Origin of the sequence: Pseudomonas sp. MIL19, assembly GCF_028680365.1 — a bacterium.
In the GTDB taxonomy this organism is placed as follows: Bacteria; Pseudomonadota; Gammaproteobacteria; order Pseudomonadales; family Pseudomonadaceae; genus Aquipseudomonas; species Aquipseudomonas spirodelae.
Genome location: NZ_JAPPVG010000012.1, coordinates 57,046 through 103,757, shown reverse-complemented (window position 1 = coordinate 103,757; position 46,712 = coordinate 57,046). Strand labels below are relative to the sequence as shown.

The 46,712-nt window shown below is 60.5% G+C and carries 41 protein-coding genes and 2 pseudogenes (1 of these 43 running past the window's edge); 21 read left to right on the top strand and 22 right to left on the bottom strand.

Going from position 1 to position 46,712, the window contains the following annotated elements; genetic code table 11:
• Positions 1 to 229: 229 nt before the first annotated feature.
• Genes purU through N1078_RS10850 form a run of 3 tightly spaced genes read left to right on the top strand, consistent with a single transcriptional unit; the run spans position 230 to position 1,765 of the window.
• A complete protein-coding gene (gene purU, locus N1078_RS10860; protein WP_274088187.1) occupies positions 230 to 1,081 on the top strand; it encodes a formyltetrahydrofolate deformylase in 852 nt (283 codons plus the stop codon).
• 45 nt (positions 1,082 to 1,126) lie between these two features.
• A complete protein-coding gene (locus tag N1078_RS10855; protein ID WP_160013327.1) occupies positions 1,127 to 1,552 on the top strand; it encodes a CBS domain-containing protein in 426 nt (141 codons plus the stop codon).
• A gap of 27 nt (positions 1,553 to 1,579) precedes the next feature.
• The gene (locus N1078_RS10850) at positions 1,580 to 1,765 is read left to right on the top strand and encodes a hypothetical protein (protein ID WP_274088186.1); all 186 of its coding nucleotides are present in this window, start codon (positions 1,580 to 1,582) and stop codon (positions 1,763 to 1,765) included.
• Between the two features lie 183 nt (positions 1,766 to 1,948).
• Here the strand turns inward: N1078_RS10850 and N1078_RS10845 are convergent, their stop codons facing one another.
• A complete protein-coding gene (locus N1078_RS10845) occupies positions 1,949 to 3,826 on the bottom strand; it encodes a methyl-accepting chemotaxis protein (RefSeq protein WP_274088185.1) in 1,878 nt (625 codons plus the stop codon).
• Between the two features lie 129 nt (positions 3,827 to 3,955).
• Between N1078_RS10845 and N1078_RS10840 the strand changes: the two genes are divergently transcribed.
• Positions 3,956 to 5,455, top strand: coding sequence for a helicase HerA-like domain-containing protein (locus N1078_RS10840; RefSeq protein WP_274088184.1), 1,500 nt, complete (start codon positions 3,956 to 3,958; stop codon positions 5,453 to 5,455).
• A gap of 47 nt (positions 5,456 to 5,502) precedes the next feature.
• Here the strand turns inward: N1078_RS10840 and N1078_RS10835 are convergent, their stop codons facing one another.
• Both N1078_RS10835 and N1078_RS10830 read right to left on the bottom strand, forming a co-directional pair.
• Positions 5,503 to 5,715 (bottom strand): hypothetical protein, encoded by a 213-nt coding sequence (locus N1078_RS10835; RefSeq protein ID WP_274088193.1) that lies wholly within the window; start codon positions 5,713 to 5,715, stop codon positions 5,503 to 5,505.
• Positions 5,716 to 5,957: 242 nt separating this feature from the next.
• The gene (locus N1078_RS10830) at positions 5,958 to 6,713 is read right to left on the bottom strand and encodes a substrate-binding periplasmic protein (RefSeq protein WP_274088183.1); all 756 of its coding nucleotides are present in this window, start codon (positions 6,711 to 6,713) and stop codon (positions 5,958 to 5,960) included.
• 348 nt (positions 6,714 to 7,061) lie between these two features.
• Between N1078_RS10830 and N1078_RS10825 the strand changes: the two genes are divergently transcribed.
• Complete coding sequence (locus N1078_RS10825) at positions 7,062 to 7,361, top strand: hypothetical protein (RefSeq protein ID WP_274088182.1); 300 nt, start codon at positions 7,062 to 7,064, stop codon at positions 7,359 to 7,361.
• Between the two features lie 15 nt (positions 7,362 to 7,376).
• Here the strand turns inward: N1078_RS10825 and N1078_RS10820 are convergent, their stop codons facing one another.
• Positions 7,377 to 7,922 carry a tetratricopeptide repeat protein gene (locus N1078_RS10820; RefSeq protein WP_274088181.1) on the bottom strand — a complete coding sequence of 182 codons (546 nt, stop codon included), beginning with the start codon at positions 7,920 to 7,922 and terminating at the stop codon, positions 7,377 to 7,379.
• 240 nt (positions 7,923 to 8,162) lie between these two features.
• Between N1078_RS10820 and N1078_RS10815 the strand changes: the two genes are divergently transcribed.
• A complete protein-coding gene (locus tag N1078_RS10815) occupies positions 8,163 to 9,296 on the top strand; it encodes a M14 family metallopeptidase (RefSeq protein WP_274088180.1) in 1,134 nt (377 codons plus the stop codon).
• Positions 9,297 to 9,388: 92 nt separating this feature from the next.
• On the opposite strand, the gene gcvT is transcribed toward N1078_RS10815, so the two are convergent.
• The 5 genes from gcvT to gcvH form a co-directional block, all read right to left on the bottom strand.
• The gene (gcvT, locus tag N1078_RS10810) at positions 9,389 to 10,513 is read right to left on the bottom strand and encodes a glycine cleavage system aminomethyltransferase GcvT (RefSeq protein WP_274088179.1); all 1,125 of its coding nucleotides are present in this window, start codon (positions 10,511 to 10,513) and stop codon (positions 9,389 to 9,391) included.
• 72 nt (positions 10,514 to 10,585) lie between these two features.
• Positions 10,586 to 11,962 (bottom strand): L-serine ammonia-lyase, encoded by a 1,377-nt coding sequence (locus tag N1078_RS10805; RefSeq protein ID WP_274088178.1) that lies wholly within the window; start codon positions 11,960 to 11,962, stop codon positions 10,586 to 10,588.
• 83 nt (positions 11,963 to 12,045) lie between these two features.
• Complete coding sequence (gene glyA / locus N1078_RS10800; RefSeq protein ID WP_274088177.1) at positions 12,046 to 13,299, bottom strand: serine hydroxymethyltransferase; 1,254 nt, start codon at positions 13,297 to 13,299, stop codon at positions 12,046 to 12,048.
• A 231-nt stretch (positions 13,300 to 13,530) separates the two neighbouring features.
• Positions 13,531 to 16,383: an aminomethyl-transferring glycine dehydrogenase gene (gene gcvP / locus N1078_RS10795; protein WP_274088176.1), complete on the bottom strand. Its 2,853-nt coding sequence runs from the start codon at positions 16,381 to 16,383 to the stop codon at positions 13,531 to 13,533.
• A gap of 9 nt (positions 16,384 to 16,392) precedes the next feature.
• Positions 16,393 to 16,776, bottom strand: coding sequence for a glycine cleavage system protein GcvH (gene gcvH / locus N1078_RS10790; protein WP_274088175.1), 384 nt, complete (start codon positions 16,774 to 16,776; stop codon positions 16,393 to 16,395).
• Between the two features lie 488 nt (positions 16,777 to 17,264).
• On the opposite strand from gcvH, the gene N1078_RS10785 reads away from it, so the two are divergent.
• From N1078_RS10785 to N1078_RS19670, 4 genes and pseudogenes are all read left to right on the top strand, one after another.
• Entirely contained in the window at positions 17,265 to 19,037 is a 1,773-nt protein-coding gene (locus N1078_RS10785) for a DUF1302 domain-containing protein (protein WP_274088174.1), read from the top strand.
• 29 nt (positions 19,038 to 19,066) lie between these two features.
• The gene (locus N1078_RS10780; protein WP_274088173.1) at positions 19,067 to 20,437 is read left to right on the top strand and encodes a DUF1329 domain-containing protein; all 1,371 of its coding nucleotides are present in this window, start codon (positions 19,067 to 19,069) and stop codon (positions 20,435 to 20,437) included.
• A 156-nt stretch (positions 20,438 to 20,593) separates the two neighbouring features.
• A pseudogene (locus tag N1078_RS10775) lies at positions 20,594 to 22,822 on the top strand (hypothetical protein); the annotation flags it as partial.
• Positions 22,823 to 22,939: 117 nt separating this feature from the next.
• A pseudogene (locus N1078_RS19670) lies at positions 22,940 to 23,131 on the top strand (response regulator transcription factor); the annotation flags it as partial.
• Position 23,132: 1 nt separating this feature from the next.
• Here N1078_RS19670 and N1078_RS10770 read toward each other — a convergent pair.
• A complete protein-coding gene (locus tag N1078_RS10770) occupies positions 23,133 to 23,936 on the bottom strand; it encodes a SirB1 family protein (protein WP_274088171.1) in 804 nt (267 codons plus the stop codon).
• Between the two features lie 165 nt (positions 23,937 to 24,101).
• Between N1078_RS10770 and N1078_RS10765 the strand changes: the two genes are divergently transcribed.
• A complete protein-coding gene (locus N1078_RS10765) occupies positions 24,102 to 25,121 on the top strand; it encodes a Leu/Phe/Val dehydrogenase (RefSeq protein ID WP_274088170.1) in 1,020 nt (339 codons plus the stop codon).
• 98 nt (positions 25,122 to 25,219) lie between these two features.
• Here N1078_RS10765 and N1078_RS10760 read toward each other — a convergent pair whose 3' ends face one another.
• Positions 25,220 to 25,480, bottom strand: a complete 261-nt coding sequence (locus N1078_RS10760; protein WP_274088169.1) for a YebG family protein — start codon at positions 25,478 to 25,480, stop codon at positions 25,220 to 25,222.
• On the opposite strand from N1078_RS10760, the gene N1078_RS10755 reads away from it, so the two are divergent.
• Positions 25,428 to 25,676, top strand: a complete 249-nt coding sequence (locus N1078_RS10755) for a hypothetical protein (protein ID WP_274088194.1) — start codon at positions 25,428 to 25,430, stop codon at positions 25,674 to 25,676. The two genes, N1078_RS10760 and N1078_RS10755, sit on opposite strands and share 53 nt — an antisense overlap.
• On the opposite strand, the gene N1078_RS10750 is transcribed toward N1078_RS10755, so the two are convergent.
• Positions 25,673 to 26,671 carry an MBL fold metallo-hydrolase gene (locus N1078_RS10750; protein ID WP_274088168.1) on the bottom strand — a complete coding sequence of 333 codons (999 nt, stop codon included), beginning with the start codon at positions 26,669 to 26,671 and terminating at the stop codon, positions 25,673 to 25,675. The two genes, N1078_RS10755 and N1078_RS10750, sit on opposite strands and share 4 nt — an antisense overlap.
• Positions 26,672 to 26,961: 290 nt before the next feature.
• Between N1078_RS10750 and N1078_RS10745 the strand changes: the two genes are divergently transcribed.
• Positions 26,962 to 27,468 carry a phosphate-starvation-inducible protein PsiE gene (locus N1078_RS10745; protein WP_274088167.1) on the top strand — a complete coding sequence of 169 codons (507 nt, stop codon included), beginning with the start codon at positions 26,962 to 26,964 and terminating at the stop codon, positions 27,466 to 27,468.
• Positions 27,469 to 27,478: 10 nt separating this feature from the next.
• Here N1078_RS10745 and N1078_RS10740 read toward each other — a convergent pair whose 3' ends face one another.
• The 4 genes from N1078_RS10740 to N1078_RS10725 all read right to left on the bottom strand — a co-directional run bounded on the left by N1078_RS10740 (position 27,479) and on the right by N1078_RS10725 (position 32,507).
• On the bottom strand, positions 27,479 to 30,115 hold the full coding sequence (locus N1078_RS10740) for a DEAD/DEAH box helicase (RefSeq protein ID WP_274088166.1): 2,637 nt from the start codon (positions 30,113 to 30,115) through the stop codon (positions 27,479 to 27,481).
• A gap of 152 nt (positions 30,116 to 30,267) precedes the next feature.
• On the bottom strand, positions 30,268 to 31,161 hold the full coding sequence (locus tag N1078_RS10735; protein WP_274088165.1) for an AraC family transcriptional regulator: 894 nt from the start codon (positions 31,159 to 31,161) through the stop codon (positions 30,268 to 30,270).
• A gap of 92 nt (positions 31,162 to 31,253) precedes the next feature.
• Positions 31,254 to 31,487, bottom strand: coding sequence for a thioredoxin family protein (locus N1078_RS10730; protein ID WP_274088164.1), 234 nt, complete (start codon positions 31,485 to 31,487; stop codon positions 31,254 to 31,256).
• Positions 31,488 to 31,502: 15 nt separating this feature from the next.
• Positions 31,503 to 32,507, bottom strand: a complete 1,005-nt coding sequence (locus N1078_RS10725; RefSeq protein WP_274088163.1) for a permease — start codon at positions 32,505 to 32,507, stop codon at positions 31,503 to 31,505.
• Positions 32,508 to 32,656: 149 nt separating this feature from the next.
• Between N1078_RS10725 and N1078_RS10720 the strand changes: the two genes are divergently transcribed.
• The 6 genes from N1078_RS10720 to N1078_RS10695 all read left to right on the top strand — a co-directional run bounded on the left by N1078_RS10720 (position 32,657) and on the right by N1078_RS10695 (position 38,100).
• Positions 32,657 to 33,430 (top strand): metalloregulator ArsR/SmtB family transcription factor, encoded by a 774-nt coding sequence (locus tag N1078_RS10720; protein ID WP_274088162.1) that lies wholly within the window; start codon positions 32,657 to 32,659, stop codon positions 33,428 to 33,430.
• Between the two features lie 23 nt (positions 33,431 to 33,453).
• Positions 33,454 to 34,164, top strand: a complete 711-nt coding sequence (gene arsH, locus N1078_RS10715) for an arsenical resistance protein ArsH (RefSeq protein WP_274088161.1) — start codon at positions 33,454 to 33,456, stop codon at positions 34,162 to 34,164.
• Positions 34,165 to 34,227: 63 nt separating this feature from the next.
• Entirely contained in the window at positions 34,228 to 34,554 is a 327-nt protein-coding gene (locus tag N1078_RS10710; protein WP_274088160.1) for a YnfA family protein, read from the top strand.
• Positions 34,555 to 34,579: 25 nt separating this feature from the next.
• Positions 34,580 to 35,575, top strand: a complete 996-nt coding sequence (locus N1078_RS10705; RefSeq protein ID WP_274088159.1) for an ArsJ-associated glyceraldehyde-3-phosphate dehydrogenase — start codon at positions 34,580 to 34,582, stop codon at positions 35,573 to 35,575.
• 129 nt (positions 35,576 to 35,704) lie between these two features.
• Positions 35,705 to 36,937 carry an organoarsenical effux MFS transporter ArsJ gene (gene arsJ, locus N1078_RS10700; RefSeq protein WP_274088158.1) on the top strand — a complete coding sequence of 411 codons (1,233 nt, stop codon included), beginning with the start codon at positions 35,705 to 35,707 and terminating at the stop codon, positions 36,935 to 36,937.
• 263 nt (positions 36,938 to 37,200) lie between these two features.
• On the top strand, positions 37,201 to 38,100 hold the full coding sequence (locus N1078_RS10695) for a DMT family transporter (protein ID WP_274088157.1): 900 nt from the start codon (positions 37,201 to 37,203) through the stop codon (positions 38,098 to 38,100).
• 39 nt (positions 38,101 to 38,139) lie between these two features.
• On the opposite strand, the gene N1078_RS10690 is transcribed toward N1078_RS10695, so the two are convergent.
• Together N1078_RS10690 and N1078_RS10685 are read right to left on the bottom strand one after the other, a co-directional pair.
• Positions 38,140 to 40,509, bottom strand: coding sequence for a DNA polymerase II (locus N1078_RS10690; RefSeq protein WP_274088156.1), 2,370 nt, complete (start codon positions 40,507 to 40,509; stop codon positions 38,140 to 38,142).
• Positions 40,510 to 40,613: 104 nt separating this feature from the next.
• The gene (locus N1078_RS10685) at positions 40,614 to 40,964 is read right to left on the bottom strand and encodes a hypothetical protein (RefSeq protein WP_274088155.1); all 351 of its coding nucleotides are present in this window, start codon (positions 40,962 to 40,964) and stop codon (positions 40,614 to 40,616) included.
• A gap of 217 nt (positions 40,965 to 41,181) precedes the next feature.
• Here N1078_RS10685 and N1078_RS10680 point away from each other — a divergent pair, with 217 nt between their 5' ends.
• The gene (locus N1078_RS10680; RefSeq protein ID WP_274088192.1) at positions 41,182 to 43,179 is read left to right on the top strand and encodes a peptidase U32 family protein; all 1,998 of its coding nucleotides are present in this window, start codon (positions 41,182 to 41,184) and stop codon (positions 43,177 to 43,179) included.
• A 152-nt stretch (positions 43,180 to 43,331) separates the two neighbouring features.
• On the opposite strand, the gene N1078_RS10675 is transcribed toward N1078_RS10680, so the two are convergent.
• The 4 genes from N1078_RS10675 to yaaA are packed head-to-tail and all read right to left on the bottom strand — an operon-like array spanning position 43,332 to position 45,840.
• The gene (locus N1078_RS10675) at positions 43,332 to 43,712 is read right to left on the bottom strand and encodes a hypothetical protein (RefSeq protein ID WP_274088154.1); all 381 of its coding nucleotides are present in this window, start codon (positions 43,710 to 43,712) and stop codon (positions 43,332 to 43,334) included.
• Between the two features lie 8 nt (positions 43,713 to 43,720).
• Positions 43,721 to 44,551: an SDR family oxidoreductase gene (locus tag N1078_RS10670; protein WP_274088153.1), complete on the bottom strand. Its 831-nt coding sequence runs from the start codon at positions 44,549 to 44,551 to the stop codon at positions 43,721 to 43,723.
• Positions 44,552 to 44,592: 41 nt separating this feature from the next.
• Positions 44,593 to 45,057 (bottom strand): multidrug transporter, encoded by a 465-nt coding sequence (locus tag N1078_RS10665; protein ID WP_274088152.1) that lies wholly within the window; start codon positions 45,055 to 45,057, stop codon positions 44,593 to 44,595.
• Positions 45,058 to 45,060: 3 nt separating this feature from the next.
• Positions 45,061 to 45,840, bottom strand: a complete 780-nt coding sequence (gene yaaA / locus N1078_RS10660) for a peroxide stress protein YaaA (protein ID WP_274088151.1) — start codon at positions 45,838 to 45,840, stop codon at positions 45,061 to 45,063.
• 153 nt (positions 45,841 to 45,993) lie between these two features.
• Here yaaA and dmeF point away from each other — a divergent pair, with 153 nt between their 5' ends.
• Positions 45,994 to 46,712: the 5' portion of a CDF family Co(II)/Ni(II) efflux transporter DmeF gene (gene dmeF, locus N1078_RS10655; RefSeq protein ID WP_274088150.1), read on the top strand. It continues 295 nt past the right edge of the window; only the first 719 of its 1,014 coding nucleotides appear in the window; its start codon is at positions 45,994 to 45,996; its stop codon lies off the right edge, out of view.

The window sequence follows — 46,712 nt, the reverse complement described above, 5'->3', positions numbered from 1 at the left end:
AAGAGTCCGTTCTTATTTCCGGCATCCACGTATCGCCTACGCAGCATGATTTGATGTATTTGATTGCCGGGTTAATATTCAGCAGGTGGTTCTTGGCGTTTTTGCGCTACTTGAGTTGCAGAGGCCGCCGGCGTTGCTCTGATGGCGGCTCGCCAAGGCTGTTTGAGTACTGCAGTTTTCTCTTGCTGTGACTAGAATGGCCGACTTTATTTGCGTGCTGGAGCCGTTGATGCGTACTTTTCGATTGGTTATTGCCTGCCCAGACCGGGTTGGAATCGTGGCCAAGGTCAGTAACTTTTTGGCCACCTACAACGGTTGGATTACCGAAGCGAGTCATCACTCGGATAACCAGAGCGGTTGGTTCTTTATGCGCCATGAGATCCGTGCCGACTCACTGCCGTTTGACCTGGACGGTTTCCGCCAGGCATTTGCGCCGATCGGCCGCGAGTTTTCTATGGAGTGGCGGGTTACCGATTCGGCGCAGAAGAAACGTGTGGTGTTGATGGCCAGCCGTGAATCCCATTGCCTGGCTGATTTGTTGCACCGCTGGCACAGTAACGAACTGGATTGCGACATTCCGTGTGTGATTTCCAACCACAATGACTTACGCAGCATGGTCGAGTGGCATGGCATTCCGTTCTTCCACGTACCGGTTAACCCTGAAGATAAACAACCCGCCTTTGATGAAGTCGAGCGCTTGGTAAAAGCCCATGACGCTGACGTGATTGTGCTGGCCCGCTATATGCAAATTCTCCCAGCAAACCTCTGTGCGGAGTTCTCGCAGCGGGTCATCAATATCCATCACAGCTTCCTGCCGTCGTTTGTCGGGGCCAAGCCCTATCATCAGGCGTCGTTGCGTGGGGTTAAGTTGATTGGTGCGACCTCGCACTATGTCACCGAAGAGTTGGACGCCGGCCCGATCATCGAGCAGGACGTGGTGCGCGTCAGTCACCGTGACAGCATCGAAGAGATGGTGCGCCTGGGTAAAGATGTCGAGAAGATGGTGCTGTCGCGTGGTCTACGCTATCACTTAGAAGACCGAGTGCTGGTGCATGACAATAAGACGGTGGTATTCGACTGACGTGTAAGCAGCCCTTCGGTTCAGCGCAGGCAGAGGAGATTACTGATGCTCAAGTCAATCAAAGTACGTGACTACATGACCCGCAATTTGGTGACTTTTCGTCCTGAAATGAATCTGTTCACCGCCATCAATCGTTTGCTTGAACACCGTATTTCCGGCGCGCCGGTGGTCGATGGGCAAGGGCATCTGGTGGGCTTGTTATCGGAAGGCGATTGTTTGCGCGGCATCCTCTCTGGCGCTTATTACGAGTCGGCGGGCGGTGATGTCAGTGCCTACATGACCACCGAGGTGGAAGTGATTTCGCCAGAGGCGGATATCATCGAAATCTCCGAGCGCTTTCTGCGCGGCCGGCGCCGGCGTTTGCCAGTGGTCGAAGAGGGCCGCTTGATCGGGCAGGTCAGCCGCAGCGATGTGCTGCGTGCGGTCAAAGAGTTCGCCCAGCATGACGAAGGTCACCTGGCACTTAACTGAAGCCCAACGAAGCATATTGGAGGTGCTATGACTGATCCGCTTGCGCGTGGAACATCCAGCGCGCCACCGGTGCTCGGGGAGGGCTGTACGCAGCGCTATGATCCGCAGGAGCTGACTCCTGAAGACGGTACCGAGTTTGCTGATGCTGCCGAGTTGTGGCGGCAATTGCAGCAGGACGAACAACTGCCAGCGAATAGCGAAAAGCAGAAATAAAAACGGGGCGCTCAGTGAGCGCCCCATTTGTTTTATTGCCGCTACAGTCAGCTTCCGATCTTGCGAGCTAGAGCCCTGCAAGGCAAAAACAGGCGAGGAAGCGGAGTGTACTGTTGTACATGAGCATTCCGAGTCTGTTTTTAACGCGGCAGGGCCGACGCGCAGCTGATCGCGGTAAACATCTTAAATGCGGAAGCTGTCGACCAGTTGCTTGAGTCGACTGGCCTGCTGCTCCAGATCACCGCAAGCGCGCAGGGTCGCGTTGAGGTTTTCCACGCCTTCCTGGTTGAGGGTGTTGATTTCGGTGATGTCGACGTTGAGCGACTCGATCACCGAGGTTTGCTCTTCGGTGGCGGTGGCCACTGACTGGTTCATGCCATCGATCTCGCCGATGCGTTCAGTCACGCTGCTCAGGCGCGCGCCAGCCTGGTTGGCAATCTCCACGCTTTCTTCGCTGTAACGCTGGCTTTCGGTCATGGTGGTGACCGATTCACGGGAGCCGACTTGCAGCTCCTCGATCATCTTCTCGATTTCCTGTGCCGATTCCTGGGTGCGATGGGCCAGGTTGCGTACCTCATCGGCGACCACGGCGAAGCCCCGGCCGGCTTCACCGGCGCGCGCTGCTTCGATAGCTGCGTTGAGCGCGAGCAGGTTGGTTTGCTGGGAGATACTTTTGATCACCTCAAGAATCTGCCCGATGTTCACCGTCTTGCTGTTGAGGGTTTCGATATTGCTGCAGGAAGCGCTGATCTTGCCGGACAGCTCATTCATCGCCTGGATGGTTTTCTCCACGACCTGGCGGCCGTCTTCAGCCAGGTGACGGGCATCTGAAGCCTGATTCGACGCGTCGGCGGCGTTACGGGCGATCTCCTGAGCGGCGGCGCCCAGCTCATTGATTGCCGCGGCGACGCTGTTGGTGCGGCTGGCCTGTTCATCCGAGTTGATCATCGACGAGTTGGAGGCTCCGACCACCAGTTTGGCCACTTCATTGACCTGGCTGGTGGCGGATGACACTTCGCGGATCGAGCTGTGGATACGTTCGACGAAGCGGTTGAAGGCTGTGGCTAGGCGGCCGAACTCATCGTTGGACTGAATGCTCAGGCGCTTGGTCAGGTCGCCCTCGCCTTGGGCGATGTCCTCCATGGCTTTGCCCATGACATTCAGCGGTTGCATCAGCACGCTGATCAGCATGCTCAGCAGTAGCATGATCAGCACCACGGCGATGATGGTGGCGATGATCGCCGAGGCGCGGAACTCGCTGAGCATCGAATAGGCTGCATCCTTGTCGATGGACAGGCCGACATGCCAGTTCACCGAGGGCAGCCCCTTGACCGGGGCAAAGGTGAGGATGCGTTCTTCGCCATTGAGCTCTGTCTCGCTGAAATCACTACTGATCCGTGGCGTGTTCTGCGGGTAGACCTCGCTGAGGTTCTTCATCACCAAGGACTTGTCCGGGTGCACCAGGATCTTGCCGTCAGCGCTGATCAGAAATGCATAGCCGATGCCATCGAGATCCAGCAAGTTGATGATCTCTACCAGAGTATTGAGGCTCAGATCGCCGGCGGCGACGCCTGCTGCTTTGGCGGGTGAGGCGATGGTGATAATCAACTCGCCGCTGGCAGCGTCAATATAGGGTTCGGTCAGGGTGCTACCGCCGGCGGCCATGGCATCCTTATACCAGGGACGCGTGCGCGGGTCGAAATCGGCTGGCATTTCGTCGTCCGGGCGCATGGTGAATTCGCCGTCGGCACTGCCGAGGTAGGTAAAGTCGAAGGTCGACGTCAGTACTTTCTGCTCCAGCAAGCCGGTCAGCACCTCACTGGAGGCGTCACGGGCAACCGACTGCGCGACGTTTTCCACCAGCAAGATACGTCCGGACAACCAGTTTGAGATGTTACTGGCGGTCACCTCACCCATTTCATGCAGATAACTTTCCAGATCCGCGCGAATGGCATTGCGTTGCAGATAATCGTTGTACAGGGTGAACAGCGAGAATGCAGCGATCACCACCAGTGAGGCGGCGAGCAGAATCTTGTGGCTGAACTTCAGGTTGTTGGTCATGGCTTCTTGCGTCCGTTAAGTTCTGGCATCAGTCTTGAGCTGATGTAAGGCAGTGGCTGTCGCAGGGTATGCGGCATGCTGACTATGTCGGCTTAGTTGCAGTAAAGCTTTAACCATGGAGATAACAAGATGGCGCAAACCGAGCAGTTTGTTGTAGGGGCCGATCTTCAAGGGATGCCGGTGGGGCAGGCGTTGCGTTTGGCCAATCGACACGGGCTGATTGCCGGCGCGACGGGCACTGGCAAAACGGTGACCCTGCAGCGCTTGATTGAAACCTTCAGCGATGCTGGCGTGGCGGTGTTTGCCGCTGATGTTAAAGGCGACCTCTGCGGTCTGGGCGCTGCCGGCACGCCGCAAGGCAAGGTGGCTGAGCGCATCGCCAGCATGCCCTGGCTCAATCACCAGCCGATGGCCTACCCGGTAACGCTATGGGATGTGCAGGGCAAGAGCGGCCATCCACTGCGCACCACATTGAGTGAGATGGGGCCTTTGCTGCTCGGTGCGTTGTTGGAGCTGACAGACAGCCAGCAAGCCGCACTCTATGCCGCATTCAAGGTGGCGGACCGCGAAGGTTTGCTGCTGCTCGATCTGAAAGACCTCAAGGCGCTGTTGGCGCATCTGAAGAACCACCCCGAGGTGCTGGGCGAAGACAGCGCGTTGTTTACCAACACGTCATCGCAAGCCCTGCTGCGCAAATTGGCGGGCCTGGAACAGCAAGGCGCCGATGCGCTGTTTGGCGAGCCGGCGCTGCAACTGGAAGACATCCTGCATCCGGACCGCGATGGTCGCGGGCGCATTCATCTGCTCGACGCCAGCCGTCTGGTGCATGAGGCACCGAAGGTCTACGCGACCTTCCTGCTCTGGCTGTTGGCCGAATTGTTCGAGCAGCTGCCGGAGCGCGGAGATGCCGACAAGCCGCTGCTGGCGCTGTTCTTTGATGAGGCGCACCTGTTGTTTGCCGATACTCCCAAGGCCTTGCAGGAGCGTCTTGAGCAGGTGGTGCGACTGATCCGTTCGAAAGGCGTGGGGGTGTATTTCGTTACCCAGTCGCCGGGCGACTTGCCGGACGATGTGTTGGCGCAGCTGGGCCTGCGTATTCAACACGGCCTGCGCGCCTTTACCGCCAAAGAGCAGAAATCGCTGCGCGCGGTGGCCGATGGCTTCCGGCCGAATCCGGCTATCGACACGTTGACGGTACTCACCGAGCTGGGGATCGGTGAAGCCTTGGTTGGCACGCTGGAGGCCAAAGGCACGCCGGCCATGGTCCAGCGTGTAGCCGTTGCGCCGCCGCAGTCGCGTATCGGGCCGCTGAGTGAGTCTGAACGCACGGCGTTGATTCAGCAGTCGCCGTTGCGTGGCCGCTACGACAAGCCAATCGATCGTGAGTCAGCGTACGAGTTGTTGACCGCCCGCGCTGAGCAGGCTGCGCAACAGACAGAGCCAAGCAAACCGAGCGCTGCCAGCAAGAAGGCAGAGGCCAGTGGTGGGATTGCTGGTGCTGCTGGCGAGCTGCTCGGTGGCCTGGCCAGTCAGGTGATGAAAACAGCCATGCGCCAGGCGGCCAATCAGATCGGCCGGCAACTGGTGCGCGGTCTATTGGGTTCGCTAATGGGCGGTAAAGGGCGTTGAGCCTATGGCCATCTCTGCAGGGGATGGCCTGTCAAGGCGACGGGGCGTCAGCCAGAGGCCTCGTCGGTTTTGCTTTGCAGCTCTTTTTCGATTTTTTCCAATTCTTTTTCAAACGCTTGGTCGAGAAGGTTAGCCTTCTTGCGCCACGGCTTGCGCTCGGGGTCCGGTTGAGCGGCGTAGGTAATCACTTCCCCGCCGTATACATCCTTGTAACGCTGCGCCTGGCGCTCGAGTTCGGCGCGCAGTTCGTCTTTCGTCACGTAGTTACCCATGGTCTTGAACAGAATATTGGCTGGATGCCAGGCATATGGCTTGGGCACCTGAGACGGCCAAACAGTTTTGGCCTGCGCATTTATAAACGCTGCGAATAGTTTCAAGGACTATCAGCGCGCGAGTGTGCCCTTTAATTGAGCTTTACCTGAACGAGTTGTCAGGTTTGTTAAGGGACTGATTTGGCTGCGCGGGGCAATTATGGCGAAGCCAAGTTAAATGTCCAGCCTGCTTAATTGGCAGGGTGTAGACCATAGCGCTGCAGGATGGTTGCAAGCTGGCCGTTATTACGCAGTGTGTTCAGCCCGCGATTGAATGCCTGAAACTGCGCTGGGGTGACTTTTTTGCGAGAAAAACCAATGCCATATGAAATTGACGCCAAATGGCCGGCGTGACGCAATGCATATAGATATTCATGTTCGATCAGGTGGCGAGCAACATCACGATTAAGCACCACTATGCCTTGCTCGCCAAAACGTCCGGCATTGAGCATTAATAACAGGCGATGGTTGTTGGTCACCAGTTTAACCTCGACATCTGGCGTGTTATTCAGGCTTTCCTGCAGCACAAACGAGGTGCCCGATGGGCCATACACGCCGACCTGGCGGCCATGCAAATCGTCTGGCTGGCTGTAGTGGAAGTTGCTGTTGCGCAAGGTGTAGAAGTCGTAGCTGGAGGTCACCAGCATGGGGGTGATAAAAAATGCCTGTTGCCGTGCGGGTGATTGAATCACGGTAAAAATGCCATCCACCTCACCATCCTCGGCCTTTTGCAGCGCGCGCCGCCAGGGCAGAACTTCAATGTGGCAGCGCCACTGCAAGATCAGGCAGGTGGCGTCGACTATTTCGGGCAGGGCACCGCTGGCAATTGCTCCGCGTGAATAACTGAAGGGTGGAAATTCTTCAGTCACAAAGTGCAGCTCTTCAGCCACCGAAGTGCTTACCCAGAGCAAGCTCGCCAATGCGCACAGTGCATTGCGTGTCAGCACGACATAATCCTTTTAGTTGCGATGAACGCTCGCAGGCGCTGCATTAATTGGGATGCACATAGTGGTTGGTATTATTAGCCTTGTGTAAGCGTATTTGCCTAGTGCCTGTTTGTGCCTACCGCAATGCGCTGGGTTTTGTTGGAGACCCTTGCTATTTCAGCGTCGCAGGTGGACTGCTCGGTAACACCTTGCAAACTCTATGCAATTGAGGAAACACCCGCGCCTCCCTACATTTGCGCACGCACTGCTGAGCCTCGCCTTGCGGTTAATCAGCCGGGTGATCAATCAACGCGGCGGCCACTGGGTCGCGGCACAACAGGCCGGTAGCGGCTGTGTATGGAGAACGTGATGCGTAAGTCGATGCAAATGGGTGTGTTGGGTCTGGTACTGATCGGCTTGGTCGGTTGCGAGGCGGCTGAACAGTCGGCGCAGAAACTTGCCGAGAAAGCCGAGCAGGCAGTTGTGGACGTCGCCCGCGAAGCGGTTGATGAGACAGTGAAAGAGCTCAACAAACAGGTGGATGACGTGCAACAGTCGACCAATGAGTGGCTGGGCAAACCTGCTGAAGATTCTGAGCAGGCTGAGCCGCAACAACCCGAGCAGCCACAGGCGGAGCCTGATGACCAGGCTGCGACCAAATCCATCTAGGCCTGAGTCGAGGTTTCAGGGCATCTCCTGTAGTGCTGTGCAACTGGAGCTGTAGTTCTGTTGGCAGGCGCTGTTAAACAGGCGCCGGGCCTGGTTGGCGTCCAGCGGCACGCCTTGTTCGCCGCGCAGGTAGAGGTTGCCGAGAATGTGCTGGGCCATCGGGTTGCCGCCGGCCGCGGACTGGTTGAGGTACTTGAGCATCTGTTGCGGGTTGTTGAAATCCGGGTTGTCGCGGCCGGTATACAGGTAGGCCAGGCTGACGGCGGCCATGGCGTGGCCTTTGTCGGCGGCGAGCTTCCACCAGTATTCGGCCTGCTTGAGGTCCTTGTTCGGCTTGCCGACGAAGTACAGGCTGCCGAGCTGGAACTGGCTGTCGAGGTCGCCGCGGTTGGCCTGGCTGAGCAGGTTGGCCTCGGCGGCGCTGTTCTCGCGGGGTGCATCGGCTTGCTGGGCGGGCTGTTCGCTCTGGCTTTGTTCCGGTTGGCTGGCGCAGCCGCCCAGCAGCAGGCCTGCGCAGAGCAGTAACAACAGTGGGCGGTGGCGTAGTGGCGCAATATTCATGCGGATTGCTGCTCCCTTGAGTTGGCGTTGAGCGTTCAGTCGAACCTGTGGCGGGTACACACAAGACTACAGGCATGCTGGCAAGTTGCGCGGCGGTCGAGCTGTTGGCTGCGTTGATCGTCCCAGGCAGGTTGCAGAATCCATATCAGTTTGTCGCCTGCAGCGTTTCGCCCGCGCGCCAGAGCTGCGATTCTTGCTCATCTTCGCGTCTCTCCATGCATCCAGGCCTTCGAGGTATCCATGCAGATCAGCTCCAACTTCGACAGCGGCAATATCGAGGTCATCGACGCCAGCAACCCGCAGCAGGTGCAACTGGCGATCCGTCCGGATCTCAACAGTGGGCATTTTCAGTGGTTTCATTTCAAGGTCGAGGGTTTGCAGCCTGGGCAGCGTTACGGCTTCAGCCTGGGCAATGCCGGGCAGTCGTCTTACAAGAATGCCTGGAGCGGTTACCACGCAGTAGCTTCTTACGATCAGCGCGACTGGTTTCGGGTGCCCAGCCGCTTTGAAGAGGGCGCGCTGAAGTTCGACATCGAGCCGCAGCATGGGCAGATCTGGTTCGCCTATTTCGAGCCCTACAGCCGCGAGCGCCATAGCCAGTTGATTGAGGATGCGCAGCGCTTGGCGGGCGCCGAGCTGTTTGCCACGGGTAAGAGTATTGAGGGCAGGCCGATCGAGCTGCTGCGCATCAGCCGCAACCCGCAGGCGCAGCGCAAGATCTGGTTGATCGCCCAGCAGCATCCCGGCGAGCATATGGCCGAGTGGTTTATGCAGGGGCTGCTGGAGCGTCTGCAGCGGCGCGATGATGACGAGCTGAATGCCCTGCTGGAGCAGGCCGATCTGTACCTGGTGCCGAACATGAACCCGGACGGCGCCTTCCGGGGTCATCTGCGCACCAACGTCGCTGGGCGCGATCTTAACCGCGCCTGGCAGTCGGCCAGCGAAGCGGATAGCCCCGAGGTGTATTTCGTCCAGCAGCAGATGCGCGCGGTGGGCGTCGATCTGTTTCTGGATATCCATGGCGACGAGGAAATCCCTCATGTGTTCACCGCCGGCTGCGAAGGTAATCCGGGTTACAGCCCGCGCCTGGAACGTCTGGAAAACCAGTTCCGCCAATTGCTGGTCGATAACGGTGCCGAGTTTCAGACCACTTTCGGTTATACCCCTGACCAGTTCGGTCAGGCCAATACCACCCTGGCCTGCAATGCGGTGGGGCTGGAGTTTGATTGCCTGGCGTTCACCATCGAAATGCCGTTCAAGGATCACGATGACCGGCCTAACCCGCAAACAGGCTGGAACGGCGAACGCTCCAAACAGTTGGGGAAGGATGTGTTGAGCGTTGCCGCGGCGATGGTCGGGCAGTTGCGCGAGTAGCGCTGCGGTTGATGGGCAGGGCTGCTGGCCCTGTCCGCCAGCGGCGGGTAGCGAGTAGCCCGGATGCAATCCGGGCTACGTTGGGGCAGGGGTTAGCCGCGGTAGTAGCGTTGTGGCACGAACGGCGTTTTGGCGACTTTCATGGCGACGCGCTTGCCACGCACGATGGCCCACAGCTCAGTGTCCAGGGCGATATGGCTGCTCTGCACATAACCCATGGCCACTGGCGCGCCCAGCGTCGGTCCGAAACCACCGCTGGTCACGGTACCAATCACATTACCGTCGGCATCGACGATTTCCGCGCCTTCACGCACCGGCACGCGCTCCTGCGGCAGCAGGCCAACACGCTTGCTGGCAACGCCAGCTTGTTGCTGGGCGAAGATGCGCTCGGCACCTGGGAAGCCGCCCGCGCGGGCACCGTCGGCGCGGCGCGGTTTGGAGATTGCCCACAGCAGGCTGGCTTCGGTTGGCGTGACGCTAGTGCTCATGTCATGGCCATACAGGCACAGGCCGGCTTCCAGGCGCAACGAGTCGCGCGCGCCGAGACCGATGGCCTCGACTTCTGTCTCGGCCAGCAGGCTGCGCGCCAGGGTTTCGGCGTGTTCGGCCGGCACTGAGATCTCGTAGCCGTCTTCACCGGTGTAGCCGGAGCGGCTGACGTAGCAGTCCACACCGAGTAAACGCACGGGGGCGAATTGCATAAAGGTCATCTGCGCCACTTCTGGGGCCAGGCGCGCCAGGACGTCGACAGCTTTCGGACCTTGCAACGCCAATAGTGCACGCGCTTCGAACAGGCTTTCGATCTCACACTGGCTGCCAATATGCTTCTGCAGGTGGGCCAGGTCTTGGTCTTTGCAACCCGCGTTGACCACCAGAAACAGGGTGTCATCGCCTAGGTTGGCAACCATCAGGTCATCGAGGATGCCGCCGTTGTCATCGGTGAACATGGCGTAGCGCTGCATGCCGACTGGCAGGTCGATGATGTCCACCGGCACCAGCGTTTCCAGGGCCTTGGTAGCATTCGCACCGCGCAGGACGATCTGACCCATGTGCGATACGTCGAACAGGCCGGCCTGATCGCGAGTATGTAGATGCTCTTTCATCACGCCGAGCGGGTATTGCACCGGCATGTCATAACCGGCGAACGGTACCATGCGTGCGCCCAGTTCGAGATGCAGGGCGTGTAGTGGGGTTTTCGCCAGAGTTTCAGTGGTCATGCGCTTCTCCAGTTCTGTAAGCGTTACGTGTGTAGGCGCGTGGCGCCTACAGGGTTGTATGGGTTGCCGTAATCAGCACTCGACGATGTTCACGGCCAAGCCGCCACGGGCGGTTTCCTTGTACTTATTGTTCATGTCAGCGCCGGTCTGGCGCATGGTGCGGATCACTTTATCCAGCGAGACGAAGTGCTGGCCGTCGCCGCGCAAGGCCATGCGCGCCGCATTAATGGCTTTCACCGAGCCCATGGCGTTGCGTTCGATACAGGGTACCTGCACCAAGCCGCCAATGGGGTCACAGGTCAGGCCGAGGTTGTGTTCCATGCCGATTTCGGCGGCGTTTTCCACCTGATTGACGTTGCCGCCGAGCACTTCGCAGAGCGCTCCGGCGGCCATCGAGCAGGCCACGCCGACCTCGCCCTGGCAGCCGACTTCAGCACCGGAGATCGAGGCGTTTTCTTTGTACAGAATGCCGATAGCGGCGGCGGTCAGCAGAAAACGCACAATGCCGTCATCGTTGGAACCGGGAATAAAGCGGCTGTAGTAATGCAGCACCGCCGGCACGATACCAGCCGCGCCATTGGTCGGCGCGGTGACCACGCGGCCGCCACTGGCATTTTCCTCGTTCACCGCCAGGGCGTAGAGGTTGACCCAGTCGAGCACGCTGAGGGCATCGCGCAGCGCGGCTTCGGGGTTCTTGCACAGCTGGCGGTGCAGGGCGGCGGCGCGGCGTTTGACCTTGAGTCCGCCGGGCATGATGCCTTCGTTGCGGCAACCGGCTTCGACGCAATCCTGCATCACCTGCCAGATATGCAGCAGGCGCGCGCGGGTCTCGGCTTCCGGGCGCCAGGCGGCTTCGTTGGCCAGCATCACCTGGCTGATCGACAGGTTGTGTTCGGCGCAGTGCGCCAGCAGCTGCTTGCCGGTGGTAAAGGGATACTGCAGCGGCGTGGTGTCTTCGACGATGCGGTCGGCGCCGGCCGCTTGTTCATCGACCACGAAACCGCCGCCAACCGAGTAGTACTCGCGTGAACGGATCTGTAAACCGGCGGCATCGAAGGCGCGAAAGATCATGCCGTTGGGGTGGAAGGGCAGCGGCTTGCGGATCATTGCCAGGTGTTGCTTCTCGACAAAATGGATGGTTTTTTCGCCGAGCAGCTGGAGTTCGCCACTGGCGCGGATCGCGGCCAGTCGAGCGTCGACGCTGTTGGTATCGACGGTGTCTGGTTGTTCGCCGGCTAGGCCGAGCAGCACCGCTTTGTCGCTGCCGTGGCCTTTGCCGGTCGCGCCGAGGGAGCCGTACAGCTCGACCTTGAGGCTCTCGGTGCTGCTCAGTAAATCATCGCGGCGCAAGCCTTCGGCAAAGCGCAGGGCGGCGCGCATCGGGCCCACGGTGTGCGAGCTGGATGGGCCGATGCCGATCTTGAATAGGTCAAAAACGCTGAGTGACATGTTTTCTCCGGCGTTGCGCCGACCTCGTGGGTGGCGTGGATGCAGCGCGGCGGGTAACCGCGGCTGCATTATTCAACGGCTTGTTAGTCAGCGTAGACCGGGAAGCTGGCGCATAGGTTCGCCACCTGATCACGGACGCGTTCGATCAGCGCCGGGTTTTCCAGGTCATCAAGAATGTCGCAGATCCAGCCGGCCAGTTCGCGGCATTCGGTTTGTTTGAAACCGCGCGTGGTCACGGCCGGGGTGCCGATGCGGATGCCGGAGGTGACAAACGGCGACTGCGGGTCATTCGGCACGGCGTTCTTGTTCACCGTGATATGCGCCGCACCGAGGGCCGCGTCTGCCGCCTTGCCGGTGAGGCCTTGCTTGATCAGGCTGACCAGCATCAGGTGGTTGTCGGTGCCGCCGGAGACCACGTCGTAGCCACGGGCAACGAACACTTCGGCCATGGCCTGGGCGTTGTTGATCACCTGCTGCTGGTAGGTCTTGAAGCCTGGCTCCAGCGCCTCCTTGAAGCACACGGCCTTGGCTGCGATCACATGCATCAGCGGGCCGCCCTGGCTACCGGGGAATACGGCGGAGTTGAGCTTCTTCTCGATCTCTTCATTGGCCTTGGCCAGGATCAAGCCGCCACGTGGGCCGCGCAGGGTCTTGTGCGTTGTGGTGGTGACCACATCGGCAAACGGCAGCGGATTGGGATACAGACCAGCGGCGACCAGGCCAGCGACGTGAGCCATATCGACAAACAGCAGCGCGCCGACTTGGTCGGCGATGGCGCGGAAACGGGCGAAATCCAGGGTGCGCGAATAGGCGGAGAAACCGGCAACGATCATCTTCGGCTTGTGTTCGACGGCCAGGCGCTCGACCTCGGCGTAATCGATCAGACCTTGCTCGTCGATGCCGTACTGCACGGCGTTGTACAGCTTGCCGGAGGACGACACCTTGGCGCCGTGGGTCAGGTGGCCGCCGTGGGCCAGGCTCATGCCGAGGATGGTGTCACCAGCATTGAGCAAGGCCAGGTATACCGCGCTGTTGGCGGACGAGCCGGAGTGCGGCTGCACGTTGGCATAGTCCGCGCCGAACAGCTGCTTGGCACGCTCGATAGCGAGGGCTTCGACCTTGTCGACATGTTCGCAACCACCGTAGTAACGCTTGCCCGGATAGCCTTCGGCGTACTTGTTGGTCAGGCCGCTGCCTTGCGCCTGCATCACGCGCTGGCTGCAGTAGTTTTCCGAGGCGATCAGTTCAATGTGATCTTCCTGGCGCTGTTCTTCGGCGTTGATCGCGGCGAGCAGGGCGTCGTCATAACCTTGCAGTTGGTCGTGCTTGCTGAACATGGTGAGATCCCTCGCTTGTTGTTGTTTTGGGTGCAACTGACCCGCCCCGGGTAGGGGTGAGTCGAAATTCTTGGATAAACAAAACCGTAGGATGGGTTAGCGGCGCATTGCCCTGAACAGGCTGGCAACGCCGCTATTGAACGCCGCGTAACCCATCGTTGATGGGTGTGGCGTGATGGGTATCGCTGCGCTCAACCTGCGCGGCCCGCCCCATCCTACGTTTACATCGTCTTAAGCGTCCTGGTAGGCCTCGATGGACGGGCAGGCGCAGATCAGGTTGCGGTCGCCAAACACGTTGTCCACGCGGCCGACCGGCGGCCAGTATTTGCCGTCAATCAGCGAAGCAACCGGGTACACCGCCTGCTCGCGGCTGTAGGCGTGCGTCCATGCGCCGACCAGTTCCAGGGCGGTGTGCGGGGCGTTTTTCAGCGGGTTGTCGTTGGCATCCAACTGGCCAGCTTCTACCGCACGAATCTCGTTGCGGATGGCGATCATGGCATCGCAGAAACGGTCCAGTTCTTCCTTGGATTCGCTTTCGGTCGGCTCGATCATCAGCGTGCCGGCCACCGGGAAGGACATGGTCGGGGCGTGGAAGCCGAAGTCGATCAGGCGCTTGGCCACATCGTCAACGCTGATGCCGCTGCTGTCCTTGATCGGACGGATGTCCAGGATGCACTCATGCGCCACCAGGCCGTTGCTGCCCGAATACAGCACGGGATAGTGCTCTTCCAGGCGGCGGGCGATGTAGTTGGCGTTGAGAATGGCCATCTGCGAGGCGCGCTTGAGGCCTTCGCCGCCCATCATGCTGATGTACATCCAGGTGATCGGCAGGATGCTGGCGCTGCCGAACGGCGCGGCGCTGACTGCACCTTCTTTACGGGCCATATGGCCGTGGCCAGGCAGGAACGGAATCAGGTGCGCTTTGACGCCAATCGGGCCAACACCTGGGCCGCCACCGCCGTGCGGGATGCAGAAGGTTTTGTGCAGGTTCAGGTGCGAGACGTCGCCGCCGAACTTGCCCGGGGCGCAGAGGCCGACCATGGCATTCATGTTGGCGCCGTCGATGTACACTTGGCCGCCGTTGTCATGAATGATCGCGCAGATTTCGCGGATGCCTTCCTCGAACACACCGTGGGTCGACGGGTAGGTGATCATCAGCGCGGCGAGACGGTCCTTGTGCTCTTCGGCCTTGGCCTTGAGGTCGGCGATGTCGACGTTGCCGCTGCTGTCGCACGCGGTCACCACTACGCGCATACCGGCCATGCTCGCGGTTGCAGGGTTGGTGCCGTGGGCCGATTGCGGGATCAGGCAGATGTCGCGCTGATCATCGCCGCGGCTCAGATGGTAAGCACGAATCGCCAACAGACCGGCGTACTCACCCTGGGAACCGGCGTTCGGCTGCAGGGAGATGCCGTCGTAGCCAGTGGCCGCACATAGCATGGCTTCCAGTTCGGTGGTCAGCTGGGTGTAACCCTGGCTCTGCTCGGTTGGCGCGAAAGGGTGCAGGTTGCCGAACTCGGCCCAGGTGATTGGGATCATCTCGCTGGCGGCGTTGAGTTTCATGGTGCAGGAACCTAGCGGAATCATGCTGCGGTCCAGCGCCAGGTCCTTGTCGGCCAGCTTGCGCAGGTAGCGCATCAGCTCGGTTTCGCTGTGGTAGCGATTGAATACCGGGTGAGTGAGGATTTCGCTCTCGCGCAGCAGGCCTTTTGGCAGCTGGGCGGTCACGCCTGCCGCCAGTTCAGCGAAGGCTGGAACGGTTTTGCCGTCGGCGAATACTGCGAGCAGTGCTTCAACGGCGGCTTGATCGCTGGTTTCATCCAGGGACAGGCCCAAGCGCTCGCCATCGATTTCACGCAGGTTGATGCTGGCAGAGCGAGCAGCCGCGTGCAGCGCTGCGGTTTTGCCGCCGGTGGCCAGAGTCAGGGTGTCGAAGAAGAATTCCTGCTCAACGCTGTAGCCCAGTGCGCGCAGGCCCTTGGCCAGGATCGCAGTGAACTGGTGAGTGCGCTGGGCAATCTGGGTCAGGCCTTTCGGGCCGTGGTAGACGGCGTACATGCTGGCGATGTTGGCCAGCAGCACCTGAGCGGTACAAATGTTACTGGTGGCTTTCTCGCGGCGAATATGTTGCTCGCGCGTCTGCATGGCCAGGCGCAGGGCCGGCTTGCCGAAACGGTCGATCGACATGCCGACCAGGCGGCCTGGCATGTCGCGCTTGAATGCATCGCGGGTGGCGAAGTAGGCGGCGTGTGGGCCACCGAAGCCCAATGGCACACCGAAGCGCTGGGCGCTGCCCAAGGCTACGTCGGCACCGAACTCGCCCGGCGGGGTGAGCAGGGTCAAGGCCAGCAGGTCAGCGGCGACGGCAACCAGCGCGTTAGCCGCGTGGAAGCGCTCGACTAGTTCGCGGTAATCGAAGATATCGCCATTGCTCGCCGGGTACTGCAGCAGCGCGCCGAAGTAGGCGCTGGCATCATTAATCGCGGCTTCGTCACCGATCACCACTTCGATACCCAGCGGCTCGGCACGGGTGCGCAGCACATCGAGGGTTTGCGGGTGGCAATGCTGGGAGGCGAAGAAGGCGTTGCTGGCCTTGTTCTTCGACAGGCGCTTGCAGAAGGTCATGGCTTCGGCAGCGGCGGTGGCTTCATCTAACAGCGAGGCGTTGGCGATCTGCATACCGGTGAGGTCGCTGATCAGGGTCTGGAAGTTCAGCAAGGATTCCAGACGGCCTTGGGAAATTTCCGGCTGATACGGGGTGTAGGCGGTGTACCAGGCCGGGTTTTCCAGCAGGTTGCGCAGGATTGGGCTCGGCGTGTGGGTGCCGTGATAACCCTGACCGATATAGGTCTTGAACTGCTGGTTCTTGCCGGCAATGGTTTTGATCTTGGCCAGGGCGTCGGCTTCCGACAGGCCTGGCAGAGCGCCCAGCACGCTGGTGCCCTTGATGCTCTCGGGGATGACGTTATCGGTCAGTGCGTCGATGCTGGCGTAGCCGAGCAGTTCGAGCATGGCCGCGGTATCGGTGTCACGTGGGCCGATATGGCGGGCGACAAATTCGTTCTGGGTGGTCAGCTTGGTCATCACAATCTCTCAGGCGTCAGCATTGGCGTTGAGCAGGCGCTCGTAAGCGGCCTGGTCGAGCAGGTCGGCTACCGCGCTGGCATTGGCCGGACGGAAACGGAAGAACCAACCCTTGCCTAGGGGATCTTCGTTGACCAGCTCAGGGCTGGATTCTAGCTCGCCATTAACCTCAACCACCTCACCGTCCAGCGGCATGGCGATATTGCTCGCCGCTTTTACCGATTCCAGCACGGCCACTTCGTCACCCTCGGCGTAGCGCTGGGCTTCCGGCAGCTGAACGAATACCACGTCACCCAAGGCTTCCTGGGCATAGGCGGTGATGCCCACGGTAACCAGACCATCGGCATCCTGACGCAGCCATTCGTGCTCAACGGTAAAACGCAATTCGCTCATGTGAACTCCTCAAGGGGTGACTCGCCCTTTCTACTGGGGGCGATGTGCTGGACGCGCGTGCTTGGCAACGGGCGTAAGGTGTAAAGACCCTAGCAAGGTAGGTGCCATTCTATTTTTTATCAATAAAAACAACGACTTATATTGTTTATCAGGGGCCGCTTTTATGGCGTGTGTAGTGATTTCAATACGTCTGGCTTGGGCGTGTCGGCAAAGTGCTCTGCAAAGGCCCTAACGCTGTGAGGTGAGCGGTTTGTTTTGATTTCGTTACGATGTACTTGTTTCGATACGGGTGCTGGGGCGGCGGGGTATTCATCCAGGCTATGCAGCCCCATCGAAATGGTTCATGGCGGCCCCGTAAGTCGGCTTGTTAGAGCGTCATTCACTCTTTTGGCTGACAGGGCAAATACCTCTTTCGGGCGCTTATCCGGCTTCGGGCGGCTGGGTAGCGTGGGGCCTCAACACGAAACCCTGCTTTCCAGGAGAGCCGCATGAGAACAACAACAAGACATGCCTTCTTCCAGCCCAGCATTTTGGCGGTTGCCATTGCTGTCGGCTGTGTCGCGCCTGTCCAGGCTATTACATTTAATATCGGAGAGATTGAAGGGCAGTTCGACTCATCCCTTTCTGTGGGGGCCAGTTGGAGTGTGCGCGGTGCCGATCCGGACTTTATCGGTCTGCGTAATGGCGGCAAGGCATCCTCGCAGACGAACGATGATGGGCGTCTGAACTTCAAGAAGGGCGAAACCTTCTCGAAGATTTTCAAGGGTATTCACGACCTTGAACTCAAGTACGGCGATACCGGCGTGTTTATCCGTGGCAAGTATTGGTACGACTTCGAAACCAAGGACGAGCATCGCCTGCTTTACGACATTGATGACCACAACCGTAAAACTGCGGCGCAGGCTGCAGGTGCGGAAATCCTCGACGCGTTTATCTACCACAACTACAGCCTGGGCAGCCTGCCAGGCAGTGTGCGGGCTGGTAAGCAAGTGGTCAGCTGGGGCGAGAGCACGTTTATCGGTAACTCGATTAACTCGATCAACCCGGTGGATGCCGCGGCGTTCCGCCGGCCTGGCGCGGAAATCAAAGAGGGCCTGATCCCGGTCAACATGCTCTATGTCTCGCAGAGCCTGACAGACAGCCTGAGCATGGAGGCGTTCTATCAGCTGGAGTGGGACCAGACGGTGGTCGATAACTGCGGCACCTTCTTCTCCACTGGCGACACAGCTGCTGATGGCTGCAATGATCGTCTTGCGGTCTTTGGTGCTGATGTGGCGCCTGATAAGTCGAACAATACCGGCGCTCCCGGTAACCCTATTTTCATTCCACGTGCTGGTGATAGGGATGCCCGTGACAGCGGCCAGTTCGGCGTTGCCCTGCGCTGGTTCGCCGAATCGCTGAACGACACCGAGTTCGGCCTGTATGCCATGAACTACCACAGCCGTACCCCCAGCGGCAGTTTTCTACGCACCACCACGCCGTCTGCAGCCCTCATCCCCGGCGCGCCGAATGCCCGTTACTTTCTTGAGTATCCCGAAGATATCCGCCTCTACGGGGTGAGCTTCCAGACCAACGTCAACGGCACGGCGCTGGCCGGTGAACTGAGCTATCGGCCCAATATGCCGATCTCGATCAACTCAACGGATCTGACGTTTGGCTCGCTCGGGTTGCCCAATTCGCCGGTATTTACCAGCGGCCATGCGCGTAATGTCGACGGCGAAGAAATTGCCGGTTATGTGCGCAAGCCGGTGACCCAGGCACAGATCAGTGCCGTGCAGTTCTTTGATCGAGTGCTCGGCGCCAGTCGCCTGACCTTGGTGGGTGAGGTGGGCTACAACCATGTCAGCGGTATCAGTGATGATGTGGGTGAGCTGCGTTTTGGTCGTGATCCGGTCTATGGCCTCGGTGAGCTAGCCGTGAATGCGACCTGTACTGCGGGGCTCAATACCGCGAAACCGGGTGAGTGCAACGATGACGGCTTCTTCACTAGCAGCTCTTGGGGCTACCGCCTGCGCGCCAGCGCTGATTACAGCAACGTTTTCGCCGGGATCAACCTGACGCCGAGTATCGCCTGGTCGCATGACGTCGATGGTTATGGGCCGAACTTCAGTGAGGGTAGCAAGGCGGTGAGCCTTGGCCTGAACGCTGATTACCAGAACACCTACACCGCTAGCCTCAGCTACACCGACTTCTTTGGTGGTGAGTACAACACCAACGTCGACCGTGACTTTGTCGCCCTGAGTTTTGGTGTGAATTTCTGATCAACGCAGTGCAAAAGGATCCGTACACAATGAAAAATACAAGAATCCTGCAAGCTGGAGCGCTGGCGCTGACTTTGTTAGCCAGCAGCGTAATGGCCGCAGTCTCCGAACAAGAAGCCGCCCAACTAGGCGCCAGCCTAACGCCACTGGGTGGAGAAATGGCCGGCAATGCCGATGGCAGTATCCCAGCCTGGGATGGCGGCCTCTCGACCACCGCTGCCGCAGTCGATGGCAAGGGTTTTCTCGCTGACCCGTTTGCCAGCGAGCAACCGCTGTTCACCATCACCGCTGCCAATGCCGAACAGTACAAAGACAAGCTGTCAGCCGGTCAGATGGCCATGCTCAAACGTTATGCAAACAGCTATAAAATTCCGGTTTATCGCTCGCACCGCACCACGGCGGTACCGGCTGCTGTAGAGGCCGCAGCCAAAGTCAGTGCGCTGAACACCATCCCGGTAGACGGTGGTAACGGCCTGCAAAATTTCACGGCCAGTCGCTACTACGCCTTCCCTGTTCCAAAGACGGGGGTTGAGGTGATTTGGAACCACATCACCCGCTACCGTGGGGGTAATACCCGTCGTGTTATCACCCAGGCCACACCGCAGACTAATGGGTCCTACAGTCTGGTGAAGTTCGAAGAGGAGGCGGCGTTTCCAGCTGATATCGCTGACCTTGATCCGGCTAAAGGCAGCAACGTGCTGCTCTACTTCAAACAACGCGTGACTGCACCGGCACGTTTGGCCGGCAACGTGTTGCTGGTTCACGAGACGCTTGATCAGGTCAAGGAACCGCGCCTGGCATGGATCTACAACTCCGGTCAGCGTCGGGTACGCCGCGCACCGCAGGTAGCCTACGACGGTCCTGGTACCGCAGCGGATGGTCTGCGCACCTCAGACAACTTCGACCTGTTTTCCGGCGCGCCGGATCGCTATGACTGGAAACTGGTCGGCAAAAAGGAAATGTACATTCCCTATAACAGCTACAAGCTCGACTCACCGGCGCTGAAATATGACGACGTGATCAAGGCGGGGCACATCAATCAGGACCTGACCCGTTATGAGCTGCACCGGGTTTGGGAAGTAGAGGCGACGCTGAAGAGCGGTGAGCGGCACATCTATGCCAAGCGCCATATGTATGTCGACGAAGACAGCTGGCAGATCGCCCTGGTCGATCATTACGACGGTCGCGGCCAACTGTGGCGTGTTGCCGAAGGTCATGCCCAGCAGTACTACCACCAGCAAGTGCCGGGCTACACCCTTGAAGCACTGTATGACCTGGTGGCCGGCCGTTACTTGGCCTTGGGCATGAAAAACGAAGAAAAATCAGCTTACACCTTTGGCTTCAAAGCCTCGGCGGCGGATTACACGCCGGCTGCACTGCGCAGTTCCGGCGTGCGCTAAAGCGTCAGGCAGTAATAGCTACTCCGTGATTGAGCGGCCTGCGGGCCGCTTTTTTTATCGTCCGTCATCACTGACAGTGATAGAGGGCTAAGCACCGGGTCTTGAGGTCTAGTCATGCGATGATCCGGTTCCAGTACAACAATAAAACGAGTCGCCATGAACGCATTAGCGCCTTTTTCGGGGAGCGTTGCAGCGCTTTCTTGCGGCAGCGTTAAGCGCCCACCCCCTGGCCATATTCGCCGATTCGCCCTGCAGCAACGCTTGTGCGCGCAAGACTGCCGGTTGCGACTGCTGATCGCCCCAGCAGGCTTTGGCAAGACGGTATTGCTTGCCGATTGCGCCCGTGAATGCCCACAGGGCTACCAGCTGCTTTGGCTCAACTGTGGCGCTGATGGCATGTCGGTCGATCAGCTCGCCCAGCAACTGGGCCAACAGCTTGATTACCCCGCACAGCTGAAAGCGGACGACGTACTTGCGGCGTTTGCACAGGAGTCGCGGCGGCTGTGGATCATGCTCAATGATTATCCGGCTCGGCCGGATAGCGCCCTGGATGACTTTCTCAATCAATTGCTCACAGTGACGCCCGCTGGCATCTGCTGGTGGCTGGGCAGTCGTCGTCGTCCGGCCTGCAACCTCTCGCGCTTGTTGTTGGAGGGCGAGTTGCTTGAGTTGGGCGCGACGGATCTGTCGTTTACCGAGGCCGAGGTTGCAGGTTGGCTGCAGCAATTGGACCCGAGCCGCAGCGCCTGGGCGCCTGAACTGCACGGGCTGACCCAGGGCTGGCCGGCGGCGTTGCGCCTGCGTCTGTTGGCCGCTCAAGCCGAGCATGCCGAGGCGGATGTACCGCTGGATGCAGAGCACGATCAGCTGCTGGCTGAGTACGTCGAGCGCGAAGTTTTGCATGATTTACCGCATGAGCTGCTGCAGATGCTCCACCAACTGGCCCAGCTGCCCTGCTTCAACCTGGCGTTGTGCGATCACCTCTTCGGTGTGGGTGAGGGCGCGGATTGGCTGCGTCAGCTGATTGAGCGTGGCCTGTTTATTCAGGAGCTTGAGGCGGCCAAGGGCTGGTTTGTGCTGTTCACACCCTTGGCCAGGCTGCTACAGCGGCAGACCGCGGGCGTGCCCTATGGTGCGCTGCATGTGCATGCGAGTCAGTGGTTTGCCAGTCAGGGCGATATTCGTGCAGCGGTGGAGCATGCGCTGCTGGCCGGTCAGCCGGATGTGGCCAGTAGTTTTCTTGAGCGTTTTACCGAGGAGCAGGTGCTGCAAGGTCAGGATTTAGCGCTGATCCTGCGTTGGCGCAGCGAGTTGCCGGAGAGCCTGTTGAGCAGCACGCCGCGGCTGATTCTGCTGAATGCCTGGGTCTTGCTGCTGGTGGGGCGCCTGGATGAGGCGCAGGTCTGTATCGATCAACTGGCCAAGTTTCAGCCACGCAGCGACGGCCCGCGTACCCGTGAGCTGTTTGCCCATTGGCAGGCGATCCAAGGGATCATCGCCTACGGCCGGGTGTGTGCGGTGACTGCGCGCAGCCATCTGCTTGAGGCCTTGGAGGGGTTACCGGAAAACGCCTGGTCACAGTCATTGCTATGCCGCTCGGCATTGACTCTGGTGGCGATTGGGCAGGGCGATCTGGAGCTGGCGAAAAAGCTCAGTTTCGAGGCGTTGAAGCAGGCGCGCTTGCACGGCAATGCCGTGTTTGAGGCGTTGTTGGAGTTGGACCATGCTCTGTTATTGGAGGCTCGCGGCGAGTTTGCTCGCGCTGAAGCGTTGCTCCAGCGTGTACTGGCGGCAAGCGATCCAGTGGCACTGCAAAAGACCCTTGTGCTGGCGCGGTTGCAGTTGCGTTTGGCTCGGCTGCAGTTGCGTCAGGGGCGGCCGCGCGAGGCCGCTGCAGGGTTTGCCAGTGGCTTGGAGCAGGCGCTCAATTGCGGTGACCCGTGCGCGTTTCACGGTTATCTCGGCTTGGCTGAGCTAGCCATGGGGCAGGGTGATTTTGCTGACGCCTTTGCCCATTTGGCCGAGGCGGAGCGCTTGATGCAGCGCCAGCGTGTCAGTGAAACCCTTTACCGTGGCACGCTGCTGCTGGCCAGCAGTCACATGTGGGTCGCTCAAGGGCATCATGCGCGAGCGCGCAAGGCGGTAGGCAGGGTGCTGGCTTATGAGCAGAAGGTTAAGGCGATTCTGCCAACGCCAAACTTCCCTGAACTGATTCCGCGTTTGCAGCTGTTATTGCTGCACTTGGATCTGCAGCAGGGCAAGGATGTACGCGATGCCCTGCAACAGCTATTGGCGCAAAGTCTGGCGCAGGGGTTGCAGGCACTCGCCAGTGACGTCTGGCTGGGTTATGCCCAGGCCTGTGCGCTGTTTGATGATAAAGCGGCGGCCGAGCAGGCGCGTGAAGGCGCACAGGCCCTGCGTCGGCGCCTGGATTATCACTGCCTATGGTTCACGGTAGCCAAGCCGACTGGGGACATGCCTGCCGCACCGGCGACCGCGGCCAATCCTCTTAGCCAGCGTGAGTTGGCGGTGCTGCGCTTGATTGCGCAGGGCTGTTCGAATCAAGAGGTGGCCGAGCAACTGTTTATCTCGCTGCACACGGTTAAAACCCATGCGCGGCGAATCAACGGCAAATTGGGAGTGTCGCGGCGCACGCAGGCGGTTGCCAAAGCCAAGGCGCAAGGTTACTTCTGATTCAGTGCAGCGCCGGGCTGGCGCTGAGCAACCGCAAGCGCTGGCTGAGCTGCAGGCGCTGCGCCGGTTCATCACAGAGCAGCAGCGCGCGTTCCAAGTCGAAGCGCTCACCCTGCGGGCAATCCAGCTGTTGATAAATGTCCGCGCGGGCCAGGTGGTCATGCAGGTTGGCGGTACCCAGAAGCAGCACGCGCTCAGCATCGCGCAGTGCTGCCAGCGGCTCATCGGTCTGTTGATGCAGGTGGCGTAGATTGCGCGACAGGCGCTGCATCATGCGGCGGGCGTCACATGGCAGCAGGTGGCTGGCGCTCAACTCGGTGTGCACGCCGTACTGGCGTTGCAGCAACTCGCGGCAATCGCGGGTATACAGGCGGCGGCCGCTGCAGGGGTCTAGCAGGTGATCAGCGCCCGGTACGCGCAGCAGAAAGTGCCCGGGGAAGTTCACTCCTTGCAGGGGAATCTCTAAACGTCTGGCCAGCTCCAGCGCGAGCAAGGCGAGGGTGAGCGGTTGGCCGCGGCGCCGCTGCAGTAGCAGGTTAACCAAGGCCGCTTGTGGCCGTAGCGGTTGCTCGTCATCTTCGTGGAAGTCCAGATCAGTCAGGCGGCGCAACAGCGGTTGCGCCAGCTCCTTGGCCGGCAGATTAGGCAAGCCTTGAGCGATATGCTGTTGCAGGTTGTCGACCTGGCGCAGCAGGTCAGCCGGGTGCAAGTGGGGCTGATGCTCCACGGCGATCCACAACGCCGCCTCGAACAGCGCAGGCGGTTGTTGCTCCAAGCAGGCAAGGCAGGCAGCGCGTGGGTCCATGACAATCTCCCAGTGTCTCTGGGGTTGTAGTCAAGTGCCGGCGCTTCGTCCAGCGGATTGTTGCAACCACAGCGCGAGCGAGCGTTTGGCGGCAACTGACCACCGGGAGGGTGCCGGCAGCGCCGGTGCCTATACTGATGTGCAAATCAGTACGGGAGCCACAGCATGTTCGCCCTGATGGAAACTACCCGGCTTGAGTCGTTGCACTTCGCCGTGGACCCGCTGACCGGTCTGCAGGCCATTATTGCCATTCACAACAGTCGTTTGGGCCCTGCGTTGGGCGGCTGCCGTTATCTGCCCTACGCCGACAGCCAAAGCGCCATTGAGGATGTCCTGCGCCTGGCCAAAGGCATGAGCTACAAGGCCGCGCTGGCCGGCCTGCAACAGGGCGGCGGCAAGGCGGTGATCATCCGCCCTGCGCATGTCGAGAATCGCGGCGCGCTGTTTGAAGCCTTCGGCCGGTTTATCGAAACCCTCAACGGCCGCTACATCACCGCCATGGACAGCGGCACCTCCAGCGTCGATATGGACTGCATCGCCCAACACACCCAACACGTCACCAGCACCACGGCCGAGGGCGACCCTTCACCGCACACGGCCATGGGCGTGTTTGCCGGCATTCGTGCCACTGCGTTGGCGCGTCTTGGCTGCGACAACCTGGAGGGTTTGCGTGTAGCCATTCAGGGTTTGGGCAATGTGGGGTATGCCTTGGCTGAGCAACTGCACGCCGCCGGTGCCGAGTTGCTGGTCAGTGATCTCGACCCTGGCCGCGTGTTACTGGCGGTTGAGCAGCTGGGCGCGCGGCCGGTGGCCAGCGAAGCCTTGCTCGCCACCCCGTGCGACATCCTCGCGCCGTGCGGGCTGGGCGGTGTGTTGAATAACACGAGCGTCAGCCAACTGCGCTGCTCGGCGGTGGCGGGGGCGGCGAACAACCAGCTGGCCAGTGCTGATATCTCCGACAGCTTGCAGGCGCGGGGGATTCTCTATGCGCCGGATTATGTGATCAATGCCGGTGGGTTGATCTACGTGGCGCTCAAACACCAAGGCGAAAGCCTGGTGGCGATTACCGCGCACCTGACGCAAATCAGCCGGCGCCTGACGGAAATCTTCGGCCATGCCCAGGCCGATAAACGCTCACCGGCAAGGGTTGCCGATGCCATCGCCGAGCGCTTGCTGTATGGCTAAACTGGCGATTTAAAACGCGCCACCCACGGTACAGAGGGTGTTGGCTAGAAACACAAAACCCCAGTAATTGACTGGGGTTTTGCTGAGCACGTTGCGCGTTACTCGGCAGCGGGCGCGTTCAGTTCACTCAAGGCGTCAGGCTGGTTTTTGAAAGCCTTGGCGAACACATCGCGATTCTTCGCCATGTAAATCCCCAGTTCTTCGCCCTGGGCTTCATTCAACGATGGCACGGCTTTTTGCAGCACCTCGGTGAGCAGCTCCGCCAGTTCGAGCATTTTGTCATGACGGTCGGCTTCGGCTTTATCCATGAATAAACGCTCCAAATCCCGGCTGCTGCGGTACACCACTTCGACGGCCATTCATCACCTCTACGCCTTCACGCTGATAAGTTGCAATAGACTGTTTATCTGTACAGTGGTTGCGAGCTTAAAGAACTTGCAGGCATTTGAACAGCAGCAATTTCCTTGCCGCTACCGGCTTACCCATGTGCAGTTGCTGCTGACCCCCCAGTTGCCTGCCGAGTGGGCAGGCAACTGGCTGCAGGCATTGGCTTAGCGATCGCTGCGAATCGGGCCAAATTCGACCGGTACCCAGGCATAAGCACTGCCTTCATTGCGAACATGGCCAATCCCTGGGAAGGGCATGTGTGCCCCGGCTACCCAGAGCTTGTCGCGTGCGGCTTCAGCAAAAAGCTTCTTGCGGGTTTCCACGGCCTTGGCTTGGTCTGAGTCGAATTCGATTACCACTTCTGGTTTGGCGAACTGCACGGCATGGCTGTGCACAATATCGCCCCACACCAGCAGGCTCTGGTTGTTGGAACTGAGCAAGTAGGAGCTGTGCCCCGGGGTATGGCCATTACTCGGTACCACGCTAAGCCCGGCAAACAGTTGGCTATCAGGGCTGTAGCGCTTTAGGCGCTGTTGGGCGGCGTAGGGGGCGACCGCCTGCTGCGACATGCTGAACATCCCGCGTGAGGCTTCGGGCGCTTGGCTGGCGGTTTCCGCACTGAGCCAGTAGTCGGCTTCGGTTTGCGGTACATACACCGTGGCATTGGGGTATGCCGCCTTGCCATCGCTGGTGAGCAGGCCGCACGCATGGTCAGGGTGCAGGTGCGTGAGCAGCACAGTGTCGACCTGTTCAGGGCGGTAACCCGAGGCTTTCAGATTGCTTTGCACCACGCCGAGGGTAGGGCCGAAGCATTGGGCGGCGCCCGTATCGATCAGCAGCAGTTGCGTGCCGGTGTTGATCAAATACGCATTGACCGCGGTTTGCACGCCGTTGCTAGAGTCGAGAAACATCTTGCTCAGCAGGCTTTGTATATCCTCGGCACTGGCGCCCTTGAGCAGTTTGTTATCGAGGTCGATGTAGCCGTCGAACAGGGCGGTCACTTCGAAGTCACCTAGGGCCATACGGTAATAACCCGGTACTTGGGTCTGCTGCTTGGCTATCGGCGCGGCACTGGCGCTTAGGGGAATCAGCGCGGTGAGGGCCGTGCAGCTGATGACGGCGGCGCGCAGTGTCTGGCGAATGAGCGATAGCGGTAGAGCCATGGGTGATCTCCTGTAATGATCAGCGCGCGAGCGATTGGAGCGCCGGCGCGGTATAACCCGCGTGGGTGAGGCAGTGCTTATGGCCTGTCTGGCTCGGCTTGTCCAATAGTCAGATCGTGTTATGCCGGTATGCAAAAACTATTAATTCGGCATGCTGCGCCTGGCTGGCATAGCTGTTGCGCGTGCTTTTTAAGCGGCATAAAGCTTCTTCTACTGCAGTGCCATGCGTGAGCGCCAGAGGCGGTGCGCCTGGCTAGTAATTTATCGTTTGTTGGATTCAAGGGGATTGTATGGGCAAGTCAAACTGGGCCGAACAGATGCGCGAGCGCATGCATGGGCAGGCGGAGTCGCTGGGTAATCTGTTGATGGAGGCATTCCATTACCTGGCGCTGTTTGCCATTGGTGCCGTGACGGCTTGGGCCGCAGTGATGGCCTTCCTCGGTATGTTGGACAAGGGCCATATCACCGTCGATGACATCCTGCTGCTGTTTATCTACCTGGAATTGGCGGCGATGGTGGGGATCTACTTCAAGACCAACCACATGCCGATTCGCTTCATGATTTATGTGGCGATTACTGCGCTGACCCGTTTGATGATTTCTGACATCTCGCACAACCACAAACCGGATTGGGGCGTGGTGATGGTGTCCGGGGCGATTCTGCTGCTGGCAATGGCGATTTTTGTGGTGCGCTACGCCTCCTCGCGCTTCCCTGCGGTGCAGGCCGGTGGGGCGCGGAAAAAGTCCAACCCGGCTGATGATGCGGCGGAAAAGGACGACACCCAGAGCGACGACTGAGTGACTTTGCTCAGGGGCTTAGCGGGGCAAACAGCGCCTGCAGGTCGTCTTCGCTGAGCTGCAGCTGCGTCTGGCTGCCGCCTGCCAACACGCCGCGGGCCAGGTTGGCCTTGGCCTGTTGCAGCTGCTGGATCTTCTCCTCAACGCTGCCACGGGCGATCAGTTTGTAGACGAACACCGGTTTGTCCTGGCCAATGCGGTAGGCGCGGTCACTGGCCTGGGCTTCGGCGGCCGGGTTCCACCAGGGATCGAAGTGGATCACCGTGTCGGCCGCAGTCAGGTTCAGGCCCGCGCCGCCGGCTTTAAGGCTGATCAGAAAGATCGGTAACTCGCCAGCCTGGAATTGCTGCACCGGGGTGCGGCGGTCCTGGGTGCTGCCGGTCAGTTTGGCGTAGGGAATATTGCGGGTCTTTAGTTCGGCTTCGATCAGCGCCAGCATCGAGGTGAACTGCGAGAACAGCAGCACCCGCCGACCTTCGGCAAACAACTCTTCAAGCATTTCCAGCAGGCCGCTGAGCTTGCCGGAGTCTGCGCTGGTCAGGCTGTTGTCGCTTTCATCACCGAGTAGGCGCAGGTCGCAGCAGGCCTGACGCAGGCGCAGTAGCGCTTCGAGAATCACGATCTGGCTGCGGGCCAAGCCTTGGCGGGCGATCTCGTCGCGCACCTTTTTATCCATGGCCAGGCGCAGGGTTTCGTAGCGATCGCGTTGCGCGGCGCTGAGTTCGACGTAGTGGGTGATTTCGGTTTTCGGCGGTAGCTCGCTGGCCACCTGCTCCTTGGTGCGGCGCAGGATAAAGGGTTTGATCCGCCCATTGAGGTGCGCCAGGCGCTGCTCGTTGGCGTTTTTTTCAATCGGCGTGCGGTAGTCGCGGGTAAAGCTCTTGCTGTCGCCGAGCCAGCCGGGCATCAGGAAGTTGAACAGCGACCACAGCTCGCCAAGGTGATTTTCCAACGGCGTACCGGTCAGGCACAGGCGCTGCCCAGCTTGCAGTTGCCCGGCGGCAACCGCGGCCTTGCTTCGCGGATTTTTGATGTTCTGCGCTTCATCGAGAATCAACAGGCGATAGCTGTGTGCGCTCAGCGCCTTGAGGTCGCGCGGCAGCAGGGCGTAAGTGGTGAGAATGATCTGGTGCTCGGCGATCTGCTTGAACAGCGCACGACGCTTTGGCCCGTGCAACGCCAACACCTTGAGTTGCGGGGTGAAGCGTGCGGCTTCGTCCTGCCAGTTGGGGATCAGGCTGGTGGGCATGACGATCAGCGCCGGTTGCTGCAAGCGCCCGGCGTTGTGCTCGCAGAGGATGTGGCCGAGGGTCTGCAGGGTTTTGCCCAGGCCCATGTCATCGGCCAGCAGGCCGCCTACACCTAATTCAGCCAGCCCCTGCATCCAGGCCAGGCCTTGCAGTTGATAAGCACGCAGCTCGGCTTGCAAACCTGCGGGTGGCTGCAGGGTGGCGCTGTCCAGCTGTTGCAGGCGTTGGGCGAAGTCGCGTACCTGGCTACCGCCTTGCCAACTTAACGCCGGGCCTTCTGCTAGATGATTCAGCCGTGCGGCATCCAGGCGTGACAGGCGCAGGCGTTGGCTGGATTCGCCCGGCTCACGCACGAACAATTCGCCAAGGGTGGCCAGCAGCGGCTTTAGCCGGGCCAGCGGCAAGGCCACGCGTTTGTGGTTGTGCGGCAGGCTGACCAGCAGCATTTCATCGTCATCGCGCTTGTTCAGCGCCTCGCCATTGAGCAACCAGGGCTTATGGCGGATGGCCTGCAACAGAATCGGCAACAGGCTGATGCGCTGCCCTTCAACCTCAATGCCCAGCTCCAGGTCGAACCAGGTTTGCTCGGGGTCTTCTTCGACCTCGGCGTACCAGTCATCGACCTGCGCCAGGTTGTATTGAAAGTCCGGCTGCATGCGGATCTGCCAGCCTTCCTCGCGCAGCAGCGGCAGCTGCTCACGGACAAACAGCAGCCAGGCGGCCTCATTGGCTTGCTCATAGGCTTCGCCGGCGCTTTCCGGCAGGGCTTCGCTTTGCCTGAGTGACACCTGCATGCCGGTCTGTTGCAGACGTTTGCGCAGCTGCGCTTCAGCGTCGAGGTCACGCACGATGCGCAGGCTGTGGGTGGGGCTTTGTTTGATCAGCAAGTTTTTGCCGCTTTTGCCCGAGGCCAGGTAACCCTGGTAATCGAAGGCCAGCGCGGCGCGGTGCTGGGTTTGCTCCTGCATGCGGCCCTTGCGCGCATCGAAGTGCACGCGCACCAGGCTGCCAAGGCTCAGTACGGGGCTGGGTTGCAGGTGCTCCAGGCGCTCTTCGCGGGCCTCCGGGCTGCTGACGATCAGCGGCGAGAGGTCGACGCCTTGCTCCTGTTGGCTTTGCAGGGTGAGTAGGGCGCTGGCTACGTGCTTGCAGTTGAAGCCCACCGGGCAGCTGCATTTGCCGCTGACAGCCCAGCCCTGACCGTAGTGATTTAGGGTGATGCGTTGCTGATAGGTTTGTGCGCCAGAGCCCCGGCAGCTCGCGAGCAGGGTGCTGTCTTTGAGGCTGAGCAGGCGGCTGCGGCCTTGCGCGGCATAGCCCTGGCCACGCTGCAGGTCGCCCACGCCGAATTCCGCGCGCCAGTCTTCCAAGCGCAGATTCAGGATATCGAGGGCCATCAGTGGCACTCAGTGTGCAAAAAGGTGAGGCGTGGCATGGGCAGCTTTCTCGGGGGCAGCCGATGATTCTTGCACAGCCAGCAAGGGATTAGCAGACGGTGTGCAGTTTCAGCGGGTGATCCATCGAGCTATCTGCTGGGCGCAGCGCTGCATTAACGCGTGTTGCCCAAGGGCTGTTGCAGGGCTGTGCGGTATTGCCCCGGTGTGGCGCTAAAGGCCTGGCGGAAGCGGTTGTTGAAGTGGCTGGCGCTGGCAAAGCCGCAGGCCAGAGCGACCTCAGCCAGTGGCAAGTGGCCGTGTTGCAGCAATTGCTGAGCATGGCGCAAACGCTGCGCCAGCACATAACGGTGGGGCGGTACGCTAAAACTGAGCTGGAACATTCTGGCGAAGTGATATTCGGAGAGGGCGCACAAGCCGGCCAGGGTCCCCAGGCTCAGTGGCTCACTGAGATTGGCCTGGATAAATTCGCGCACCCGCCGGCGCTGGCTGGGCGCTAGGCCACCTTTCAGGCGCAACCCTTCGCGCCGGCCGACCTGGGACAGCAGGGCATGGCTGATCAGGCCATGGGCCAGGCTGCTGCTGAGCATGCGTTCGCTGGGTTCATTCCAATCCAGCTGGCTAAGCTGGCGAAAGCGTTGGGCCTGCTGCGCATCATCGAGAAAGGTGCCTTCGCGCAGTTGCAGTTCCCGTGGCTCACGATCCAGCAGGTGGACGGCAGCGAGGGCGAACTGCTCTTGGCTGATATACAGATGCGCCAGTTGGATTTCACCGTTTATCACCCACGCTGACTGGTGGCCGGCCGGTAGAACGCACAGCTTGTTCGGTGCGCCCTTGCTGTGCGGGCTTTCGCGGCGGAAGGTGCCAGTGCCGCCGGCCAGGTAGCAAGACAGCGTGTGGTGGCTGGGGGCTTCATAGTCGCGGGCATCGTGGCGGTTGCTCCACACAGCCGCCGCCAGCCCATCGCCCAACTCGGCGCTGCGGTGCAGGCGAGTGTGCGGTGAGCTGTGCATGCTCTGGAAAACCTGTAAGTGCTCAAGTTGCGACATAACGCCTCCGTCGCAGCATGCTACGCCGAGCGCTTCGCGGTGCCAGCCCCTACGCGTAGAAAAGCGCAAGATTGTGCAAGGCGGTGCACGACTCAGGCGCCCAGCAGTTTCTCCACATCGCTGGTGCTGAGCACTTTGCCGACGGACACCACTTTGTCGTCAATCACCAGCGCGGGAGTCGACATCACGCCGTGGGCGGCAATTTCGGCGATATCGGTCACCTTGAGTATCTGTGCCTCGCGGCCGAGATTGGCTAGCGCTGCCTGGGTGTTCTCGCCCAGGGTGATGCATTTCTTGCAGCCGGGACCGAGGATTTTAATGATCATGCTGTGCTCCATTAGTCAGATAAACAGGTAGGCGAACGCGTTAAACAGGTAGCCAATCAACACAATGCCGACTGCGACGATGCCGAAGAACAACGCCAGCAGCGGCGCTTTGACCACTTTCTTGAGCATGATCAGCGAGGGCAGCGACAGCGCGGTGACGGCCATCATAAAGGCCAGCGCCGTACCCAGGCCGACGCCTTGGCCAACCAGCGCTTCGGCAATCGGCAGGGTGCCAAAAATATCGGCATACATCGGGATGCCGAGCACAGTCGCCAGCGGCACCGACCACCAGTTTTCCTGGCCGAGCAGCGCTTCGATCCAACCGGCGGGAATCCAATTATGGATGGCCGCGCCAATGCCGACGCCGATCAAGACATACAGCCAGACCCGGCGGAAAATATCGCTGACCTGCGCCCAGGCGAATTGCGCGCGGTCACGGCGCGACAGCTGTTCTTGCGGGATGTCGAGCACCGGGTTGTGCATGACAAAGGCTTCGACATAGCGCTCCATCTTCGCCCGGCCGATCAGCGTACCGCCGAGCACCGCCAGCACCAGGCCGATCAGCACGTAGGCGATGGCAATCGACCAATTGAAAATGCTCGCCAGCAGAATCACCGAGGCCAGGTCCACCAGCGGCGATGAGATCAAGAAGGCAAAGGTCACCCCCAGCGGCAGCCCCGAGCTGGTAAACCCGATAAACAGCGGAATCGACGAGCAGGAACAGAACGGCGTGATGGTGCCCAGCAGTGCGCCGGTGAGTTTGGCCTTGAAGTCGCTCATGCTGCCGAGAATGCGCCGGGTACGCTCCGGCGGGAAATAACTCTGCACCCAGGAAATGCTGAAGATCAACACCGCCAGCAGGATGAAAATCTTTATCACGTCATAGATGAAGAAGTGCAGGCTGGCACCAACGCGGCTGCTCGTATCTAGGCTGAGGCCGTCCTCCAGCAGCACACGCACCAGCCAGGCCAGCCAGTCCATGCGCAGCAGTTGGTCATTCAGCCATGTGAACAGTTCCATGTGCAGTCCTTAGGTGTATGGCCAGTCTAGCCAGGCGTGTAGCGCTCAATGTTGATCTGGGTCGGCTCGGCGCAAACTAAATATACGGTTTACAAGATATATGGCTATCAATATATTCACCAAACCGTATTTCCCAGGCACCCACCGCCATGAGCCAAAAGAGTCGCGTATTGTTCCTCTGCGTAGCCAATGCCGCCCGCTCGCAGATGGCCGAGGCGCTGTTGCGCCACACCGACCCCGAGGGTTACGAGGTGTGCAGCGCTGGCACCCAGCCCAGTGAGGTCGACCCGCATGCGCGCCTCGCGCTTGAGCAGCTGGGCGTGAGCACCGAAGGCCTGTACAGCAAACCCCTGGAAAGCTTCGACGGCCAGGCGTTCGACTACGTGATCACCCTGTGTGACAAATCCGCCTTCGAGTGCAGCACCCTGCCGGGTGCCGGCGAATACATTGCCTGGGATTTTGAAGACCCGGCCACCAGCCAGCAGGCCAATGCTTACACGCACTGCCTGCAGCAGATCCACGAACGCATCAAGCTGTTCGTGCTGGTCAAAAGCAAAGCCAGCGTGCCGCTGCAGATGTTGGCCCCGGTCACCCTGTTCAAGTGCCTGGCCGATGACACCCGCGCACGTATGACCCAGCTGATCGCCCAGGAGGGCGAGTTGTGCGTCTGTGAGCTGACCGCCGCCCTGCAGGAAAGCCAGCCGAAAATCTCTCGCCATCTGGCGCAGTTGCGCAGCAGCGGCTTGTTGCAGGATCGCCGCGCGGGGCAGTGGGTTTACTACCGCCTGCATCCGCACTTGCCGGCTTGGGTTAGGCAGACCCTGGCGCAAGTGCTCACCGCGGATGACCCGCAACTGGCCGAAGACCGCCTGCGCCTGCACAGCATGCGCGACCGCCCGGACCGCGCCGCCCTGTGCGGCTAAGCCATCTTTTTCAGAGAAAGCCCATGACCTCCGAACTGCCGAATATCGACCCCGGACTGCTGGACATTCCGACCCCGGACAAGCTGGCGCAACCGGCCGCCGCGCATAAACCGCGCATCCTGCTGCTTTATGGCTCTAACCGCGCACGCTCTTACAGCCGCCTGCTGACCGAGGAAGCCGCTCGTTTACTTGAGCAGTTCGGCGCCGAAGCGCGGATTTTCAATCCCGCCGGCCTGCCGCTGCCAGATGATGCCCCCGAAGATCACCCCAAGGTACAAGAGCTGCGCGAGCTGGTGCTGTGGAGTGAAGGCATGGTGTGGTGCTCGCCGGAGCGCCACGGTGCAATGACCGGGGTGTTCAAGGCGCAGATCGACTGGATTCCCCTGAGCATGGGCGCGGTGCGGCCGAGCCAAGGCAAGACTCTGGCGTTGATGCAGGTCAGCGGCGGTTCGCAATCGTTCAATGCGCTGAACCAGATGCGCGTGCTCGGGCGCTGGATGCGCATGTTCACCATCCCCAATCAGTCCTCGGTGGCCAAGGCCTTCCTTGAATTCGACGAGGCTGGGCGGATGAAACCTTCGGCCTACTACGACCGGGTGGTGGATGTGATGGAAGAACTGGTCAAGTTCACCCTGCTGCTGCGCGGCCAAACCGACTACTTGGTGGACCGTTACTCCGAACGCAAGGAGTCGGCTGAACAACTGAGCAAACGGGTGAATCAGGCCGCCATTTAAGGCTCAAGCCTCATACCCTCCATACACATCCAGGCCGACTGCAGGTTGGCCACAGAGGTCAGCATGCTTAACACCCTTGGGCTATTCGCCCTCACGACCCTTGCCGAGATCATCGGCTGCTACCTGCCGTACCTGTGGCTCAAGCAGGGTAAAAGTATCTGGCTGCTGCTGCCGGCCGCCGCCTCACTGGCGCTGTTCGCCTGGCTGCTGACCCTGCACCCCACTGCCGCCGGGCGGGTGTATGCCGCTTATGGCGGGGTCTATGTGGCGATGGCCATTCTCTGGCTGTGGCTGGTGGACGGCATCCGCCCGACTCATTGGGACCTGCTGGGTGCGGCTGTGGCCCTGCTCGGCATGGCGATCATTATGTTTGCGCCGCGTAGCGCCTAATCACTTTTGTAGAGGGCATTGGTTTATGGCTATCAAGGTAGGTATCAACGGTTTTGGCCGCATCGGTCGTCTGGCGCTGCGTGCCGCCTGGGGCTGGCCGGAATTCGAGTTTGTGCAGATCAACGACCCAGCCGGCGATGCACCGACCCATGCTCATTTGCTCAATTTCGATTCGGTGCACGGTCGCTGGCAGCATGAGGCGAGCAGTGAGGGCGACTGCGTGGTCATTGACGGCAAGCGCATTGCCGTCACGGCTAACAAGGCCATTGCCGATACCGACTGGAGCGGCTGCGATCTGGTGATCGAGGCCAGCGGCAAGATGAAAACCGTCGCGCTGCTGCAAGGTTATCTCGATCAAGGCGTCAAACGCGTGGTGGTCTGTGCGCCAGTCAAGGAGGCTGGTGCCTTGAATGTGGTGATGGGCGTCAATCAGCAGCTGTTTAACCCAGCCGTGCACCGCATTGTTACCGCAGCCTCCTGCACCACCAACTGTTTGGCCCCGGTGGTCAAGGTGATCCATGAAAACCTCGGCATCCGCCACGGCTCGATCACCACCATCCACGACCTGACCAACACCCAGAGCATTCTCGACACACCGCACAAGGACCTACGTCGCGCCCGTGCTTCGGGTATGAGCTTGATCCCCACCAGCACCGGTTCGGCCACGGCGATTGCCGAAATTTTCCCCGAGCTGCGCGGCAAGCTGAATGGCCACGCGGTGCGTGTGCCGCTGGCTAACGCCTCGCTGACCGATTGCGTATTTGAGGTGGAACGGCCGACCACGGCGGAGGAGGTCAATGCGCTGTTTAAAGCCGCCGCTGCCGGCCCGTTGGCTGGGATTTTGGGCTATGAGGAGCGGCCGCTGGTGTCCATCGACTACCGTACCGATCCGCGCTCGTCGATTATCGATGCCTTGTCGACCATAGTGGTCAACGGCACTCAGGTGAAGCTCTACGCCTGGTATGACAACGAGTGGGGCTATGCCAACCGCGCGGTGGAGTTGGCGCGGATGGTTGGTTAACCACGGGTCTGTAGGAGCGGCCTTGGCCGCGATGGATCTCTGGTGTTGCCATCGCGGGCAAGCCCGCTCCTACAAAAGCCTGTGACGACATCCACCACTAACGCCGCGCGGCACAACAGGATTTCTCCGATGCACGCCTTATCTCGCCTAGCCCCCGAAGTGCGCCAATACCTGCTGGTCACTGGCAACTACTGGGCCTTTACCCTGACCGATGGCGCGCTGCGCATGCTGGTGGTGCTGCATTTCCACAGCCTCGGCTACACGCCGCTACAGATCGCCGCGCTGTTTCTGTTCTATGAGATTTTTGGCGTAGTCACCAATCTGCTGGGCGGCTATCTGGGCGCGCGGTTGGGGCTCAATCGCACCATGAATATCGGCCTGGGCCTGCAGGTGGCGGCGTTGCTGATGCTCACCGTGCCAGCCGCCTGGCTGACCATCCCGTGGGTGATGGGTGCCCAGGCGCTGTCCGGTATCGCCAAAGACCTGAACAAGATGAGCGCCAAGAGCTCGATCAAGCTGCTGGTGCCGGACAGTCAGCAGGGCACGCTGTACCAGTGGGTGGCGATCCTTACCGGCTCGAAGAATGCGCTGAAAGGCGTGGGCTTTTTTATGGGCGGCGCGCTGCTGGCGCTGCTCGGCTTTACTGGTGCGGTGCTGGTCATGGCAGCTGTGCTGGCGCTGATCTGGCTGGCCAGTTTGCGGCTGTTGCAGAAGGATTTAGGCAAGGCCAAAGCCAAACCGAAGTTTCGCGACCTGCTGTCCAAGAGCCGGGCGATCAACCTGCTCTCGGCCGCGCGACTGTTCCTGTTCGGCGCGCGCGATGTGTGGTTTGTCGTGGCGCTGCCGGTGTACCTGTCCAGCGTGTTGGGTTGGGACTTCTGGCTGGTTGGCGGCTTTCTTGCGGTGTGGGTGATTGGCTACGGCATGGTGCAGGCGTTTGCCCCAACGCTCACCAGTAAGTTCAGCGGCAAAGCCAGCGGCCAGTTGCCGGATGGCCGCGCCGCGTTTGCCTGGGCCGCCGTGCTGGCCGGTGTGCCAGCGCTGATTGCCTTGGGCATGGGCAGTGCTTGGCCCGTGCAGTGGGTGCTGATCGGCGGGCTGCTGCTGTTCGGCGCGCTGTTTGCGGTGAACTCCTCGCTGCACAGCTACCTGATCGTCAGCTACGCCAAAGAGGACGGTGTGTCGCTGGATGTCGGCTTCTATTACATGTCCAACGCCGCCGGCCGGCTGATTGGCACGCTGCTCTCGGGCTGGGTTTACCAGGCTTATGGCTTGGCCGCCTGCCTGTGGATTTCCTCGGGTTTTGTGCTGCTGGCGGCGCTGATTTCCATCGGCTTGCCCAGGCACCGTTTGGCCGTTTAGACAGCGGCTTGCCTGGTTTTGTAGGCGCGGGCTTGCCCGCGAGTCGCGTCAACCGGAAAGCGTCGCGTCCAGCCGATTCAACAGACCCATCACCGCTTGGTGGGTTACGTGACGCGCGGGTATGCAGCTGTTCCCCCCAGTTCTCGGTTCTACGCCACTAACCCACCCTACAGAAGCGGCCTTGGCGCGTAATAAGCGCAAGTTTGTGCAAGATCTGGCCCCAGATAGCGCGCAGACTCTCGTTATCCAAAGGGAGTCTGTTGATGAACCTGTCGCTCTATCTGTTGACCGTACTGATCTGGGGCACCACCTGGATCGCCCTCAAGTTGCAACTCGGAGAAGTGGCGATTGCCGCCTCCATTGCCTATCGCTTTGCTCTGGCCTCGCTGGTGCTGTTTATCATTCTGCTGCTTAGCGGGCGCCTGCAAACGCTCGACAAGCGCGGCCAGCTGATCTGTCTGGTACAAGGGCTGTGTCTGTTCTGCCTGAATTTCATGTGTTTCTACACCGCTAGCCAGTGGATACCCAGCGGTCTGGTGGCAGTAATTTTCTCCACCGCCACGCTGTGGAATGCGATCAACGCGCGGTTGTTCTTCAAACAGAAAATTGCCGCCAATGTGCTGGCCGGTGGCGCGTTGGGTTTGGGCGGTTTGGCGTTGTTGTTCTGGCCGGAGTTGGCCGGGCATGAGGCCAGCCATGAAACCCTGTTGGGCATTGGCTTGGCGGTTATCGGCACGTTGCTGTTCTCCGCCGGCAATATGCTTTCCAGCCTGCAGCAGAAGGCTGGCCTCAAGCCGCTGACCACCAATGCCTGGGGCATGCTCTATGGCGCGTTGATGTTGCTGGCGATCTGCCTGGTTAGCGGCACGCCGTTCGGTTTCGAGTGGAACAGCCGCTACATCGGCAGCCTGCTGTACCTGGCGATTCCTGGCTCGGTGATCGGCTTTACCGCCTACCTGACCCTGGTCGGGCGCATGGGCCCGGAGCGCGCCGCCTACTGCACTGTGCTGTTCCCGGTGGTGGCGCTGAATATCTCGGTGTTTGCCGAGGGCTATCAGTGGACAGCGCCGGCGCTGTTTGGCTTGGTGTTGGTGATGTTGGGTAACGTGCTGGTGTTTCGTAAACCCAAGGCTGCGCCACTGTTGGCGACGCGCGAGGCGTAGGGTGCGTTCGCGAGGCTAAAGCTCCTCCCACAAAACTGGTTAGAACAGCCCCAGTTGCCCACCCACCAAGGTGGCAAAGTCATCATCGACAAACGGCAGGATGGCATCGGCCACCGGCTGTAATTGCCGGGTTAGGTAGTGGTCGTAATCGATGGCGGCGTTGCGTGCTTCCAGCGGTTGCGGGCCGGCGGTGGTGATCACGTAGTTGATCCAGCCGCCGCGTTGGTATTGCAGCGGCCGGCCGTGGGCGGCGTTGTATTCGTCGGCCAGACGCGCGGCGCGTACATGCGGCGGTACGTTGCGCTCGTAGTCCGTTAGCAGGCGGCGCAGGCGCTTGCGGTAGACCAGCAGCTCATCCAGCTCGCCATTCAGGGTGCGTTCGACATAGTCGCGGATATACCCCTGGTAGGGCTGGTTGAGGAAGATGCGCTCATACAGCTCGCGTTGAAACTGCTGGGCCAGCGGCGACCAGTCGCTGCGTACGGTTTCCAGGCCTTTGTAGACCATTTCGTGGCTGCCATCGGCGCGGCTGATCATCCCGGCATAGCGTTTTTTGCTGCCTTCTTCGGCGCCGCGGATGGTCGGCATCAGAAAGCGGCTGTAGTGGGTTTCGTATTGCAGCTCCAGGGCGCTGCTTAAGCCGTATGCGCTGTGCAGATGTTCGCGCCACCAGGCATTCACCTTGGCCACCAGCGCGCGGCCGATTTGCCCCGCCTCGGCTTCGTCATGCGGGCGTTGTAGCCAGACAAAGGTGGAGTCGGTGTCGCCGTAAATCACTGCATGGCCTTCGGCCTCGATCAGCGCGCGGGTGCGGGCCATGATTTCGTGGCCGCGCAGGGTGATGGAGGAGGCCAGGCGCGTGTCGAAGAAGCGGCAACCGCTGGAACCGAGCACGCCGTAAAAGGCGTTCATGATGATCTTCAACGCCTGCGACAGCGGGGCGTTGTGTTCGCGTTTGGCGGCTTCGCGGCCCTGCCATACGCGCGCGACAATCGCGGGCAGGCAATGCTCGCTACGGGAGAAGCGTGCGCCACGAAAGCCCGGCACCGAGTGTGTATCGTCCGGCTGGCGCAGGCCCTCGATCAGCCCCACCGGGTCGATTAGAAAGCTGCGGATAATCGACGGATACAGGCTCTTGTAGTCGAGCACCAACACTGACTCGTATAGCCCCGGCTGCGACTCCATAACGAAACCGCCGGGGCTGGCTTGCGGCGGGTTGTCGCCGAGGTTCGGCGCGACAAAACCGCGACGGTGCATCAGCGGCATATACAGGTGCTCGAAGGCCGCCACCGAGCCACCGTTACGGTCGGCGGGCAGGCCGGTGACCGTGGCGCGTTCCAGCAGGAAGTCGAGGATCGCGGTTTTAGCGAAGATCCGCGTCACCAGCTCACAGTCGCGCAGGTTGTAGCGCGCCAGGGCGGGTTTGTCTTCGCGGAACATACGGTCGATTTCGTCCATGCGCTGGTAGGGCGTGGAGATGTCCTTGCCTTCGCCGAGCAGGGTTTGCGCGACGTTTTCCAGGCTGAACGAGGGGAAGCTCCAGGTCGCCGAGCGCAGTGTTTCGATGCCATCAATAATCAGCCGGCCCGCTGCATCGGCGAAGAAATGGCCGTTGCCACTGCCGTGTTCGCGCCACTGCATCTCACTGCCATCGCGGCCCAGACGCAGGGGGATGGCCAGACGGCGGGCGTGTTCGTGCAGCACGCGCAGGTCGAATTGCACCATGTTCCAGCCGATGATCGCGTCTGGGTCGTGCTGCGCCATCCAGTGGTTGAGGCGGTCGAGCAACTGCTCACGGCTGATGCAGTACTCCAGCTGAAAATCTACCTCTGGCGGCTGTTCCGGCGCGCGGCCGAGCATATACACGTTGCGCTGGCCGCAACCCTCGATGGCGATGGAGTACAGCTCGCCGAAGGCATTGGTTTCGATATCCAGCGAGGCCAGCTTGAGCGTTGGGCGGTAATCCGCGCAGGGCTTGATCTGCGCTTCCAGCAGCAGGGCCGGATTAGCTGCATCAGGCGTGCCGGCGAACAGCACCGGGGCGGTAATAAAGCGCTCCATCAGGTAGCGCTCGGGCGGGCGCACATCGGCTTCGTACACCGTCACGCCCGCGCGGCGCAGGCGTTTGTCGAGGTCAATCAACTGACGATGCTGCTGGCAATACAGGCCCAGCACCGGGCGCTGCTGAAAGTCCTTGAGCGCCAGCGGGCGCAGCTCAGCGCCGCTTTCGTTGGCCAGTAGCGTCTCGGCCTGGGCGCGTTGCTCGGCTGGGATAAAGGCCACCGAGGTTTGCAGCGGCAAGCGGATCTGCCGCGGGCCCTGATCAGTGGCCAGCCAGAACTCCACCTGTGTGCCTGTTGGCGTATCACGCCAATGTCGGGTCAGGATAAACCCGCGCTGTAACTCCACCACTGCACCCTCAAGACTGCACTCAGGCGCACAATTCTACGTGGCATTGCCTCGCTGTAGTGGACCGTGAGTAGCACAGGTCACGGCAGCCTTTACACCGGGGCTTATTCGTCCTGTTCGGTTTGTAAATGCATCTTGTGCAGGACGCGGTGGACTATGGGCGAGAACAGCGTGCCCAAGGCCAGCAGTACGGTGGTTTCGATAAACAGGTTGTAGAGGGCGGTAAATACGTGGCCACCGTGGGAGGTGAGCGGGTGCGGAACCGGTAGGGAGCCCAGCAGAGAAATGGCATTTATAAAGGCTTCTGCCAGGGGGAGTTCGAAGAACAGGTGGAACGTCATAACGCCGGGAATCATGGCAAGCGCCAGCAGCATTAGGGCGATGGCCAAGTAGGTGAGCAGGCGGTAGATAAACTGTTCAAAGGGCAATACATCATCTTTAACGTGCTCAAACATAGCGATTCCTTCTGCTTTATATGCATCGTGCAAGTGACGGCGGTAAGCGGCGAGGGTAGCGTGCCACCTGCTGGAAAGACAGCCGGAAGCCGCTCGCGCTGGCCAGCCAGACCTGTACCGGGTTGTACGGTTTTTGTGCGGCTGTCCGATGGCCACATACAAACCCGGCTTTAGGGGTAAAATGCTTGGCTTGATTGACTGCCTTGATGCCCACGCCATGTCCTTGCCCAAGCACCACCTCGAACTGCTCAGCCCTGCGCGCGATACCACCATTGCCAAGGAGGCCATCCTGCATGGCGCTGATGCCGTGTACATCGGTGGCCCTGGCTTTGGCGCGCGGCACAACGCCAGCAACAGCGTGGCGGAGATTGCCGAGCTGGTGCAGTTCGCGCATCTGTTCCATGCGCGGGTGTTTGTCACCCTCAACACCATCCTGCATGAGGATGAGCTGGAGCCGGCGCGGCAGATGATCTGGCAGCTCTACGAGGCCGGCATCGATGCACTGATCGTGCAGGACATGGGCGTGATGGAAATGGACCTACCACCCATCGAGATCCACGCCAGCACCCAGTGCGACATTCGCACTTTGGAGAAAGCCCGTTTTCTCGACAACGCCGGCTTCTCCCAGTTGGTGCTGGCCCGCGAACTGAATCTGGAAGAGATCAGCAATATCTGCAAAAGCGTCGATTCGGCGGTGGAGTTCTTTATCCACGGCGCGCTGTGTGTGGCGTTCTCCGGGCAGTGCAACATCTCCCACGCGCAGACCGGGCGCAGTGCCAACCGTGGCGACTGCTCGCAAGCCTGCCGCCTGCCGTACACCCTGAAAGATGATCAGGGCCGTGTGGTGGCGTTTGATAAGCACCTGCTGTCGATGAAGGACAACAACCAGACCGACAACCTGATTCATCTGGTCGATGCCGGCGTGCGCTCGTTCAAGATCGAAGGGCGCTACAAAGACATGAGCTACGTGAAGAACATCACTGCTCACTATCGCCAGGAGCTGGATGCGATTCTCGAACAGCGCCCGCACCTGGCTCGCGCCGCCAGCGGCCGTACCGAGCACTTCTTCACCCCGGACACCGACAAAACCTTCCACCGTGGCAGCACCGATTACTTTGTGACTGATCGCAAAGTGGACATTGGCGCGTTCGATTCGCCGACCTTTACCGGGCTGGCGGTGGGTTACGTTGAAAAAGTGAACAAGCGCGACCTGATTGCCGTCACCGATACGCCGCTGTCCAACGGCGATGGTTTGAACGTGCTGATCAAGCGTGAAGTGGTGGGTTTTCGCAGCAACATCTGTGAGCTGAAAGGCGAGTTCGAGGAAGACGGCGAGAAGCGCTACCGCTACCGTGTCGAACCCAACGAAATGCCCGAGGCCATGCAGCGCGTGCGCCCACAGCAGCCGCTCAATCGCAACCTCGACCATAACTGGCAGCAAGCCCTGCAGAAAACCTCGGCCGAGCGCCGCGTTGCGGTCAGCTGGCAGCTGGCGCTGCACGGCGATCAGTTGAACGTGAGCGTGACCAGCGACGAAGGTATCAGTGCCAGCGTCAGCCTGGCTGGCCCGTTCGCTGCGGCCAAGGATGCTGAGCAAGCTCGTGAGCAGTTGGCCGATGGCTTGAGCAAACTGGGCACCACCATCTACTACAGCACCGGCGCGCAGATCGACTGTGAGGCCGTGCCGTTTGTCCCCGGCTCACAACTCAAGAGCCTGCGCCGTGAAGCCATCGAGGCGCTGACCCAGGCGCGTATCGCCGCGCATCCGCGAGGCGGGCGCAAGCCGGTCAGCGTGCCGCCGCCGGTGTACCCGGAGTCGCACCTGACCTTCCTCGCCAACGTCTACAACGACAAGGCGCGCACCTTCTATAAGCGTTACGGCGTGCAGTTGATCGACGCCGCTTACGAGGCCCACGAAGAAAGCGGCGACGTGCCGGTGATGATCACCAAGCACTGCCTGCGCTTCTCCTTCAACCTATGCCCCAAGCAGGCCAAAGGCGTTACCGGTGTGCGCACCAAAGTCTCGGATATGCAGCTGATCCATCAGGACGAAGTGCTGACCCTGAAATTCGACTGCAAACCCTGCGAGATGCACATCATCGGCAAGATGAAGGGCCATATCCTCCATCAGCCACAGCCAGGCAGCGCGGCGAGCAATGCGGGCGCAGTGGGCTATATCACCCCGGAAGATCTGCTCAAAACCATCAAGCGCTAACGCTAAGCGGTAATCCGTAGGATGGGTTGAGCGCAGCGATACCCATCAAACTCTTCGCCAAGCTGGCGGGTTTGTGTAGAAACCGCGAATACCGATGGGTATCGCGTTGCTCAACCCATCCTACGGCCACTCGGTGTTTGGTCGGCCAGCGCTTAAGGGCGCTGGAGCTTGGCCAGCGCCAGCCACGCCAGCAGTGGATAGCAGAAGTAGTGCAGGCCAAAGATCAACAGGCCCATCGGGCCGGGTTCGTCTTTTAGCCACATCAGGCCCAGCAGGCCCAGGTAGAGCAGGGCGAGGATGCCGCCGTACAGGGCGACCAAGCGACGACGTTCGCTGGGCTGCGGGCGGCGTTGGTGTTGCCAGTGGAACCACAGGGCCATGCCGCCGGCGACCACTGCGGCCACCAGTAGGGTATTCACCACGCCGGGGAGTTTGGCGAAGGTGCGCACGAGTAGGTTGAGCACGATGACTGCCGCGACCCCGCCGAGGGCCAGGTGATTGATCGGCGCGTGGTCGGGGCTGGCTTCGTGCATGGTGCCTCCTACAGGCTGCGATTAAGGCCGAAGCGTTTTTTCAGCACGCTTTCCAACAGGCGTTTCGGTACCAGGGCGGCGAGCAGCGGCAGGGCGCGGCTGCCGTTGCCCAGGCGAATCAGGGTGGGCCGGGACTTACTTTGCACGGCGGCCAGCAGGTTGCGGGCGAAGTGGCGGGTGGGTGTGGGGTTGTCTTGCGAGGCGTTGGCGCGGGCGCGGATGCCCTCGCGGATCGGCCACCAGGGCGAGGCTTGGTCGATCAACTGTTCGGCCTGCTGGCTGGCGTTGGCGCCGAAGCTTGAGGCAATCGCGCCGGGCTGCACTTCCATCACCTCAATGGCGAAGGGTGCCAGCTCCAGACGCAGGGCGTCGCTCAAGGCATGTACGGCGGCTTTGGAGGCGCAGTAAGCACCGGCGAACGGGGTTACTAGGACGCCGGAAACGCTGCCGATATTCACCACCAGGCCCTTGTTCTGCCGCAGCAGCGGGAACAGCGCGCGGGTCACGCCGACGATTGAAAATACGTTGGTTTCGAACTGTTTGCGCATGGCTTCCACGCCACCATCGAGCAGCGGCCCCATGGCGCCGTAACCGGCGTTGTTGATCAGCACGTCGAGGCCGCCGATTTCGCTTTTCAGGCGTTCGCCCAATTGGCCCAGTGCCTGGCCATCGTTAACGTCCAGCGCCACAGCGTGAAAGCCGGCTTCGCTCAGGGCTTCGAGGTCTTGGGTTTTGCGCGCGGTGGCCCAGACCTGATAACCAGCTTGTTGAAACACCTCGGCCAGGGCCCGGCCAATGCCGCTGGAGCATCCCGTAATCAGTACGCTGGGTTGGCTCATGCACAGCTCCTTATTGTTTTTATGCAGTCGTATAAGCGGTCTTAATAGACAAAGCTGCCTTGCAGGCGCTCGGCACGAAACGCCAGGGTGCTGGCGCGATAGCCGCTGCGCAGGGGCGGCAGCGGTAAGCAGGTTTGCCACTCGGCGCCTGGCTGCAAATCGCCAGGGCCACTGTAGCGCGGCGTTTCAAAAAGCCGTTCGGCCAGGTTGGTGCTGTCGCCCGGACGGTAGGCGGCGATCTGCCATTGCAGTTCCACCAATACCGCTTCACTGGCGTTTTTCAGGTTGAGGGCCAGGGGGCGATCTGCCGGGCAACTGTCCGGGGCGTAGTTGAGGCGTAATTCGAGGTGCGCCAGGTGGCGGTTCTCGCGGCTTTCTTCCCAGAGCACCCAGCTGGTAACCAGGGCCAGGCCGATCAGCGCAGCGAGAGAAATCGGCAGCGCCTTGCTCGGGTAACGGATCAGCAGGATCAGCCAGCTCAGTACGAGGATTGCGCCGAATAGCATTAATCAGGCCTCAGGGTGGTCACGCAGGAACACCAGACTATCAGGCTTGGAGTGCTCCGCCGAATAACGATAGCCCTGGTAGTTGAAGTCCTTGAGGCCGTCCGGGTGGGTGATGCGCTCTTTGATCACGTAGCGCGCCATCAGGCCGCGGGCTTTCTTGGCGTAGAAGCTGATGATCTTGTACTGGCCGTTTTTCAGGTCCTTGAACTCGGTATCGATAATCCGTGCGTTCAACGCCTTGCGTTTCACTGCGCTGAAGTACTCATTGGAGGCCAGGTTGAGCAGCACCTCATCACCCTGGGCGGCCAGCGCGTCATTGAGCCAGCCACTGATGCGCTCGCCCCAGAAGTCGTAGAGATTTTTGCCGCGCGTGTTGGCCAGTTTGGTGCCCATTTCCAGGCGATAGGGCTGCATCAGGTCGAGTGGGCGCAGCACGCCATACAGACCGGAGAGCATGCGCAGGTGGTTTTGCGCGAAGTCAAAATCGGCTTCGTTGAAATCCTCGGCATTTAGCCCGGTGTAGACATCGCCCTTGAATGCCAATAGCGCCTGTTTGGCGTTGGACGGCGTGAAGGGCTGCTCCCAGCTACCGAAGCGTGCGGCATTCAGGCCGGCGAGTTTGTCCGAGAGGTGCATCAGCTCAGCAATCTGCGCCGGGCTGAGTTCACGCAGCTGCTCGATCAATTCCTGGGCGTGATCGAGGTGTTCAGGCTGGGTCACGCGCGGGGTCGCGGGCGGCGTCTCGTAATCGAGGGTCTTGGCCGGGGAAATCACCATCAACATAAAAGCTGCTCCTTAAAGTCTGCGGCGATTCTAGAAGCTGATGGCGGCGGAGACTACCTATAAGGTCGATTAGCGTTGTGGCTTGACCCCGGGGCCGCCACGGGGTTGTAGTTTGTTCAGGCCTGTTAACGCTTAATCCTTAAAGGAGCCGCCATGACCGCCTGCAATCATTCGCGCTGGGAGCCGTCCCATGACTATCGCCCGCTGGAAATTACCGCAGAACGCCAAGCCTGGCGCGTGGCGGCGCTGACTGGGGTGACCATGCTGGTGGAGATTGTCGCCGGCTATGCCTTCAACTCCATGGCGTTGCTGGCGGACGGCTGGCACATGGCCTCGCATATGCTGGCCATCGGTTTGGCGGCGCTGGCTTATCTGTTGGCCCGGCGTTATGCCCACGACCCACGCTTTGCCTTCGGCACATGGAAGATTGAGGTGTTGGCCGGTTTTGCCAGTGCCTTGCTGCTGGTTGTGGTGGTGACGATGCTGGCATTCGAGTCGCTGTGGCGTTTATGGCAGCCGCAACCCATTAAGTTCGACATGGCGTTGTGGGTGGCGGTGATTGGTTTGTTGGTCAATCTGGCCTCCGCCTGGTTGCTGCGCGACAACCATGAACAGGCCCACGCCCACGGGCATGCTCATAGCGATCACGATCACGATCACGATCACGATCACGATCACGATCACGATCACGCGCCAATGCCTGCGGGCAAGGACCTTAATCGCCACGCTGCTTTTATCCACGTGCTGGCCGATGCCCTGACCTCAGTGGCCGCCATCCTCGCTCTGGCCGGTGGTATGTGGCTGGGCTGGGATTGGCTCGACCCGCTGATGGGGGTAATTGGGGCGGTGATTATTGCGCTGTGGGCCAAGGG

Coding starts and splice junctions, on each gene's coding strand:
- purU (WP_274088187.1), top strand. CDS start 230: ATGCGTACTTTTCGATTGGTTATTGCCTGCCCAGACCGGGTTGGAATC.
- N1078_RS10855 (WP_160013327.1), top strand. CDS start 1,127: ATGCTCAAGTCAATCAAAGTACGTGACTACATGACCCGCAATTTGGTG.
- N1078_RS10850 (WP_274088186.1), top strand. CDS start 1,580: ATGACTGATCCGCTTGCGCGTGGAACATCCAGCGCGCCACCGGTGCTC.
- N1078_RS10845 (WP_274088185.1), bottom strand. CDS start 3,826: ATGACCAACAACCTGAAGTTCAGCCACAAGATTCTGCTCGCCGCCTCA.
- N1078_RS10840 (WP_274088184.1), top strand. CDS start 3,956: ATGGCGCAAACCGAGCAGTTTGTTGTAGGGGCCGATCTTCAAGGGATG.
- N1078_RS10825 (WP_274088182.1), top strand. CDS start 7,062: ATGCGTAAGTCGATGCAAATGGGTGTGTTGGGTCTGGTACTGATCGGC.
- N1078_RS10820 (WP_274088181.1), bottom strand. CDS start 7,922: ATGAATATTGCGCCACTACGCCACCGCCCACTGTTGTTACTGCTCTGC.
- N1078_RS10815 (WP_274088180.1), top strand. CDS start 8,163: ATGCAGATCAGCTCCAACTTCGACAGCGGCAATATCGAGGTCATCGAC.
- gcvT (WP_274088179.1), bottom strand. CDS start 10,513: ATGACCACTGAAACTCTGGCGAAAACCCCACTACACGCCCTGCATCTC.
- N1078_RS10805 (WP_274088178.1), bottom strand. CDS start 11,962: ATGTCACTCAGCGTTTTTGACCTATTCAAGATCGGCATCGGCCCATCC.
- glyA (WP_274088177.1), bottom strand. CDS start 13,299: ATGTTCAGCAAGCACGACCAACTGCAAGGTTATGACGACGCCCTGCTC.
- gcvP (WP_274088176.1), bottom strand. CDS start 16,383: ATGACCAAGCTGACCACCCAGAACGAATTTGTCGCCCGCCATATCGGC.
- gcvH (WP_274088175.1), bottom strand. CDS start 16,776: ATGAGCGAATTGCGTTTTACCGTTGAGCACGAATGGCTGCGTCAGGAT.
- N1078_RS10785 (WP_274088174.1), top strand. CDS start 17,265: ATGAGAACAACAACAAGACATGCCTTCTTCCAGCCCAGCATTTTGGCG.
- N1078_RS10780 (WP_274088173.1), top strand. CDS start 19,067: ATGAAAAATACAAGAATCCTGCAAGCTGGAGCGCTGGCGCTGACTTTG.
- N1078_RS10770 (WP_274088171.1), bottom strand. CDS start 23,936: ATGGACCCACGCGCTGCCTGCCTTGCCTGCTTGGAGCAACAACCGCCT.
- N1078_RS10765 (WP_274088170.1), top strand. CDS start 24,102: ATGTTCGCCCTGATGGAAACTACCCGGCTTGAGTCGTTGCACTTCGCC.
- N1078_RS10755 (WP_274088194.1), top strand. CDS start 25,428: ATGAATAAACGCTCCAAATCCCGGCTGCTGCGGTACACCACTTCGACG.
- N1078_RS10760 (WP_274088169.1), bottom strand. CDS start 25,480: ATGGCCGTCGAAGTGGTGTACCGCAGCAGCCGGGATTTGGAGCGTTTA.
- N1078_RS10750 (WP_274088168.1), bottom strand. CDS start 26,671: ATGGCTCTACCGCTATCGCTCATTCGCCAGACACTGCGCGCCGCCGTC.
- N1078_RS10745 (WP_274088167.1), top strand. CDS start 26,962: ATGGGCAAGTCAAACTGGGCCGAACAGATGCGCGAGCGCATGCATGGG.
- N1078_RS10740 (WP_274088166.1), bottom strand. CDS start 30,115: ATGGCCCTCGATATCCTGAATCTGCGCTTGGAAGACTGGCGCGCGGAA.
- N1078_RS10735 (WP_274088165.1), bottom strand. CDS start 31,161: ATGTCGCAACTTGAGCACTTACAGGTTTTCCAGAGCATGCACAGCTCA.
- N1078_RS10730 (WP_274088164.1), bottom strand. CDS start 31,487: ATGATCATTAAAATCCTCGGTCCCGGCTGCAAGAAATGCATCACCCTG.
- N1078_RS10725 (WP_274088163.1), bottom strand. CDS start 32,507: ATGGAACTGTTCACATGGCTGAATGACCAACTGCTGCGCATGGACTGG.
- N1078_RS10720 (WP_274088162.1), top strand. CDS start 32,657: ATGAGCCAAAAGAGTCGCGTATTGTTCCTCTGCGTAGCCAATGCCGCC.
- arsH (WP_274088161.1), top strand. CDS start 33,454: ATGACCTCCGAACTGCCGAATATCGACCCCGGACTGCTGGACATTCCG.
- N1078_RS10710 (WP_274088160.1), top strand. CDS start 34,228: ATGCTTAACACCCTTGGGCTATTCGCCCTCACGACCCTTGCCGAGATC.
- N1078_RS10705 (WP_274088159.1), top strand. CDS start 34,580: ATGGCTATCAAGGTAGGTATCAACGGTTTTGGCCGCATCGGTCGTCTG.
- arsJ (WP_274088158.1), top strand. CDS start 35,705: ATGCACGCCTTATCTCGCCTAGCCCCCGAAGTGCGCCAATACCTGCTG.
- N1078_RS10695 (WP_274088157.1), top strand. CDS start 37,201: ATGAACCTGTCGCTCTATCTGTTGACCGTACTGATCTGGGGCACCACC.
- N1078_RS10685 (WP_274088155.1), bottom strand. CDS start 40,964: ATGTTTGAGCACGTTAAAGATGATGTATTGCCCTTTGAACAGTTTATC.
- N1078_RS10680 (WP_274088192.1), top strand. CDS start 41,182: ATGTCCTTGCCCAAGCACCACCTCGAACTGCTCAGCCCTGCGCGCGAT.
- N1078_RS10675 (WP_274088154.1), bottom strand. CDS start 43,712: ATGCACGAAGCCAGCCCCGACCACGCGCCGATCAATCACCTGGCCCTC.
- N1078_RS10670 (WP_274088153.1), bottom strand. CDS start 44,551: ATGAGCCAACCCAGCGTACTGATTACGGGATGCTCCAGCGGCATTGGC.
- N1078_RS10665 (WP_274088152.1), bottom strand. CDS start 45,057: ATGCTATTCGGCGCAATCCTCGTACTGAGCTGGCTGATCCTGCTGATC.
- yaaA (WP_274088151.1), bottom strand. CDS start 45,840: ATGTTGATGGTGATTTCCCCGGCCAAGACCCTCGATTACGAGACGCCG.